Raw genomic sequence first — 57,671 nt, 5'->3', positions numbered from 1 at the left:
GATCAGGCCATGATAAAGCAGTCAATAAGGATATTTGTCCAAAATGCCGCAAAATACTCCGATAAGGGCAGCACTATAAAGCTTACCGTTAAAAATCTGGGAGAAAAAATAGTTTATACAGTTCAGGATGAAGGTATCGGTATGGCAGGCGAGGAGCTGAGCCACATCTTCGAGCGCTTCTACAGATCCGACAAGGCAAGAAATTCCGCAACCGGCGGGTCCGGACTTGGTCTTTCCATTGCAAAATGGATCGTAGATGCACATAAGGGAACTGTTGAAGTTCTGTCACGCCAGGAAATAGGCACAAGAATAACGGTGTCTTTTGATCCGGAGAAGTAAAGAAACAACCGCCGTGTGATATCACATGGCGGTAATTCTTGTGCATGGTGTATAATGTTGTTGTGCGATGTAAGCAGCATTCTATTCTATGAAGTAGAGTCTCGATAGATCAGATCCGTCTCAGTATAGACAGTTCTGAAGTTTAAGTCAGGCTGCTCTATTCTGGTAATTATCAGGTTAGCAGCGGAATATCCGATTACCTGGCTGTGAATATGGCTCGTTGAAAGAGAAGGAGTCATTATCTTTGATTCTGGTGAATCATCAAAACCAAAAAGCTTTATATCTCCCGGACAATCAAGCCCCATTTTTTTCAAACCATATAGTACATCTATTGCAACAAAGTCATTGGCACAGATAAAAAGCTGTGGCAGCTCATTGAGCCTTGAAAGCGCAATAGAGATGTAGTCCTTGTATTCGTCTCCATGAGAATGTACTTCTGTTAAACAGAATTTCTCGTCAATAGTAAGCCCATTGATATACATAGCTTCTCTAAAGGCCATAAATCTTTCGTAAAAAGAACGGCAATGAGTAACTTGTCCAATGTATCCAATGCTACTGATTCCCCTTTTTTTCATATCATTAATTACTGTGTAGATATTGGAAAAGTTATCCATGAGAATAAGATCTGCATTTAACGGTTTCCAATAGCTTGCCACGGGTGCGTCCACCATAAGAACCGGCAGACCCAGGTCACATAGCATTTCACAGTAGGGGTGATTAAACATCTCGATACACATTATTGCTACAGTCTTTTCTTTTATAAAAGAAATAGGAAGTGTTAGATCCTCGATGTTTTTGGAGTCCACTCTGTGCATGCTAAGGCTGTATCCAAGAAGAGAAATCTCATATTGGAACTTGTCCAGCATGGTTGATGCAAAGTGAGAATTGTTCAAAAGATTTCCTGTAAACAGGGCTATTTCTCCTGATGCTTTAGCCGGCTGAGAAAAAGAAGGAGCCTTTATCTCTGATACCGAGCTTGCGTAGGAAAATTGTTTATATCCCATTTCCAAAGCTTTTTGTAATACTTTGTCTCTGGTTGAATCAGCTAAAACGCCTGTATTATTAATGGCTTTTGAGACGGTATTTCTTGATACGCCCAAAGCATCTGCTATGTCTTGTAATGTTACTCTGGATGCCATCTGTTATTCTGATCTCCATTTCCTTGAATTGTTTTCTTCATTATAAAATGTAAAAACCAGAGTGTCAAATGTAAAAGTAAAGTGTTACAAATGTAAAAATTTAGTGTTGACATTCGTGCCTGCTGGTGTTATATTTTACACATGTAAAACACGGATGTGCAAATGTAAAATGTTTTGGGAGAATATTATGAATACAAAGACAAAAAAAGGAGAGCTGCATAATACGCTTGTATATATCAGGCAACACTGGCAGCTTTATGTACTCTTTTTAGGACCTGCGTTGTTTTTGACAATACTTTTTAGATATGTACCTATGGGAGGAATACTGATTGCATTCCAGAAATACAATCCGTTCAAAGGATTGCTGGGAAGCGAATGGGTCGGTCTTAAATACTTCAAACAGTTTTTATCATCACCTGACTTTCTCCAATATCTTGCTAATACATTAAAGTTAAGTATTTTCGGACTGTTATGGGGATTCCCGGTACCGATCATTCTGGCCTTTTTGTTAAACAGAGTGGGAAGCAGCAAATTAAAACAGAATATACAGCTTGTTTTGTACATGCCTAATTTCATTTCAGTCATAGTACTTTGCGGTATGGTAAGAATTCTTTTATCAGTTACCGGACCACTGAATATGATGATGGGAACAAACATCAACTTCCTGACAATTCCTGCAGCGTTCAGACCGATCTACATTATCAGCGGAATATGGCAGGGAGCAGGATGGGCTTCAATTATGTATACTGCGGCATTATCCAATGCAAGCCAGGAGCTTAAGGAAGCTGCACAGATAGATGGTGCCAACATTTTCCAGCAGATCAAGGCTGTAGAGTGGCCTGCAATCAAAGATATGGTAGTTATCCAGTTTATCCTGCAGGCAGGAAACATCATGAGCATTGGATTTGAGAAAGCTTATGCACTTCAGTCAGATATGAACCTCGCGTCTTCTGAGATCATAGCAACCTATGTGTACAAAAAGGGTCTTATTAACGGAGACTACAGCTACTCAACGGCTGTTGGACTATTTAATACAGTAATCAATGTAATTTTGCTGGTCCTTGTAAATAAGATAGTTGAGAAGATGAACGACGGACAGGGATTATAAGGAGGCGTTCAGATGGAAAAAGCGATAGTTAAGAAAAAAAGCAGGTTTGCAAAATATGGATTTGGAGATAAATGCTTTCTGATATTCGGTTATGCCCTGCTTGCAGCATTTGTCCTTGCGATAATCTTGCCGATGGTATATATCGTTGTGGCGTCTTTCATGGATCCCATCACTCTTCAGAATAAGGGAATCGTGCTGGATTTTGAAAAGTGGACGCTCACTGCTTATGAGAGAGTTATGACGAATTCGCAGATATGGGTAGGTTTTAAAAATGCAATTATCTACTCAGTGTTGTTCAGCGCAATTTCTGTTTTCATAACACTACTTTGTGCATATCCCATGTCCAGGGATGATTTTAAAGGAAAAAAACTGTTTAACACAATTTTCATAATAACCATGTTTTTTGGTGGCGGACTTATTCCTACATATCTTCTTATAAATAACATCGGTCTTCTGGACACTATGTGGGCAGTAATCCTTCCGGGAGCCTTCAGTGTGTGGAACATGATAATTGCAAGAACTTACTACAAAGGAATTCCGAACGAGCTCAGAGAAGCTGCAGATGTTGATGGTGCTAATGAGCTGGTATTCTTCTTCAGAATTCTTCTTCCGGTATGTACACCACTTATTGCAGTATTAGTTCTTTGGCAGTTTGTAGGTATGTGGAACAGCTACTTTGATGCGATGATCTATCTCAATTCTTCATCAAAGCAGCCACTTCAGCTGGTGCTCAGATCAATCCTGATCCAGAATGAGCCTGATCCGGGAATGATCGCAGATATGCAGAGTACAGCACAAAGAGCGCAGCTTGCTGAGCTTTTGAAATATGCAACTATCATAATTTCGAGCCTTCCGTTGTTAGTCATGTACCCGTTCTTCCAGAAGTACTTTGACTCAGGAATTATGGTTGGTTCTGTAAAAGGCTAAGAGCAGAACTTCCTTGTTAATAACCCAAAAGGGTTCAAATAAAAAAAGGAGAGGGAAAAATGAAAAAGGAAATGAAAAGAATTTTTGCCACAGTTATGACAGCAACAATGGTTGCCGGAATGATGGCAGGATGTGGCAGTAGCGATGGAGCCGGAAAAAGTGATGCGGCTAAAGTGACAGCTGAAGACCTCAGCTTCCCACTTGATGAAAAGGTTACAATTACCGGTATGATCAGCTATCCTTCAGGAACAGAAGAGAATCAGAACAACAAGACAATCTTCAAGAGACTTGAGGAAGAGACAAATGTACATGTAGATTGGACTGCAATCTCAAATGATCAGTGGGGAGACAAGATAAGTCTTAACATGGCTAACAAGGATGCACTTACTGATTTCGTATTTAACGCAAGCTTCTCAAACAGCGATCTTATCAGATACGCAGATCAGGGTGTAATCATTCCTGTTGAGGAATATATCGATTCAAACATGCCTAACTTAAAGGCTGTATTTGACAAGTATCCTGAATACCGCACAATGTGTGAAGATTCAGAGGGACATATCTGGGCACTTCCCTGGATCGAGCAGCTTGGTTCTAACAAGACTGCTATCCAGACTGTAGGTAACAACTTTACTTACATCAACCAGAAGTGGCTTGATTTCCTTGGACTTGAGACACCTACAACAGTTGATGAGTTCGAACAGGTACTCCTTGCATTCAAGGATCATGCTTCTGAGCTTCAGGCAGAATTCGGAATTGACGGTGACATTATTCCTATGTCATGCATCATCAATGACAACGATCCCAGCCTTCTTATCAATGGATTTGGCGAAGGCTATGGTGACAATGATATAGGACAGCACATTGCTGTAACTGATGACAAGAAGGTTATCTTCACTGCTACACAGGATGGCTTCAAGTCAGGTGTAGAATGGCTTCACAAGTTATATGATGAAGGACTTATGGATCCTGAATGCTTTACTCAGGACTGGTCTACATATGTTGCTAAGGGAAAATCCCACAGATACGGCGTTTGCTTTACATGGGATGTAGCAAATATCGATAATATCGAGGACTATGTACCCCTTGCTGCACTTGAGGCAGATACAAGAAACGTAACACCTATGAACGGTTCATTCACTTCAGGTTTTGACCGCGGAAGATGCGTAGTTACAGCTAAGTGTGACAATCCTGCATTTGTATGTGCATGGCTTGATCTTATGTATGATCCTTTCCAGTCACCTCAGAACAACTGGGGAACCTATGGCGAAGATGACGAGTTCGATATCTTTGAGCTTTCAACTAATGAGAACGGTGACAAGATGCTTAAGCATGCACCTCTTGGAGATGCTTCACCTGTAGAAGTTAGAGAAGCAGAGGCTGTTGGTGGCCCTCTTGCAATCCTTGATGAGTATTATGGCGTTTATGTAACATGCCCTGATGATGCACAGTATCGTCTTGACTGGATCAAGGAATACTACACAGACGATATGCATGGTGAGTATGTATATCCTAACGTATTCATGTCAGCAGATGACACAGAAAAACTTACAGGAATCCAGACAGACCTTATTTCATATGTAAATTCAAGCAAGTCTGATTTCATTATGAATGGTGTGACTGATGAAGGTTGGAATGAGTACCTCGATAAGGTTAACGCTTATGGTCTTGATGAGTACCTTTCAATCTATCAGAAATATCTTGATGCATTCTATGCTAATTAAGAGCTTTTAAATGTAACTAAACAAATAGTTTTCGCCCCGGTCAGATGATCTGGCTGGGGCATTTTAAAAGAGTATGAATTATAAAAAAGTAATTGGAACAGCTCTGACCATATCACTTTTTCTTTGTCAGGGATGTGGAAACGCTAGGGAACAAATGGAAAGCGGAGAGAAGATAGACAGCCTTTTTCCCAATATCGAAGAGACCTGGGTTGGAGATGTGATGGCACAGGCTGACGAAGATGGAATACATCTCAATTACCTGTATGATACGGATCATAACGGTACAGGATATCATCCAATCTACAGGTTTGACACAAAAGACTTCTGTAGCTATACAGACGTCGGAGAGATCATTCCGTTTGGAGAAAACATTGAGGATCCTGATATAGCGGTAGGAACCGGAAGCTTTATTAAGGCAGAAAATGGTAAATACCATGCGTTTTATACAGGACACAATGACTACACGGAAACTTTTGATAATAATCAGGACAGAGAGTGCCTGATGCACGCAGTAAGTAAAAATAATAAATCCTACAAAAAGCTACCAAAAGATACGATTCATGCTCCTGAAGGATATAGCACAAATGATTTCAGGGATCCGCAAGTTATCCGGATGGATGAATATGACGAATATTGGATGCTGGTTGGCGGAAAAAGAAATGATGATTCAGGAAGCTGTATTCTGAAATATACATCAAAGAATTTATCAGACTGGAAATTTGAAGGTGAATTTTATTACAGTGATGAGCTTTATTTTATGGAGTGCCCGGATCTGTTTGAGATAGATGGCTGGTATTATCTTGTTTTTTCCTGGAATAATGTCACATACTACAGAATGACACAGGACCTCGAAGGAGAATGGATAAAGCCTGAAATTGATACATTTGATGGCAACGGTTTTTACGCTGCAAAAACTGTCCTTTATGACGGAACCCGTTATCTAGTGGGATTTCTTGATCATAAAAAGCGTGGCAGTGATATTTTGGAATATACCTGGGCAGGTTCAGTCATGCCGTACAAACTGGTGAAAAAAGATGACAACACACTGGGAGTAACGATGCCTGACCAGTTCACGGACTATTTTGAAAACGGAGCAGACAAAAAAGAACAGGGCATGAAGGTTACTTCTACGGAAAACCTGGGAATACTTCCGCGAAAAATGCTGCTTAAGGGCAAGGTAACCTTCAATAATACAAGCGGAAAAGCAGGTTTTTCCTTTGGAGATTATAAAGTAATTATTGATCCTGATCAGCAGGAGATTATCTATGATGCATTTGAGAATTCTCAGAAGTGCAGGCTGGAAGCCGGAAAGACGTATGATATAAAGCTGGTCGTGGAGAATGAAATAGTTGTGCTTTATATTAATGATGAAAAAGCTCTCAGTAACCGGATTTATTCTGCTGTAGATAACGAATGGCAGATTTATATTGAAGGAGATGCTGAGTTTTCGGATATAGATATGTTTGTTTTTTGAAGAGGAGCCATCATGACGAAGTCATGATTTAGTATGGTTGCTTCATATTATATTAGATCGGAGTAATTATGAGTGATAAGTTAAGCAAAGCCAGAGAATATGAGGAAAAAAGGGAGAAGCTTATAAAAAAGGAGCTAAAGCCGATTTTTCATCTGGTACCCAGAGTGGGCTGGATGAATGATCCAAACGGCTTTTCATATTATGGTGGTAAGTTCCATATGTTCTACCAGTACTATCCCTATGATACAGTTTGGGGACCGATGCATTGGGGACATGCAGTAAGTACAGACCTTCTGCACTGGGAGAATCTTCCCGCAGCCATAGCACCGGATGAAAAATATGATGATTTTGGGTGTTTTTCAGGTAGTGCTATTGAACTTTCAGATGGCAAGCAGCTTCTTATGTATACAGGAGTTATAAGGGAAGAAGACGAAGATGGTATTTTTCATGATGTTCAGACTCAGTGTATAGCGGTTGGTGATGGAAAAGATTACGTAAAGTATGAGAATAATCCTGTACTTGATGAATCATCTCTTCCGGAAGGCGCCAGCAGAAATGATTTCCGTGATCCAAAGATATGGAGAGATAAGGATGGCTTTAAGGCTGTAATTGCAAGTAAGACTATGGATGCAGATGGTCAGCTGCTTCTTTTTAGCAGTAAGGATGGATTTGACTGGAAATACGAAAGGCTTCTTGCAAAGAACAACCATCGTTTCGGACGTATGTGGGAATGCCCGGACTTCTTTGAATTAGATGGAAAACAGGTATTGCTTACAAGTCCTCAGGATATGCTTCCTGAAGAATTGGAATTTCATAATGGTAACGGAACACTTTGCCAGATAGGTTATATGGATGAAAGTGGCATGTTTAAAGACGAGTATTCTCAGGCTGTTGACTATGGCATAGATTTTTATGCACCACAGACTCTTCTTTTGGAAGATGGCAGACGTGTGATGATCGGCTGGATGCAGAACTGGGATACCACCGGATTTAAACGTGATGATTTCCCGTGGTTTGGACAGATGAGTATGCCAAGAGAAATCTCCATTGTTAATGGAAAGCTGATCCAAAAGCCGCTTAAAGAGATTGAAAAGCTATATTCATCTACTATTGAGAGAAAGAATGTACGTATATCAGGTGACTGCACTCTTTCCGGCATAAGTGGAAGAACAATAGATATGACTCTGGATATAAAGAGAACAGAGAATCTGTACAGAAAGATTGAGATAAGGCTTGCAGATAATGGCAGGTTCCATTCTTCTGTTTTCTTTGATCCGGTTGAATCTGTTTTAAAAATTGACCGCAAATATTCAGGTAGCAGAAGAGCTATCGTTCATCAGAGAAGATGTCAGGTCGGTAAGAATGACGGAGCAGTGAAGCTTCGCATAATAATGGATAGATATAGCCTTGAAGTGTTTGTAAATGATGGGGAACAGGTTATGTCAATGAGTATTCTTACGGACTATCACGCTGATGGTATCAGCTTCAATGTAGATGGTGAAGCAGTGGTAGATGTGTGCCTGAATACTTTAGCTGAGGAATAATGGTTTTGACGATATGGCAGGATTAAGAAGTAATCCTGCCAGTTTTATAAGGAGAAATGAGAAATGTATAGTCGATATGATGTGGTTGCACTTGGTGAATTGCTGGTTGATTTTACTGATAATGGGAAAAGTGAACAGGGAAATTCAATCTTTGAAGCAAATCCCGGCGGAGCACCCTGTAATGTGCTGTCCATGTTACAGAAGCTGGGAAATAAAACAGCTTTTATCGGAAAGGTTGGAGAAGATTTCCTGGGAGAAATGCTGGTTTCAAAGGCAGCTGAACAGGGAATTGATATGAGCGCAGTACTGAAGGATAAAAATGTAGGAACAACACTTGCATTCGTACAAAAGCTTCCAAACGGAGACCGCGATTTTGCTTTTTTCAGAAATCCCGGAGCCGATATGATGATCACAGCTGATGAGGTTTTGGAAAGAGCGTCATACATTAAGAAATCTGATATTTTTCACTTTGGTACACTTTCAATGACCAGCACCTGTGGCAGAGCGGCAACTGAGAAGGCCATTGAAATTGCAAAAGAAAGCGGATGTACTGTTTCTTTTGATCCCAATTACAGAGCACCTTTATGGAACAAGGTTGAGGATGCTTTGGAAGCCATCAGATATGGTATGAGCGTCTGTGATATTTTAAAGATTTCCGACAATGAGATTGAACTTGTGACAGGCAAAACAGATATTGATGAAGGCATAGCTGCCATAAAAGATGAGTTTGGAATTAAGCTCATTTTCGCCACCTTAGGTTCGGAAGGAAGCAGAGCATATTATGGAGATACGGTTGTATCTCATGGAGGGTTTCTTAATCCTGCAACAATAGAAACAACCGGTGCCGGGGATACATTTTGCGCCAGTGCGCTTCATTTTGTGCACCATTATGAGCTTGATAACCTTAATATGGATAATCTAAGCAAAATACTTGAGTTTTCAAACGCCGCAGCGTCCCTTATAACTACAAGACGCGGCGCGTTGGCCGTAATGCCTTCATATGATGACGTTACCAAGTATATTCTGGAATTTGAATGATATACCTTGAGCTTTTGCAGGATGCCTGACAGCTGCAATTATTTTTTGCAAAACATTTTGACAAGAATCATAAATAATTAAATATAAACAGGTGCTTTTAGGTTGTATTAGCTGTAGAATAGCTAAGGAAAACCATAAATCGAGGAGATTGTAGAATTATGAAAAAAGCAGTACTGAGTTTGATTCTTGCGGCATCCATAGTAATGACAGCTGGATGTGGTGATGGAAAAACCGTAGAACCCACGCAAAATAGTGAGTCTGCCGATCCCGGAATTTTCGTAAAAAAGGTTGAAAACATGACAGATGATTTTATTACCGGCATAGATATAAGTTCATTTACAGCCCTCAGGGACAGCGGCGTTAAATACTACGATTATGACGGTAATGAGCTGGATGATCAGGGCTTTTTTGATTTCCTTAATGAGTGCGGTGTCAATTATGTGAGACTTCGCGTGTGGAATGATCCGAAGGACGAAGATGGTCACGTCTACGGCGGCGGAAACTGTGACCTTGAAAATGCTAAGAAAATTGGACAGCTTGCCACCAAAGCAGGCATGAGAATTCTTATAGATTTCCATTACTCAGACTTCTGGGCAGATCCCGGGAAGCAGACAGCGCCTAAGGCCTGGGCTGATATGAAAACAGACGATAAAGCGGAGGCACTTAAGGAATTTACTAAGGAGAGCCTTCAGTATCTTATAGATAATGGCGTTGATGTGGGCATGGTTCAGATTGGTAATGAGACCAACAACGGACTTTGCGGAGAGACTGATTTCTACAGCATGTGCAAGCTCTTTAGGGCAGGAAGTGAGGCTGTAAGAAGCGTTTCTGAGGACATTCTGGTGGCAGTTCACTTTGCTAATCCTGAAAAGCATTTTTCGCAGTACGTAGAGAAGCTGGATCAGTACGAGGTGGATTATGATGTCTTTGCATCCTCCTACTATCCATACTGGCACGGAACTCTTGAAAATCTCCAAAATGAGCTTGAATCTATAGCGAAGACCTACAATAAAAAGGTAATGGTAGCAGAGACCTCCTACGTATATACCTTAGAGGACGGCGATGGCTGCGGAAATACTCAGAATGAAGCGGACCTTGAGGTGGATGCGTTTAATTTCGACATTTCTCCTCAGGGACAGGCAGATTCTGTTCGAGCAGTGGTAGATACAGTATCGTCCATAGATGGCGGAATCGGCGTATTTTACTGGGAACCTGCATGGCTTCCTGTACAGGTTTTTGAGCTTGGAAAGGAAGGCTCAACCCAGATACTTGCTCAGAATAAGAGCATTTGGGAGGAAAAAGGCTCAGGCTGGGCAACGGGCTATGCCAGTGAATACGACAAGGACGTAAGAAGCTATGGCGGTGGCGGCGCTGTTGTTGAGAACGAGGCATGGTTTGATTTTCATGGACATCCCCTGGCTTCAGCCAGGATGTATGCCGACATGCGAGAGGGCGCAGAGGGCGTACTTGCCATGACAGGCGTAACCACTGAAGCCGTGACAGCAAAGCCCGGTGAAGACATAGAGCTTCCGGAAAAAGTAAACGTCAGATATAACGACGGCTCTGAGAAGGAGCTGGAAGTAGCCTGGGATGAAACAGCGCTAGATGCCGCAAAAGAAGCAGGTATCGGTGAGTACGAGATCGACGGAGTAGTTACAGATGGCGATTCAGAGATGGCAGTGACAATTCAATTAGCGATAAAGGCGGACAATCTTCTTGAAAATCCCGGATTTGAGGACGGTAAGGAAGCCTGGGAGGTCACCACAGAATGCAACTCTAAGGATGTGAGCATCATGAAGCACAGTGACTGCAGAACCGGCGAGTGGTGCATGAAGTTCTGGTATGAGTCGGACTTTGAATTTAAGGTAGAGCAGACCCTTACTTTGGATAAGGGAACCTATGCTTTTGATGGCTATATTCACGGCGGTGACAGCAAATCCGGCGATGAGTTCGTTTTGTACTGCATTAACGGTGACGAGACCATTGAAGAGAGCACCAAGGTCACCGCATGGCGCGAGTACAAGCATCCTGTGATAGATAAAATCGAAGTGAAAGAGGACGGCACGGAGGTTATCTTCGGAGCCAGAGTAAAGGCATCAGCAGGCTGCTGGGGCGCATGGGATGATTTCACCCTTCAGAAAGTAGAGTGAGCTTGAATAAATAAATTAAAATTCGCACTTATATTCTGAAAATATAATACGAGCATAATATTGCATTTATAAATATTTAATATTTCGATGATAGAATGACTATATGAAACTAACGTTTTCTGCGAGGATATCGTATGGCTAACCATAACGGAAAAAGAGCGCTAGGTCATTACATAGTCGATCATATTGAAGAAGCAATCGCAGCAGGGAATATTAAGGTTTATTATCAGCCTGTTGTGAGGTCACTTACGGGACAGCTTGCCGGAGCAGAATCACTGGCAAGATGGGTTGCACCAGATGTGGGCTTTTTATCCCCTGACGAGTTTATCAATGTTTTGGAGAAAACCCATAAGATCCATAAGCTTGATTGCTTTATGGTTGAAAGTGTGTGCAGGGACATCCATGACCTTATTGCCAGCGGAAAAACAGCGTTCCCGGTATCCGTGAATTTCTCCAGACTTGATTTCATGGTCTGCGATATGCTTGAGGTTGTCGAGCGAGCAGTTGAGAAATATGATATTCCCAGAGATTATCTGCATATAGAAGTCACAGAGAGCATGATTGCCCAGGACGAAGCATTGATGACAAGCGTTATTGAAAGTTTCAGAAACAGGGGCTATGAGGTCTGGATTGATGACTTTGGGAGCGGATATTCTTCTTTAAATCTGTTAAAGGATTACCATTTTGATGTACTAAAACTTGATATGGCTTTCCTGGCTAAAATGAGCGAAAGGTCCAAGATCATAGTTCGCTCGTCACTGGCTATGGCTAAAAAGCTTGGGATAAAGACACTTTCTGAAGGTGTTGAAACCCAGGAGCAGGTGGAGTTCCTAAAGGCTATCGGTTGCGGTAAGCTTCAGGGGGCTTATTTTGGTTTGCCAAAACCCCTTGATGAAATGCTCGAAGGTATTGAAAAGAAGGGCATTACCATAGAAGAGCGAAAGTGGCGAAATTATTATGAGACTGCAAGCTTCAATACAAGGGATACTGAGACAGCACTTCAGGTAGCGGAGTATGATGGAAAGCACTTCAAGACTCTGTTTATGAATGACGCCTACAGACAGCAGATAAGAGTTGCAGTTGATGATCTTGAATATATCGACAGCACTATCTATGATCCTGCTTCACCGCTTCTGGACAAGTATGAGCAGTTCCTAGAAAAAGCCATAAAAAGCAGGAATTATGAAAGTTTTTATTATACAGATAAGGGAAATTATTACTATCTTAAGGGCAAGGTTTTGGCAGAAAATGATGACCATTATCTGTTCAAAACTACCATATCGAATATATCCTTGGACCAGAATATCAAGGAGAGAGACAGGCTGGATTACAGGCTAAGAGAGCTTAATAACCTTTTTGAAGTTGTTCTTTTGGTTAATATTAGCACAAATAAGACATCACCCCTTATTGGAGCTTACAGATATATGACAGGCAGCGCTAATATCTATCAGAATTTAAATGAGATGGTTTCACTATTTGTTCAGGAATGCGTATATCCTGACGAACGTGCGGATTTTATGGCTTTTATTGATATAGATACCATCAAGCAGAGGGGACAAGAGAGTAAGAAGGGCTATATAGTAAGAAACTTCAGACTCCGTCAAAAGGATGGCAGTTATAAGTGGAGAACGATCATACTTCTTATGGTGCCCGGAACTGATGGAAATGAATATCTGTTCACGATCAATACTTTATCCAGGGAGATGGGCGAAGCCCTTGATAATCTGGTCTATGGGCAGGTGGGACACGAAAGTCTTGAGCTCACTGAGAGAGTCAAGGAATACGCAAGAATCTGGGAGAATGTGGTTAATAATTCAGCCACCAAGTATTTCTGGAAGGATAAAGAGCGCAGATTTAGAGGTGTCAGCCAGTCATTTTTGGAGTTCTATGAGATTAGCTCGCTTGACGATATTATCGGAAAAACAGACGAAGAGATGCACTGGCATGTCAATGACGGACCCTATCAGGGCGACGAGCTTGATGTAATCGGAAAGGGCAAATTTGTCTTTAACGCCCGTGGACAGTGCATAGTTAACGGTGTTGTTCACAACATCATCTGTAATAAGATGCCTCTTTATGAAAAGGGCGAAATTATAGGTCTTGTGGGTAACTTCGCGGATATCGACCAGGAGCTTTACAGAGTTCAGAAGCTGGTTAACCCGTCAAAGCTGGATAATATGACAAGACTTATGAACTTCAGGTCATATATGGATGTTATGTCGGACTATGCGATGCAGTATAACGACGCCGGCAGAAATTACGGCGTAATTATCATCCATAACGTGAACCATAAGAGGATTACTGCGGATTATGGTGAAAAGCAGGCCGGCAGAGTAGTTCGTGAAATGGGTGAAAAGATAATAGAATGTATCGGTCAGAGCGCAGCTGCTTCGAGAATTAAGGAAGCTTATTTCAGTGTGCTTACATACATTGATTCCAGGGAAAAACTTGAAAAACTGGCTGCAAAGCTTAAGAAAAGCATTGAGAGTATAAATGAGGTTAACGGTAAGAGCGTTACCATTAAGGTCTCAATGTCCATGAAACTCAGAACAGATGAGGGTGTAAAGGACGAGAATATCTACTATCAGGCCATGGACGAGCTTGATGAAAAGGAATCCAGATAATCATCAGATCCTGAGCATGGAGGGGGTGCTTATGAATCAGACCAGAGACGGAAAAAAAGATTTATTATGGCTGTTCCTTTTTCTTGTAGTGTTCATCAATGGATTTGAAGCCGGTGGATATCAGGCAAGCCTGTACAGTATTGGCCAAACCTATGATCTGTCCATAACAAATATGGGCCTTTTTGCGGCGGTTGAGCTTCTTGCAACCATGCTTGCGCCGCTTATTCTGGGAAATTGGGCAGATAAATCAGATAAACTTAAATGTATTCTTATCCTGCAGGTGATACAGGCTGCTTTTGCCTGCGTTATTTTCATAAGTTCCATTCAGATGCTGTTCGTTGTGGGAATCTTTTTCCTAGGAATGACCACAAGTGCGCTTCAGTTCATAGCTATCGCAGCTCTTGCGGAAAGCTATCCCTTAACAGGTAAAAAGAAGATAGGAATTATGACCTCCATGTATGCCCTTGGAGCCCTGGTTTCACCTCTTTTTGTGGATTTTTATCTGAAAAGAGGAATCAGCTGGAGGATGTTCTTCCTGACACTGTCCCTTGGCACGGTTATCACTCTGGTGGGTATTGTTGCCAATCGCGACAGCACCGGAGAAGTAAATAGCCTTGCTGATGATGAAAAGGTGGGAGACGGGGAGTTTATTATCCTTGGAGTGCTGCTACTTTGCGTAGTTATGTGCATCTATGTGGGATTTGAGAACGGCTTCGCCTTCTTCGTAGATACACTTTTTACTGATGTTTTGAAGTCATCCCTTGGAAAATATGCACTGTCGCTGTTCTGGGCGGTTATGATTCCGTCCCGCGTGCTGGTGGGATATTTCTCAGCTCATGCTAAGAAAATACTCATTACTTCAGTAATAGCCATTCCCGTGATTACAGTGATCATAGCTCAGATGAACAGTGCAGCTGTGGTATTGGCTCTTTGCATACCCCTTGGATTTGCCTGCGGAGCGATTTATCCCAGCGTCCTGACCACACTTCTGCAGTTCTCAGGAAAAAGAAAGGCCACCGCAACCGCGATGATAACTGTATCAACGGGTATAGGTGGCGTTGTGTTCACAGCACTTACAGGTATTCTGGCAGGAGCCATGGGTATTACCGGTGCAATGATGTGCCTTGCAGCGTTCTTCATTTTGTCAATAATAGCGGTATTATCCCTGCATACCCGCTGACTGTCTGATCATGTCCTCAACTACGATATCGTAGATTTCTCCAACGGTATTGCAATATTCAAGTATTTTCCAGGGCTCATTTGTGTGGAAGTGAATTTTTACCAGCTCCTCATCGCCTGCGGCGATAAGAGAGTTTCCTTCAAAATGCGCGGTGATATAATCTGCAATTTCATCCTCGTCTAAGTCCTTGTCGCGTCTGTCGATAAGAAGCTGTGTGTCATAGCGATATGCAAACTGATCATCTTCAGCGTCAATACTCTGTATCGGTTCCATTAAATTTCCTCCTTAATCCACGTAGTATTAAATAATCAGTAAGCTGATTATACAATAATTGGATAGCATGCGAAATAGTGCTTCTGTGCAATGCTATGCAGGAGAGATGATTGTTATCGTTATTTTCAGCTTTTTTGTATGATATTATATTTTTTTTTCATATTTATTTAATAGGAAAAAGGCCGCCAAAATGCTATTATTTACTATATAGTGCTTGTACTATGGGCAAGTATCTTTAGATGAGGGGAAAAGAGTGAAGATAAGCATTTCGCATAAAATAGATAAAAACAGAATATTGCGCGATGCACTTGTGCTGTCCGGAATAGCGGCCAATGTATTACTGGGCTTTATTATGAGCAGCCTTAAACTGCCGCTTTATCTTGATACGACGGGGACCATTTATGTCACTCTGATAGCAGGTCCTTTCTTTGGCATTTTAACAGCGGTTGTGACTAACACTGTTTCTATGTTGTTTAGTCCGACAAACATGTATTTTTCTGTTATAAATGCTCTTATAGCTATTCATACCTCAGTTTTCTCAAGAAAACACTCCTTTAGAAAAGTTAAAGATGTATTTGGTTATATCCTGATGTTAGCGATGATATCGGGCATACTTAGTGTCATTATCCGCAGATTTATCGGGGTGGATACGCAGGACTCTGTGGTTGACAACGCAGCTATTGAGTTTGCTGCAGCAACGGGATTTCCATATTTGCCTGCAGCTATGATGCTTGATGTTTTGGTTAATGTCTTTGATAAAGGTATTTCCCTTGGGTTGGCAGTTTTGGTTATTCGTATTCTTCCGGATGATATTTCTACCAGAATCGCAAACAGTATTGTAAAGCAGCGCGTAATGACTGAAGAGGAAGAAAACAGGATATATAGGTGGAAGGCTGATTCAAAGGGGTCAGTACGATGGAGGGAGAGCAGTAAGCTGCTTCTGACTTCATTTGTACTGGTAATTGCTATGGCCTGGATTGGGCTCACCCTGTATTTTAACAGTGCTAAAAATGACAGAATAGAGGCCGCCAGCGACGCCTGCAGGTTTGCTGCAGAGATAGTCGATCCCGACATGATTGATACATATATGATGGAGGGTGAAAATGCCCCCGGCTATCTGGAAACAAAGGAAATGCTCTACAAGATACGTAATAATTCACTGGGCGTTGATTATCTGTATCTGATAAAAGTAGAGGAGGATGGATGCTATGTAATTTTTGATCTGGATACGGAAACAGAGTATGGCTATGACATAGGAACAAAGCTGCCCTTCAAGGATGAGTTTTTACCATATAAAGACGCTATTCTTGCAGGTGAAGAGATAGCCCCCATAGAATCAAAAAGTGATGAAGGCTGGCTTCTTACTATAGGCTATCCCCTTAAGAATAGTGCAGGGAAGCTGGTCTGCTATATTATCTGCGATGTTTCTCTTGAGTACATGGCGGATTATATGATCGACTTTATCATGAAGATTCTGCTGATAATGGCTGGACTATTTATTCTTATTGTTGCCTTTGAGCTTTGGACCACCAGTATTTACACCACATATCCTCTCAGTGCAATGACATCCTGCGTGGAGGAGTTTGCTGAAGCAGGCGACGATCAGGTGAGCCTTGATAATAATGTGCGAAGAATCAGGTCTCTTAACATTCATACAGGGGATGAGATAGAGAAACTGTATAAGACCATTTGCGACCTGACGTTGAATCAGGCTGAGCAGATGAGAAGCATAAGACATCTGTCGGAATCTACTATGCAGATGCAGGACGGACTTATCATAACAATGGCAGATATGGTCGAGAGTCGTGACTCCGATACCGGCGCCCATGTCCAGAAGACCGCAGCCTATGTAAAGATCATCGTCGAAGGCCTGAAAAGAAAGGGCTATTACGCAGAGAAGATCACACCTAAATTTATTTCTGATGTAGTCAGATCAGCGCCTTTGCATGATGTAGGAAAAATCAATATCTCCGATAAGATCCTGAATAAGCCCGGCAAACTTACTGAAGAAGAGTATGAGATCATGAAAACTCATACTACAGCCGGTAAAGAGATAATAGAAAAGGCGATCAGCACCGTTAAGGGCGGAAGTTACCTGAAGGAAGCCAGAAATATGGCTGCATATCACCATGAGAGATGGGACGGCAATGGGTATCCCGAGGGGCTTCACGGGGAGGTTATCCCACTTTCAGCCAGAATCATGGCTGTTGCCGATGTTTTTGATGCTCTTGCTTCGCCAAGAGTATATAAGCCTGCATATCCGTTAGATAAAGCTATTGAGATCATACAGGAAGGTGCGGGAACACAGTTTGATGCAAAATGCGTGGAAGTATTTATAGAATCGCTTTCTGAAGTAAAAGTTATTCTGAAGAAATACGATCGTATGTAATTTGGAGGTTGCATGTCATTGAAGTATTTTCGATATAAAAACTTCATAAGTACAATTGCAATCCTGTCTGTTTTATCACTGTTATGTCAGTCACAGAGCGTTGCAGCTGCAGAAGATGGCGAAGAAAAGGCGGGTGGCGGTTATGCGATTACCGGTCAGATAACCCAGGAGGGTTATACGGCCGAGATTTATGATGCCTCCAACGGACTTATCACCTCAGATGCCAACTATATTATGGGAGATAGCAACGGATATATTTGGATTGGCGGCTACAGCGGAATCATGAGATATGACGGCACTGAGTTTGAGAGGCTTGATACCTCTGACGGTCTGACCAGTGGTCGTGGCCTTTTTGAGGACAGTAAGGGCAGAATATGGGTAGGAACCAATGATAACGGTGTTGTTGTGATTGATGGTGAGACAAGGACTCACTATACTTACGCAGACGGTATGCCGTCATCTTCAATCAGGATTTTTGCTGAAGACAACGAGGGTAATGTTTTCCTTGGAACTATTGCGGGTGTTGCTTATGTGGACCCGGAGGGACAGCTTCATACCATCGATGATAGCAGGATTAATGAAGAGCGCGTTCTAAAGCTTGATTCGGATTCCAACGGAAGGATATACGGACAGACCAAGAATGGTAAGGTTTTTGCGATAGAGAATTGTAAAATAACAGACGTTTTTACAAGTGATGAGCTGGGAATGGAGCCCATAACCACCATATTGGCTGACCCCCACAGTCCCGGATATATCTACTTCGGTACTGAGAGTAAGTACTTATACTATGGAGCCTTTGGTGATAAAGGACCTACGATGGTAAAGATAGTGATTGCGCCTATTGATAACGTCCATTGGCTTAGCTACGATTGCGACAGAGTATGGGTTTCATCAACAAGCCGCATAGGATATCTTGATACAAAGGCAAAATTTCACGCACTTACCGATCTGCCTATAAACAGCTCCATAGAAATGACTACATCGGATTATCAGGGCAATATCTGGGTTGCTTCATCATCTCAGGGCGCCATGAAAATTGTTGCTAATAATTTCCTTGATCTTGCTGAGGTAGCGGGTATCGAGAAGAATGTTGTAAACGCTACCTGCAGACATTTGGGAAGGTTATATATAGGAACTGATAATGGTCTTTATGTACTAAATAATGACTTCACTCCTCTTTACGATGCGCTGACTGACTATATGACAGGAACCCGCATCAGATCCATCATGGAGGACAGTAAAAAGAATCTGTGGGTAGCAGGCTACAGCAATGATAAGGGGTTAGTATGCTTTGACGTAGACGGCAGAATAACATCATATACAACCAAAGATGGTATGCCCCATGATCAGATAAGGTGTATTTACGAAGCGGCGGATGGAAGCCTGGTTGTAGGCACCAATGGCGGAGTAGCAGTCCTTAAGAACGGTAAGGTAGTTAAGACCTATGGTCAGGAGGAAGGTCTTAAAAATACTATTATTTTAGCAATTATTGTGGAAAATGGCGGCAAGATTTTTGCGGCTACTGATGGTGATGGAATATATGTAATAGATGGTGATACCATTACAAAAATTGGACGCGAGGATGGACTGACCAGTGACGTAATAATGAAGATGATCAAGGACGACGTCAATGGTGTGATCTGGCTTGTTACCTCCAACTCGATCCAGTATTTGAAAGAAGGAGTTACGCATACCGTAACCTCTTTCCCTTATAACAACAACTATGACCTTTATTTTGACAATAATGATTCTGCCTGGGTAATGGCATCTTGTGGAATCTATAAGGTGGATACTAAGGAACTTCTTGATGATGATGTCAAAAATTACAGACTCTATACTATAGCAAATGGTCTACCCTATGCAATAACGGCAAACTCAAACGCCGCTCTTGATAGTGACGGTAATCTTTATATCCCCGGCAGATATGGTGTTATCAGGGTTAACATTGACAATTATTATGAAGAAAGTACTGATATAAAGATTGCAGTGAACTCCGTTTATAACGGTGATACAAGGATTCTTCCGGATGAAAATGGCAGATATGTAATACCGCCATCCGATGAACGTATCAGAATCCATACGGCTGTAATGGATTATACAACCTTGAATCCCACTGTAAAACTGTTTTTTGAAGGCCGTGAGGAGTCAGGAATCACATTGAAAAGAAGTGAGCTTACGCCTCTTGAATATACCGGTTTGTCCTATGGTGATTATCATCTTCATATTCAGGTACTTGGAAGTAATGATGAGGACGTCATTATTGATGAAGTTTTTGAAATAGTGAAAAAGCCAAGACTGAGAGAACTTTTGGTGTTCAGATTGTTTATGGCGTTGCTCGTGGCAATTACTGCAGGCTTTGTAGTATATAGAATAATGAAGTCTACCATCATCACAAGGCAGTATGATGAGATTAAGCAGGCCAGAGATGAGGCGCAGAGAGCCAATACCGCCAAAACAAGGTTCCTTGCCAATATTTCTCATGAGATCAGAACACCCATAAACACTATAATGGGTATGGACGAGATGATCATGAGAGAGGATCCGACAGATGTACCAAAGAGTTACTTCCTGTCCATGATAAATTATGCCTATGATATACGTAATGCTTCAGAATCTCTGCTTGGACTGATCAATAACCTTCTTGATATGTCTAAGATAGAATCCGGCAAAATGCACGCTGTAGAGATAGAATATGATGTTCAGGATATGCTGAGGTCAATTGTATCCATGGTCAGAGTAAGAAGTACCCAGAAAGAGCTGACCTTTGATGTCGTGGTGGACGAGATGCTGCCCAAGAAACTTTATGGCGATTCGGAAAAGATAAAGCAGATAGTCATTAATCTTTTGACTAATGCAGTAAAGTACACGGATTATGGCGGCTTTGTACTTAATGTAACAATGCTCAGAAGAGAAGATGATACTTGTAAGGTGGCCTTTTCCGTAAAAGATACCGGTATGGGTATCAAGGAAGAGGATATGCCCAGGATTTTTACTGCTTATGAGAGACTTGATGAAGAGAAAAACAGTGGAATACAGGGAACAGGTCTGGGACTTGATATATCAAGACGTTTTGCTGAGCTTATGCACGGAACTCTCACCTGCGAAAGTGTATACGGTGAGGGATCTGAATTTACGCTGACTGTAGACCAGAAGATAGTAGATGAAACACCTCTCGGAAACTTCGTAGAGCATGAAGAACATGCGGTGGATGGACCTTATGTGCCTAAGTTCGTTGCGCCGGATGCGGATATTCTTGTGGTGGACGATAATCCCATGAACCTGAACGTCATCCAAAGGCTTCTTAAGGCGACAAAGGTATTTGTAACTACGGCTTCCAGCGGAGAGGAATGTCTTGATAAGATTGCTGAAAACAAGTTTAACGTGGTATTCCTTGATCATATGATGCCGGGAATGGACGGCGTTGAGACCCTTGCAAGGATTAGGGAGAGATATAAGGATCTGCCTGTTTATGCGCTTACCGCCAATGCAGCTCTCGGAGAGAAGTATTATACGGACAAAGGCTTTAACGGTTATCTGGCAAAACCTGTGGACAGTAGGGCTTTGGAAGAGACCATCATGCGACATCTTCCCGAGGAGATAATGCAGAAGGCAGAAGCTGCAGATGCTGTGGAAGATCTTAAGGAGCTTCCGGAGAATATGCTTTGGATCAATGATGTCCATGAGATTTCCGTCGATGAAGGTATTAAAAACTCAGGTGGTATTTCAAGCTTTATCATTTCATTGCAGCTTTTCCTTGAGACCATTGATGCCAATTCCAAGGTTATTCAGGATGCTTACAACGGTGGCAATATAAGGCTTTATACGATCAAGGTTCATGCACTTAAGAGTTCTGCAAGAATCATTGGTGCGGTAGAGCTGGCCAAGATGGCGGCAAGTCTTGAGGATGCAGGAAATCATGAGGATGTGGAGTTTATTGATGCCCATACCGATAAATTCATGGCTGACTATTTGTCCTTTAAGGAAAAGCTCTCAAAACTTACCGTCGAAGATGAACAGGATGACAGCAAGGAGCCTATACCTGAGGATGAGCTCAAGGATGCTTATGATGCCCTTGCAGATGTGGTTCCGCAGATGGATTATGATGCTGTTGAGATGATAATAGGGCAGCTTAAGAATTATAAGCTGTCACCTGAGGATGAAAAGAAGATAAGCGAACTGGAAAAGCTCCTCAGGACCTTTGACTGGGATGCTATGGAAGAATTACTTTCCTTATAAAACTTGATATTATACCTAGAATTAGAGAGGGAAAAGACGATGGCTGCAAACAAGATGATAGTTATCGGAGAAAAGGAATCATTTATAGTACGTGTGCTTATTCAAAAAGCGCAGGGCGCAGACTGCGATACGGAGTTTGTTCATCTGAGTGTGGATGACATTAACGCCAAGATACAGGATGTGTCGCTCATTACACTTTATCTGGATGATAACACGATGCCTCACGAGGATGTCCTTCATTATCTGACGGATATTATGGATGAGAGAAATCTTCAGATGATACTTATCGGCGAACAGATCGATATAGAGCAGATTCGGAAGCACCTGCCGGAAGAACTGATCTATGAGACCTTCTGCAGACCTGTGGATAATGAGAAGTTTGCAAGAACGGTGTCGGAATATTTTTCAAAGATGGCTTCCGGTGATTTTAAAAAGAGCATTCTTATAGTGGATGATGATCCTCAGTATCTGACACTTGTTAGGGAATGGCTTAAGGGAATCTACAAGGTATCCATGGCTAATTCAGGACTCAGAGCCATCAAGTGGCTTGCCAAGAATAAAGTTGATCTTATTTTGCTGGATCATGAAATGCCGGTTACTACCGGACCACAGGTTCTTGAGATGCTTCGAAGTGACCCGGAGACAAGAAATATTCCGGTTATGTTCCTTACAGGTAAAGGCGATAAGGAAAGTGTTATGAAGGTTGTTGCCCTGAAACCTGAAGGGTACTTCCTTAAAAACATCGATAGAGCAGAGCTTATAGAGAAGCTGCAGGAGTTTTTCATTCTGCACAGATAATTATAGAAGAGTTGTAACTGTTAACCGAAGGAGAAGCCGGTAGATGTTTGATTTTATAAGAGCAAATCAAATGGATATTATGCTTGCATTATGTGCCATGTGTATGATGATGGCACTTCTGCTTGGCATTACCAGATTTTTGCCCCGGAGAAGGAAATGGATTCTTATAGGCATGGAACTGGTAGCTACATTTTTACTCTTTTTTGACAGACAGGCATATTTGTATTCCGGAAATCCAAGCAGAATCGCATTTTATATGGTAAGAATATCCAACTTCATGGTATTTTTCCTGACTTCAGGTATAGTCTTCACGTTTAATCTATATCTTATAGATCTTCTCAGTAATGAAGGAAAAGTCACAAATACGCCCAGAAGGCTTATTTTTACCGGCGTTGCATCTATTCTTGGTATGCTTTTGGTTGTATTATCCCAGTTTACAGGGCTCTACTATTATTTTGATGAAACCAACAAATACCACAGAGGCCCGGGATTCCTTATCTGTTACCTTATCCCCGTAGTGGGGCCGATTGTGCAGTATACAGTTGCTTTTCAGCATAGAAGAAAGTTCAGTAAATTTATCAACGCAGCTCTGTTTTTGTATATTTTTGTACCGATAGCTGTAGGAATTCTGCAGATTTTTACGTATGGAATTTCCATTGTTAATATGTCGATGGTGCTGGTTTCCATATCTCTTTACATCTTTTCATATTTGGACGTTAACGATGAGGTTTTGCGGGTTCACAGGATGGAGATGGAGAATCTGCAGAATGATAAAAAGAGTATGAGGCGCCTCTTTGATCAGACGGCTACTGCATTCATTACTGCAGTAGAAAAAAAGGATGATTATTCCCGTGGACATTCCACCCGTGTGGCAAGTATTTCAAGGAAAATTGCAGAGGCTGCAGGAAAAACTGAGGAAGAGTGCGATGAGATATATTATGCTGCATTGCTTCACGACGTAGGTATGATCGGCCTTCCTGACAGTGTTATAGGTAAGGATGATGATCTGACGGAGGAAGAATATGAAATCGTTAAGAATAAGCCTGTCGTCAGCGGAGAGATACTTTCAAATATTACGGAGTATCCGTATCTTAGTATTGCAGCCAGATATTGTAATGAAAAATATGACGGATCCGGCTATCCAGAGGGACTAAAGGGCGATGAAATTCCAGAGATGTCGAGAATAATAGCGATTGCCGATGCCTATGCAGCCATGAGATCCAAGAAAAGATACAGAGATCAGCTGCCAAAGCCCATTATAAGAGAAGAGTTTATCAGAGGAGGCGGTATTCAGTTTGATCCCTACTACACGGATATTATGGTCAGAATCCTTGATGCTGACGCCAATGAGTATGGTCAGGGTGAGAGAATACCTGTAGAAAAAGAGATCAGATGTGATAACTACAGAGGTTCCATTACAAGAGGCATATCAATCGAAGATCATGTAAAAAAGGTAAATTTCGATTGTCTGTCTACAGTTGCCACAAACGAAAAAGATTTCAGCGGACCTGCCATAATCCTGTTTGATTCTTTTGATGAGACGGTTCACAAGACTGAGAAGGGTATAGCCGCATATCATTATGTTGAATACGGTGAAGTGTGGTTTGATGGTCACTATGTTTCCACAACCGTAAGAAACATGGAGGTCAATGTAAGTGATAAGTCCAAGGCTGATGCTGAGCCTTATAAGGATTCCGAGATCAAAGAAGAGAAATACAATATAACTTCCTACAGATATCAGGATCATATTAAGGTCATTCTTGAAAGTAGAAGCAAGATTGTTGAGGTAGTAGCAGCATTGCCTGATAAATCGAAGTCAGCATATATAGGGCTTACAGGTGAGAACTGTTATATAAAGAACATTACTATAGAAGATACGGCTGAAGTGGTTCATGAGGGAGAGATCCCCAGAATAGCAGATGACGTATATTTTACAGACAGAATTGAGTCGGATATCCCCAACATTCAGGTAGACAGGACGCGCTCTGCATATACAAAGGGCATTCCTGTAAGAGATTATCTGACCATTATGTTCCATTCTCTCAGTCTGCCATCCTCTACACTTATCTGGCATTGTCCTTATATAGTGCTTTATTCATCTGAGGATAAGGAAGTTGGCGGCAAAGACTACTGTGAATATGCTATGGTTAAGCTAAACGGCGAAAGTGATGTACCTAACGAATATGCCACCAATAAGTTTGTAGTTGAAAAAACAAGTGATTTTACGAATTGGGATGATTTCAGAAAAGCATGTAAGGCAGGTATAGAATGTGAAGTTCAGGTCAGCAAAAAAGGAAATCGCGTCTCAATAAAATCTGAAACACTTGGCATAGCATTAGAGAACATCACTACGATAAATGATCCACCGGCTGAGGTTTATGTGGCTCTTACCGGAGATCAGGTAGCACTGACGGATATCAGAATAAGATGACTTCTTAAATGAAATTACAGAAATCCGCACTTGCTGCGGGTTTCGTGAGATTATGATTCATGATTTGTCAGATGTGAAGGTATATGTATAATTATATTAGTATTAAAGCCGGATTTTCATAAGTCCGGCTTTTTATGGAGGAATAATTGATATGGCTACCCAGGGACAGGCAAAAGAGCGGACAAAGAGCATGATAAAAGAACCCAGGCAGTTTAACGTCATCATGTACAATGACGATTTCACCACCATGGAGTTTGTTGTGGATGTGCTGGTTGATATTTTTCATAAGGATGAGGTGACAGCGCAGTCCATTATGCTGAATGTACATAAAAAGGGGCAGGCAGTTGTAGGGAAATACCCCTATGATATCGCATCCACCAAGGTGAATGCGGCACTGCTGCGGGCAAAACAGGAAGGATATCCTTTCCGCATGAGTGTGGAGGAGGCATGATATGAATCTGTCAAAAGAGGCTATGGAGGCTATCCAGAAAGCCATAGCATTGGCCAGCGAGAATAATTATGAATATGTTACACCGGAGATGGTGCTGCTGATGATATTGGATGCCCCCTCTTTTTCAGAGGCTTACGAGTCATGCGGCGGAGATATTGTTGCACTTAGTAAGAATCTGATGTCATACGTTAAGAAATATATTGATAAAACAAGTGGCCGTGAGCCGGAATTATCAATTGCCACACAGCAGATGGTGAATTTTGCCGGACAAAGCGCCTTTTCAAGTGGGTGCAGCCAGATACATATAAGACATCTGATACATGCGATCTGGAATCTTGATAACAGCTACGCTGTCTATTATATGGAACAGGATGGGCTCACAGAGGCAGATCTTTTGCAGGAGCTGTCCTATATTGAGGATGAGAATAATATAGAGGGCGGAAGTGCCACTACAGGGAATCCGGAGAAGCAGGAAGATACCGGAAATCTCAAGCTATTTGCACCATGTCTCAATGAGACTTTGGAGGACGTAAACCCCCTTATCGGCAGAAAAGAGGAGCTTGAGCGCACCATACAGATACTTTGCAGGAAGGATAAGAACAATCCCCTTCATATCGGCGAGCCCGGAGTCGGTAAGACAGCCATAACCTACGGTCTGGTGGAGCTTCTTAGAAAGGACGAGGTACCGGATGCCATTAAGGGTGCCAAGGTATATGCGCTGGATCTTGGCGGAATGCTGGCCGGAACCCAGTACAGGGGCGATTTTGAAAAGCGCTTTAAAAAGGTACTCTCTGAAATTGGCAAAGAAGAAAAGCCAATTATTTACATAGATGAGATACACAATCTCTCAGGCGCCGGAGCCGTCGGAGAGGGCTCTTTTGATGCTTCCAACATGTTAAAGCCCTATCTTGCAGATGGGCATATCAGATTTATCGGCGCAACCACCTATGAAGAGTACAAGAAGTATTTTGAGAAAAATAAGAGCTTAGTGCGACGTTTTCAGAATGTGGAAATCAAGGAACCCACAGAGGACGAGAGCATTGAGATATTGCAGGGACTCAAGGAAAAATACGAGGAATATCATGGCGTTAAATATGATGATGAGGTGCTTTCCTACGCGGTGAAAATGAGTGCTAAGTATATTAACGAGAGATATCTTCCCGATAAGGCAATAGATATCATCGATGAAGCAGGCTCTTTCAGAAAGCTTCATCCTACAGGCAAGAAGGTCAATACGGTTGACAAAGAAGTTATAAACGAAATACTGACAAAAATATGTCGCGTGCCTATCGAGACTGTGGAAACGGATGATATTACAGGGCTTTCAACCTTAGAGGACAGACTGAAGGGCAAAATTTTCGGTCAGGACGAGGCTATCAGCCAGGTTGTAAATGCAGTTAAATTTTCAAAAGCCGGGCTTTCAGAAGAGAATAAACCTCTTGCAAGTCTTCTTTTCGTGGGACCTACCGGCGTTGGTAAGACAGAGATTGCAAGGCGCCTTGCAGAAGAGCTTGGAGTAAAGCTGGTGAGATTTGATATGAGTGAATACGGTGAAAAGCACGCCGTTGCCAAGCTCATTGGTTCACCTGCAGGTTACGTGGGCTATGAGGAAGGCGGAATACTTACTGAAGCTATCAGGAAACATCCCTCATCGGTACTGCTTCTTGACGAGATAGAGAAAGCACACCCGGATATTTTCAATGTGCTCTTACAGGTTATGGATTATGCCACACTCACAGACAATCAGGGCAGAAAAGCGGATTTCAGGAATGTGGTAGTGATCATGACATCAAATGCAGGAGCTAACCGTCTTGGCAAGAGCGGAATCGGCTTTGTCAGTGAGGGCCACGATGACAGTGTTCTTATGGAAGAGGTTAAGAGAGTGTTTCAGCCTGAGTTTAGGAACAGACTCAGTAAAATCGTATCCTTCAACAGCATGGATGAGCAGATGGCAGAGCTGGTTGTGGAGAAGAAGCTCTCTGAGCTTAAGGATCAGCTCACAGCAAAGAAGATAAGCTTTAGTGCAGATAAAAAGGCCAGAAATCTTATTAAAAAGCGCGGTATCAGTCAGGAGTTTGGCGCAAGAGAGGTCGACCGCGTGATCAGAAATGATATTAAGCCGCTGTTTGTGGATGAGATTCTTTTTGGAAAGCTCAAAAACGGCGGAAAAATCTCCCTTACGGTTAAGGATGGTGAGTTTGTCACCACAGCCGGCGGAAAGGGCAAGTGATTTGAGTTTTGACCGTTTTATCAGGCTTTGCGGTTAAGGCGGTGGGATATATATGGCAGTTTATAAGTTAGATGATAAAGAAATATATTTTCCTAATCCTGTGCTTGCGGATGATGACGGACTTTTAGCTATTGGCGGTGATCTGTCGGTGGAAAGGCTGGTTCTTGCCTACAGTAACGGCATTTTTCCCTGGTATAACGAGGGCGAGCCTATTTTATGGTGGGCCCCGAAGGAGCGATTCATCATAAAGCCCGGGGAGGTTCATGTTTCACACTCCATGCGGAAGTTTTTCAAAAAGCATGAAACCCATATCGTTATAAACCGGGATTTTGCCGATACCATGCACAGATGCAGGCTAAAGAGAGAAGATAACGTGGGTACATGGATAACGGATGATATGGAAAAGGCCTACGGTCAGATGGCAGAAAAAGGCCTTGCTCTTAGCGTTGAAGCCTACGTTGACGACCAGCTTGCAGGCGGTCTCTACGGAGTGAGCCTTGGCAAATGCTTTTTTGGAGAGAGTATGTTTTCCGACCTTCCAAATGGCTCTAAGATTGCGCTGATTATCCTGTCAAAGGTGCTTTTCCAGAATAATTATGTGATGATCGACTGCCAGTTTGAGACAGAGCATCTTAAGAGTATGGGCGGTTTCACCATCAGTTTTGATGAGTATCGAAAGCTTTTGGATCAAGGACTATACGAGAGGAACGAAAATGAAAGATAAGAAATTGGTAAAAAGAACCTGTATGACGCTTTTTGGCGTAATTATTTGTGCTATAAGCGTTGGAATATTTAAAATAGCGGCTCTTGGCGTTGATCCCTTCCAGTCCTTTATGGCGGGACTTGATCTGGTGGTGCCTATCAGCTTTGGAACACTTTATGTGATAACCAACGCTGTTTTGCTGACATTTGCCTTGATTTTTGACAGGCATTACATCGGTATCGCTACTTTTATAAACCTGTTTTTGCTTGGATATATCACTCAGTTTACCTATGAGTTTTTGCAGACAGTGATAGTTAATCCATCTATCATAGTGCGGGTTTGCTGCCTTGTAGTGGGCGTAGTCATCATCTGCTTTGGCTCTGCGTTCTATATGACAGCAGATCTTGGTGTATCTACCTATGACGCTATTGCGCTTATTATCTGCAACACCTGGAAAAAGGGCAAGTTCCAGTATGTCAGGATTATCACAGATCTTGTGTGCGTCATCCTGGGAGTGGTTTTGTTTCTTATATCCGGTGGAAAAGTCATGAGTATCCCTACAATTGCCGGAATCGGAACCATCATTACCGCATTTTTCATGGGACCTCTTATCGAGTTTTTCAACGTACACGTTGCACGTCCCATACTGGCAGGTACCCGTCCGCAGAAGTAACAGAATACCCACAATTTCTTTTGAATCTACAGATGTTTTAGAACAACAATAATCAGTCAAAATTCGTAAAACACAAACGAAAAAAGGTCGAAAAATTTGTGAAAAATTAATTCTCAAAACGCCTTTTGTTTGTGTTTTTTTATTTCAAATATTGCTAAAATGGTATTGCTACACGGAAAATTTATCGTTTTGAAGACGTCTACCATTGTATATCAGGAGGGGGATTATGGCAGATATACTGAACTTTAAGTGTCCTTGTTGTGGGGCTAAGCTCACTTTTAGCGGTAAAACAGAGCAGATGACCTGTGAGTTCTGTGAGGCCAGCTTTACCATGGAGCAGGCAAAGGCAGCACAGGAGGCAGAGGCTGAGGATGCAGCTTCTTCAAGCATGACCTGGACTACCACAGAGCAGCTTCTTATTACTGATGAAAGCGGCAAGGTTGCGGGCTACAGATGTCCTTCCTGCAGTGCGGAGATGGTGGCCGATGAGCATACCGCTGCCACAGAATGCCCCTATTGCGGAAATCAGGCGATAATTCCCGATTCCTTTGCAGGAATGTATCAGCCGGATTATGTGGTTCCCTTTGCTGTGGATAAAGAGAAGGCAAAGGCGCAGCTTAAGGAATTCGTCAAAGGGAAAAAGCTTCTTCCCAAGTCATTCACAGCGAATAACAGAATAGATTCTATTACGGGCCTGTATGTCCCGTTCTGGCTTTACAGTTGCAAGGCTGATGGCTCTGTGACTTTTGAAGGCGTCAAGACAACTACCAGACAAGACAGTAATTATACATATGAAAAGAAGGATTTCTACCGTGTAAAAAGAAGCGGAGAGATGGAATTCGAGAAGATTCCTGTGGATGCCTCCAGTAAAATGGATGCCACTGTCATGGAGTCCTTAGAGCCCTATGACATGGCCAAGGCCGTTAAGTATGATGCGGCATATTTTAGCGGATATCTGGCAGACAGATATGATAAAGAGGAGAAAGATGCCCAGCCAAGAGCCAATGAGCGCGTCATGAATACCTTCAGGGACAAGATGCGGGAGCAGGTAATCGGCTACGATACAGTGGAATCCAAGGCTGAGAGCATCAATTTGTCCAATGCTAAGGCGGAATACGCCATGCTTCCCGTGTGGATGATGACCACCAAGTATGAAGGCAATTCCTACACCTTTGGAATCAACGGCCAGAGTGGCAGAATGGTGGGCTCACTTCCTGTGGATAAGGGTCTGTACTGGCAAAAACTGATCATTGGAACAGTGATTTCCTTCATTATAATCATGCTTGGAATCATGTTCTTTGGTGAAAACGGCATGACCTTCAAGGCTGGGATAATCGACCTTGTTGTGTCGGCAATCATAGGTTTTATCTATGTTTCCATTCTTAAATCCGGAATGAGCAACGTACATCAAAACCGCGCGGCAACTAAATATATGAAGGATTCCACCTATAAAAAGGGCAAACCTTACGATATCTTCATGTATAGCAAAACAGAGAAGACGCCGAAGCCGAAAAAGGCTTAATGGGGGATAAAATATGAAGCAAAAGGAGAAGAAACCGGATAAACATCTAAAAAAACTGACACTTTTACATTCCAATGATATGCACGGTGATTTTTTGGCTGAAGAGGTTGATAAGGACCTGGTGGGAGGCGTGTCCCTTTTATCAGGCTATGTCAGCAAAGTGCGCCATGAAGAAGAAAATGTTTTATATGCCATTGCCGGGGATATGTTTAGGGGATCGGTAATAGATTCTGAATTTCACGGAATATCGACAATACAGATAATGAACATGCTGGCCCCGGATATCGTGACTGTGGGAAATCATGAGGTGGATTACGGCGTAGCACACCTTCTTTTTCTGGAAAAATGTGCCGAATTTCCGATAATAAACGCGAACCTTCATATAAAAACCAATAACGCGAGACTCTTCGAGCCATGCAAAGTTATTGAGATTGGCGGAATGAAGATTCTTTTCATCGGTATCATTACAGAAGTAGCACTTATGCAGGTTAAGGCGGATAAGCTCATCGGAACCTTTGTAACTCTGAACGAAGCTGCGGAGGAGATAGGGCGAATCTGTGATACCTATAATGCCATGGATATAGATTTTACGGTACTTCTTACCCATATTGGCTTTGAGGAGGATCAGAAGCTTGCTGAGATGCTTGACCCTGCCTGGGGCGTTGATGTGATCATCGGAGGTCACTCACATACCTTTATAGAGGAGCCTGCGGTAGTAAATGGAATCCCGATTGTACAAGCGGGTACCGGTACTGACCAGATTGGTCGATTTGATATCCTGATTGATACGGATAACAATTGTATAAACAGCTACAGCTGGAAAGCGATTCCCATAAACGAGTCTACCTGCCCCAAGGATCCCGGCATCGAGGAGATCATAAATAACTATAAACACAGTACAGATGAAAAATATGGCAGGATCATCACAAAATTTGTACGCCAGTTGACACATCCGTCAAGAATCAAAGAAACAGAGCTGGGAGACCTTTACGCGGATGCACTATGCGAAACTTTAGGTCTCGACATGTTTTTCCTGGGGTCTGGTTCCATTCGTACAGAGAAATTGGGGCCTGTGGTGACTAAGAAGGATTTGGATGAGAACTTCCCTTATGACGATAGTGTCTTTGCGACATATTGGACAGGAGCACAGATTAAGCATGGACTTTTAAGAGTTCTGAGAGACGAGGCTCTCGAAGGGGCTCACACGGAGTTTTATCAGCTCTCCGAGGGGTTTGAAGTGGAGTATGACCAGAAGAGTCATTCGTTCCTCAAGTTCAATTTCCAGGGAGCTCCCATTGATGAGAATAAGGTTTATTCTGTAGGCTTGCAGCAATTCCACTATACCAATGTGAAGGATTCCTTCGATTTAGAGCTGGAGGAGCTTGATAAGAATAAGAAATCAAGGCAAATCTGTACCTCCTGCGCAGGTGTTATTGAGGAAGTATTGCAGAAAGGCCAGCACCAGGACGCCTATGGAACAGGCAGACTTATCATACACCTTGCAGACGGAACAGTGACAGGTGTGTGATTTTTGGCGCATTTTCCGCAATAAAGGTATATACTGATTGAAGTAGACTAATTTTAAGACAGGAGATGCGTAAATGAAAAAAGTACAATTAAACAAATACACAGATTTTATAGTAGAAGAAACTACAAAGCTTCTTAATATTGATTCACCCACAGGTTACACAGAGGAAGCCGCAAATTGGGTGAAGGTAGAGTTTGAAAAGCTCGGTTTTAAGGCTACTAAGACCAATAAGGGCGGCGTTATCGTGGATCTTACAGGTAAGGATAAGAAAAACGGCCTTTTACTGGAGGCTCACGCTGATACTCTTGGTGGAATGGTTGCAACAATCAAGGATAACGGTAGACTTCAGCTCACCAACCTTGGCGGAATGAACCCCAACAATGCAGAAACTGAAAATGTTCGCGTTGTGACCAAATTCGACGGAATTTATGAGGGAACCTTCCAGCTCAATAATGCGTCCATCCATGTAAATGGTGAATACAACGATACCAAGAGAGAATGGGATAGCTGCGAGGTCGTTCTCGATGAGGATGTTAAGAGCAAGGAAGATGCCGAGAAGCTTGGCATTTCCGTGGGCGATTTTGTCTGCTTTGAGCCAAATGTGAGAGTTACCAAGACCGGATACATCAAGTCCAGATTCCTTGATGATAAGCTCAGCGTTGGAATTTTACTGGGACTTGCAAAGTATATCAGTGAGAAGAAGATTACTCCGAAGAGAGCTCTTTATGCACATATCACTGTGTTTGAGGAAGTTGGACACGGCGGATGCGCAAGTGTACCTGAGGGCTGCACAGAGGCTATTTCCGTGGATATGGGATGCGTTGGCGATGGCCTTACCTGTACAGAGAAGCAGGTTTCCATCTGTGCTAAGGACAGCGGCGGCCCCTACAACTACGAGATCGTTAAGGGCCTTGTGGAAGCAGCAAAAAAGAGCGGTGCAGATTATGCTGTCGATATCTATCCCCACTACGGAAGCGATGTTGAGGCTACTCTTGAAGCCGGCAACGACTTAAAGCACGGACTTATCGGAGCAGGCGTTTACGCTTCCCACGGCTACGAGAGAAGTCACAGAGACGGTGCCGAGAATGTGCTTCGCCTTTTGATTGAATATGCTCTGTAAATTGACGTATTGCTGATTCGAGACTTAATATTGCAAATTTTTTTGGAAAAAATTGGTAATGGAATAAAAATACCAAAAGTGTATAATTGGTTTTCTGACTTATATTTTTAGCGAGGAAAAACCATGAACAATACACTGTATATCTACGAAGAAGTTTGTGATCTGATCAAAGAGAAAAAGCTTGATCAGTATGAGAGGGAGGGAGCTAAAGATAAGTTCATCTGGCAGTTTGCGAAAAATGGTTCATCACTTCATGTTAAGACTGTAATGCAGAGCCGTTTTGTTCTCTATGCAACAGAGAAGGATTATAACCTTCTTATGAGAAAAGCAGATGCCGCTAATCTTGGTATTGTACTTAAGGAAAGCAAAAAAGAAATGATCGAGATGCTTGTATCTCAATACGAGGAGGTTTCAAGCAAGGCAATCCTGTTTATCAGAAACGGCAATAAGGGCCTGCTCCAGAATCCCGAGGAGAAGAAGCTGTCTCACGTAATCTATTTCTTTACCAATGAGAATCTTGAGTTTGTTCTTGATAGTCTCTGTGAGAACTATCTTGAAAGCAAGGAGCCTAAAAAGGTTAAGACAATGAACGTTTCAAGGCCGCTTGTTCAGAAGGTTGTTCCCATTCAGAAGCCTGCGCTTCCGGAGCTTACCGATGACGAGATCAAGAATGTTATTCCCGAAGGCTGCGCCGTATCACATAAAAAGTACGGAAAAGGCACCGTTAAGGCTATCCTTGAGGGTAAGATCAGAGTTCTTTTTGAGGATTCTGCAGAAAAAGTATTTGCAGCGTCAGTATGCATTGATAAGAAGCTACTTACAGTTATTTAATTAAAACGTGCATTTATAATATTTTTATTTAATAATTCAGATATGGTTTATAGGTACTTTATATTTATCTGTTAAAATTTCCTTGAGTCGGAACGTTTTTCCTAAAAAGGAGATCATTATGACTGATAGAACAGATCTTATAAACCAATTAGCTGCATCCATGGGTGCCGGTAAATTCGGCGCTACAAAATATGAGGAGTCCCGCTTTGATCCTGATACCGGAACACTTTATTGCAACGGAATGGTTATTTCTGCTAGTGTTGCCGATCAGGCCATTAAGTATTTCACTAACATTAAGAAAAAATGCGACCTGAACGAGCCCTCATCAAGGCAAATGGCTATGATATACCAATGTGCCATTGAGGCCATCAAGGTCATGCAAAATCCTAAGGTAAGAGAGTTCATAAAGGACGAAATCAATAAAGAGCAGCAAAAGTGAATATGTAAATTTTTTAGAAGGCTGAAATCCACGAGATTTCAGCCTTTTTTCGTGTGCCACTGGGTGCCACCGGGTGCCACCGGGGACGGTTCTTTTTGGCACGGTTCAGGTTCCAGGATGCCACTGGGGACGGTTCTCTTTGGCACGGTTCAATAGAAACGTGCCAAAGAGAACCGTCCCCAGTGGCATCGTCCCCAGTGGCATCGTCCCCAGTGGCATCGTCCCCAGTGGCATCGTCCCCAGTGGCATCGAGAACCCAGTGGCATCCTGGCATCCGTGGCATCCCCCAATGGCACATTCGGATTGACAAAATTCTTTATCGGGTTTATATTGACCATATAAACAGATTTAGTCAAAAAGGATGTGAAAAGGATTGCCTAAGTGTTATTCGGATGATGAAAGGGAATATATCGTAAGCCGCCTGAAGGAAGAAGCCGCAAAGTGCCTTGCCCAGTACGGTGTTAGGCACACCACGGTGGATGAGCTTGTAAAAAGGGTGAACATTCCTAAGGGAACCTTTTATCTGTTTTATAAATCGAAAGAGATTCTGCTGTTTGAAGTAATTCAGGAACAGCACGATGCCATAAACAATGGCCTGGCGCAGGCTCTTTCGACGATCTCCATAAAGGATATGTCAGCGGATACTTTTACGGATATGATCTTTGACTTTTTCAAAAAGACAGAGGAGATGCCAATATTAAGGCTTCTTAACACCGACGAGGTGGAGCTTCTTGTGCGAAAGTTACCAAGAGAAGTGGTTGAGGCGCATCTTCAGGAGGATACCGACACCATAGAGAAGATGCTTGCTATGTTCCCGGTGAAAAAGAAGCTGGACGTCAAGGCAATAAGCGCAGCTTTTCATGCGATATACTTTGCAACGCTCCACAAAGCGGACATTGGAGAAGCGCATTATGACGAGGCCCTGCGGATGTTGATTTACGGAGTAGTTGAGCAGATAATGTGATAATGAGTCCGGCATTATGCCGGACTTTATATAAAACATTATTTGACTAAAAATCTAAATTTAGTCAAATAAATACAAGGAGATGACCATGATACAGGTAAAAAATCTTACTTTTAGTTACACCGGAAAACCATTTATCCAGAATATGAATTTCGAAGTGAAAAAGGGTGAAATCTTCGGATTTCTAGGTCCTTCAGGAGCAGGAAAAAGTACTCTGCAGAAAATCCTCCTCGGAATGCTTCCGGGTTATGAAGGTTCTGCCACCGTGGGCGGCGCAGAGTGTAAGAAGCATGACTCTGACTTTTATCAGTCTATTGGCGTTGATTTCGAGTATTCAACCATGTACGAAAAGCTCTCTGCCAGAGAAAACCTGGAGTTTTTCTCATCGCTTTATAAAAGAAAGGCGCGGAGTATAGACGACCTTCTTGTATCGGTAGGGCTTGAAAATGACGCAGAAAAGCGGGTTTCAGACTATTCAAAGGGTATGAAAAGCCGACTGAATTTCATTAAGGCTCTTATTCATGATCCTGAGCTGCTTTTCCTTGATGAACCCACAAGCGGCCTCGATCCTACAAACAGCAGACTGATGAAGGACGTAATCCTTGAGGAAAAAAAGAAAGGTAAAACCATACTGCTCACAACTCACAACATGCAGGATGCCACAGAGCTCTGCGATAGAGTGGCTTTTATCGTAGGAGGGCAGATTTACGCTCTTGATACACCTCATAACCTGATAATGTCCAAGGGAGCAGCGAAAATAACCTATTCCTGGACTGATGTCAGCGAGCAGACAGCGACCTGTGAATTAGATGCGGTTTCAAAGGATGAAAGATTAAAGCGACTGATAGCTGAAAACCGCTTGCAGTCCATACACAGCAGCGAGCCTACGCTAAACGACATTTTCATTGAGATTACCGGGAGGACTCTTGTATGAGATTTAAAAATCTTCTTGCCTGGGATATGAGGTTTCAGGCAAGATACGGATTCTATCTGCTATATGGTTTTCTGACGATTTTCTATATGGCTGTACTTTTTGCGTTACCGGCATCGGTAAAAAGCGCGGTTGCAGCGATGCTGATCTTTTCGGATCCTGCAGCTATGGGACTGTTTTTTATGGGAGCTATCGTGCTTTTGGAAAAAAGCCAGCGGGTGACGTCATTTATTGCAATAACGCCCACTAAAGCCTTTGAATATGTTTGCTCAAAGGTGTTGTCCCTAAACGCCATTGCACTGGTGGTAGCTGCGGTTTTATCGGTAGCTTCGGGGACTAAATCCATTGCGCTGGCGCTTATAGGAACCTTTCTGGCAGGAGCGGTTTTTACGCTGTTTGGTGTGATAGTTGCGACAAAGACCTCCAGCCTTAACCAGTTTCTCCTGCTTACGATTCCCGTGGAGATATTTGGTTTTGTTCCTGCTATCCTGCAGCTGTTTGGTTTAACCGGAGCTTACGGCAGTATCTATCCTGCCAACGCCTGCATGGAAATGGTGTCAGGTAGTGGAATTTCTTTACCGGGACTGCTTTTAACGCTGATATTGATCGGATTTTTGACTTATACGGCCTGCCGATGCGTAGAGAAAATGTGGCAGGAACAGGGTGGGGTGAAAATATGAGAGCTGTAAGAATAAGTTTTTTTCATATGTTAAGGTTTGTGCGAAAGGATATGATGCTGCTTGCGGCAGGAATTTTGCCCTTTCTGATTGGTATTATTATGCGGTTGGGAATTCCTTACATAGAAAAGCTGCTGATGAGCGCTATCGGCGTAGCATCTGTGCTGAAGCCATATTACAGCCTTTTCGACATCTTTTATGCTGCAATAACACCTGTAATGCTTTGCTTTATTGCGGCTATGGTTATGCTGGAGGAGCACGATGATCACATTGACAGGTATCTTTTCGTGACAGAGCTTGGACGAAGCGGATATTTTATCTCCCGCATTGCGATACCGGCGGTTGCATCATTTGTGGTAACCATGGTGGTATTGCCGATTTTTTGCATATCAAGCCTGTCAGCCTTTGAAGTGTTTTCCCTGGCTCTTGGGGGAACACTGCAGGCGATCATCATTTCCATGCTGGTGGTTGCGCTGTCCTCCAATAAACTTGAGGGTATGGCACTGACGAAACTCTCATCACTGCTGATGCTTGGAGCTGTAGTGCCCTACGTTATGCCAAGGCCTTACGGCTATTTGCTGGCTTTTATGCCGTCATTTTGGACCGGCTTGCAGATAACGGAGAAGCAACCCCTATTTTTCCCTGCCGCTGTAGCGGTCTCCGGTGTGTGGATTCTTATTTTAAAGAGAAAACTGGAGGTAAAGATAAGATAGGTCTATAATGGAGTTGACGTTTTATAGATAACAATTATAGTTTACGGGAGGAGCGATTACTTGGAAAAAGTCTATGAATTTGGGGACAAGTCAGCTTCGAAGGTACTTGTGCAGCCTGTGGATGGGCACGACCTTGAGGTGATAGAAAACGAAATTGCAATGATTAAAGAAAAAACCGGCGAAGATTTCAGGGTGGTTGCATTTGGTGTAAACAGTTGGAACAACGACCTTTCTCCCTGGAAAGCGCCGGCTGTTTTTGGAAATGAGGATTTCGGCGAAGGCGCAGGGGATACGCTGGCAGAGATTCTGGATTATTGCAAGGATAAATCAAAGAGCTACTACATAGGTGGCTATTCTTTGGCGGGACTTTTTGCGCTTTGGGCTGTATATCAGACAGACCTTTTTCTTGGCGTAGCGGCTGTTTCGCCTTCCATGTGGTTTCCCGGCTTTGATAATTATATGAAGGAACATGAGATTAAGTGTAAAAATGTCTACTTGAGCCTTGGAAACAAGGAGGAGAAGGCAAGAAATCCTGTGATGGCTACTGTTGGAGATAAAATCCGCGCTGCACAGGCTTTCCTTAATGAAAAGAAAATAAACTGCACTCTTGAATGGAATGAGGGCAACCATTTCAGAGACCCGGATTTAAGGTGCGCAAAGGGCTTTTCATGGGTATTAGGACAGGAGGGAAAATGAACTATTTTGTTGAAGGATTACAGGGAAGTGGAAAAAGCACTTTAGTCGGGAAGCTTTCTGAAAAGCATCCAGATTTTAAGGCAGTACGTGAGGGAGATTATTCCCCGGTTGAGCTTGCCTGGTGCGCCTATATAAGTAAGGAGCAGTACAAGGAAATACTTGAAAAATACAGCGAAATCACAGCGATGATCGAGCCCAAGAGCTTTGAAGAAAACGGGAAAATGGTAGTTTGCTACACCCAGATACTCACCGATGTACCCGGTTTTCACAGGGATCTTGAGCAATATGAGATTTACAACGGACGAAGGGATTTAGCTGAGTTCAAGGAGATAGTACTTGGCAGATATCGCAGCTGGAATGGAGACAAATCCATTTTTGAGTGTTCACTTTTACAGAACACAGTTGAGGATATGATCCTTTTCCGTGTGATGACAGATGATGAGATTGTGGACTTTTATAAGGAAGTAAGAGAAGCCCTTGATGGAAAAGATTACCACATCTACTATCTGAAAACAGACGATGTAAAGGCAAATATCGATGTTATCAGAAAAGAAAGGTCGGACGACAAGGGAAATGAGCTTTGGTTCCCGCTGATGATGGGATATTTTAATGATTGTCCTTATGCAAAAAAGCATGGCGTCAGCGGAGAAGAAGAGTTAATAAAGCACCTGCAGCACAGACAGGAACTGGAGCTTCGTATCTGTAATGAGATTTTTACAGACAAATGCACAGTACTCAAATCCAAGGGTTACGAATTATAGTATTTAAATAAACAAAAAATAGTAGCGTTTTATGTTGGACATCTGTTGGACTCGCCTTGATATAGTTTCAAAGTAAACTGTTATGAGGAGGGGAGTTAGTTTATGAGAAATAAAATAGTAGCTACTATTGTTTTCGCTTCACTTGCTTTGCAGCTTGCAGCATGCGGAGCAGCAGAGAGCACCGCAGAGCCGAAGGCTGCAATTGAACGTGAGCAAAAAGAGATCATTGAAGAGGAGACATCTGCAGAAAACGCTGATGTAGCTGAAGATGCAACCTCAGAAGAAACAGCTGCAACAGAGGTGATCGAGCCTGAGGAAGAGCCGCTTTCATCTACATTTGAGGATGATGATATTCATGAAAAGAGAATGCCATTTGAAGGACAGTATTACGCAGGTCGCGGCAATCTTAGCATAACCGGTAAAGGCAGTGATGGATATCTCATCGAGGTTTGGTGGGGAAGCAGCGCATCAGAGCACAGCGAGTGGGTAATGCACGGCGATTATGATGAAGCCACAAAAACGATTACCTACAGCGACTGCGAGAAACATGACTACACACTTCAGGAGAATGGTGAGATCGATTCAGATATAACTGCTTACACCGACGGAACCGGAAGTATTCAGATCGTAGATGACAGCTCAATCATCTGGATAGATGATCAGGATCATATCGCTGACGATATTACAATGACAAGATGAGAAAGTCTGACGGGAAAGCCCTAAGTTTATTTGGGGCTTTCTTTTTTATTCAATATAAAGATTTTCTGAAATAAGTCTAAATTCATTTTGCAAAGTAGACTTAATCAGTCGATATCTAATACAATGAAAATATAGTATAAATTCAATTATGCGTGATGTTTTTTACAGGAGGAATCGACCAATGACTAGAAAACATACCATTTTAGATCGTTCAATTATCGGATATTTTGTTCTTATAATCTTTGTTATGTTTTTTCATCTATTGGTGCAAGCCTGATAGACAAACCGCTTTCAAACGTTATACCTGGTTATGCTTCCTTTTCTTATTGCTGATTATGTAGGTGCCGCTATTGATCTTCATACATTTGGATTTGGCAATGTGCTTGTTGCTTTTTTATCTGCTCTTTCGCCCGGATTTACAGAGGAAGTAGCTTTCAGAGGTCTCGGTATAGCCAACTACATGAGAACGATCAAGTCTGAGAAGCAGATTAAACAGATATTCTGGTTATCAACATTATTGTTTGCCGGGATACATATAACCAATATCTTTTCAGCCGGAAATCCTGTGGCTGGTATTTTTCAGGTAGTATACATTAGTTATGCATTTAACAGATAAAGGAAATGCGTGTGTATGAAGAGAGACGAAGGCCCAAATTTTGTGCTATTTGGCAGAGAATATGAAGGATATAGATGGTTCAAACCGCTTCAGGTCATTCTGCTTACCATAGTATTTTATGCAGTGCTGTTAGGAATTGTGTTATTGATGGCTTTACTGGCGGGACAGTTGTCAGGAATAAGTCTGGGAGAAATACTTTCCGGAAATAGCGGTGGGTATGACACCGTAGATATGTATTCACCTGTCGGTGCCATCATGAACATTGGAAGTATTGCTGTTTCATTACCTGCACTCTTTTTTGCCACTTTAGTCGTGGGTTACAGACCGTTTGGCTCATATCAGTCCGTCACCGGTAAATGGAGAATGCGGCATTTCCTGATATATTTTGTGATGGGATTGATCGTTGTCGCTCTGCCTCTGATAATCTCTTCTTTCATCAAAGGTGAAGCTACAGGGGAGATTCATTTTACCGTAGCCGGCTTTATCATTTGCGTGGTGCTGGGATTCTGTCAATGCAGCGCGGAGGAACATATTTTTCGAGGGCTTCTGATGCAGACATTTGGCGGGTGGACAAGAATTACGATCGTTTCGATCGTTCTTCAGGCGGCCCCCTTTGCCGTAATCCATCCATATAATATCACCGGAAAACTATCTGTACTCATATCCGGAATTCTCATGGGAGTTATGGTATATATCAGCGGGGGCCTTGAGGCATCCTGTGCTTATCATATTCTGAACAATGTAACCTTATATATCATAAATGGTTTCGGGATACAGACAGTTTCAACCAATCTAAATATATCAGACCTTGTATTTGACGCCCTTGTTCAGGGGGTATTTATCGTAGTGATAGTTTTCCTTGGTGGTAAGATAAAGGAGCAAAACAACTGATATGATTCTATTTGCAATGCCACTGGGGACGGTTCTCTTTGGCACGCAAAGAATTTGCGTGCCAAAGAGAATCGTCCCCAATGGCATTTTTCTTGATATAATAGTCCTATCTACGGAATTTTGGGGAGGTGGCGAGGAATGCCGGCTTATTTTTCAATAGATGTAAGCATCAGGAAAAAAGATATCTATGAAGGGATTTATGCAGATTTCATCGGGCTTTTGCAGGAGGAGGGCCTAAAATTTGCAGGGGGTTACATGGAATTCATGGATGAGTCCCTTGAGGAGATCATTTCCTGGAATGAAAAGAAGCTCATGGAGGATTTTGCCATAGGTGATGATGAGCATTATTCTCATGATTACAGGCAGGCGTGCTTTGATTACCGCGGTTTTTCTGAGGTCAGGATGTTCATCCTTAACGTGACAGAGGATGATGAATTTAATTTTATCATAGCCATTCCTGAGGATGAGCTGATACAGCTAAAGGATGGGAAATTCTCTTACAAGCTCGATGTCATGGCCGATATCAAGCAGCTCATTGTAAAAATCTGGGGGCTTGAGTGTGTGGCAGCCATTCAGACCACGCTGGAATTATCCGGCGAAACCACCTCGGTTAATGACCTGGAAAAAGGAAAATCGCCCATGATCGTGCCCTTTGCCATCATTCCGGAAAAGTGCATGAATGCTGACCTTGGCGATAGAGTAAGTATTACATATATAGCCGGAGAAGGCGTTCTTTTGGAGGATATTCAGTAAGCGTCAAAAAACATTTGCCGATTACAAACTAAAAAAACATTACGGGGAATTAATAATGGCAGAAAAACTTAGTCTTTTGTTTCCAAATCAGAAACTCAATTTTAAAACATTAAGCGAAACGACGCTCCATGACATCGGCATGGACAATATTGTTACGAAGCTCACGATTCAGAAAAATGAGCAGACATACATATATAACGTCATGAAAATGATGACGGATTCACCTGAAAATGCCAGATACAGAGGTGAAATATTTGATGACATTATGAAAAACAAGGGGATGCGCGATAAGATCGTGACCCTCTTTGACAGAATAAACTTCCTTCGCGAGTACGGAAGCCACAAGCATGATCATGACCATGAGCCCGGGGTATGGGACCTGGTCCACAGGCTCGAGGAGCTAAACGACTACATACAGTGCATCGATTCAATGTATGCGTGCCTTAAGAACGCAGATATCAAATCCGAGGGGCTTTTAAAGCTTCGTGATTATGTCCATGCGCTCTACCTGGATAACGGCTACGATGGTCTTAAAAAGGATATTAAGGCCCTCCGTGCAAACACACAGAACCTTAAGAGCGTTACCGTTGGAATCAATTTAAACGAGCGCTTCGAGGCCTGCGGAATCGGTGTGGTTTCCATAAATAACAAGCATTTCACGAAGTCCCACTTAGTAAGCCATTTCATAGACAGGGTCTCAGGAAAAGATAATATTCAGGATGGCAATGAGTGGAAGGGCGATTACAAATTCGACGAATTCACCGCTAAAAACCCTAACGCCATGGATGGGTCCTTTGTGATACCGGCTTTTAGCCCCATGGCCTTTATGAGCCTTAAGTATGTCTCTGAGGCAGATGAGACTACAAGAGGCATCACAAAATACATGGACGAGATCACCGAGAGGATGCTCAGCGGTACAGCAAGGCACTTAAGAGATGTTCTCGGAAAATATACCATGCTCACAATCACAGACATAACGGACCTTATGCCTGAATTTATCTATTACATCAGGTGGGCAGAATATATTGAAAAGCTCATGGATAAAGGCTTTTTCTTCTGTAAGCCCGAGGTAATAATGGATGAAAATTCTGATGTCACCATGAATACCATCGGTGTCTACAATATGAAGCTTTTGGATTCCGACATAGAAAGCACTGATGATATAGTTAGAAACGACCTGGATTTTTCCGATGAGCACTGCATTTATCTGCTTACCGGTGCAAACAGAGGCGGTAAAACCACAATAACTCAGGCTGTAGGACAGCTTTTCTTCATGGCACAGGGTGGAATCTATGTGACAGGAACTAATTTCAGATATCGTCCCGTGGATGCCATCTACACGCATTTTCCTGCGGATGAGGATAAAACTCTGGACCTCGGAAGACTTGGCGAAGAGTGTAAGAGATTCCGTTCGATATATACAGAGGCATCGGAAAACAGTCTGATTCTGCTGAATGAGACCTTTTCAACCACCTCCTTCGAAGAGGGCTATTATATTGCAAGAGACTGCACCAGAGCTCTGCTTGGAAAGGGCTGCAGAACCATATACAACACTCATATGCACAAGCTGGCATACGACGTTGAGGAGCTAAATAAAGAAAGCGACCGATTCAAGGCTGCTTCGCTTATTGTGCATTCAGAGCAGGGTGTACGTTCATACAAAGTCAGCCTTGCGCCGCCGGTGGGACTCTCATTCGCTGCGGATATTGCTAAAAAATACGGCGTAACCTATGATTTGCTAAACCGTGATGATTTTGAAGAAGAGTCTGAAACCGTGGATTGATGACGATATCGTAGCTTGAAATAACCCAAATAGGGTTACGGTTTTAAACGGAAGTAAAAGGATTTTTATTTATGATTTTACAGAAAATACAGAAAAAGAAGGATTCCTTCATATTTGTTGTGGCCTCTTTTTCTGTAGGTTACATGATCTTAATGGTAATTATTTTGTCTGCGGTATGGTTTAACACCTCTGCGACCCTTGAAAACGGCGCTGCCTCCATACTTACGCAGTCAGTTGCCATGAGCGGATATGAGCTTGATGAGATCATGCGCTCCAACGAGCAGGCGCTGTATACAATTTTGCAGAGTAACGATAATATCGATGTTTTCGAGCATGGCACAGAGACTGAGCGTGCGGTGGCGGCGCAAAATATGCTGCAGGTTCTGAAAAAGGCAACTCAGGCAGGGACCGGCGCCCAGAATCTCTTTTTCTATGACCTGATTGGCGGTTCATATATATCATCGGTATCCGCCATGCTTTCTTATAATGATACCCAGGCTATAGAGGAGAGAATAAAGAACATCAAGGATGAAAATCCCGGGAATATGCCCTCTGTGTGGTTCAACGAGCAGATAGACGGCAAAAACTATCTTTTCAGAATGTATAAAAACAAAAAGCGCATGCTTGGGGCATTTATTGAGGTCGATACACTTTTTAAGGACCTTTTAAATGAAAAGGTGACGCTTTCATTGGTGGACGTTGACGGCAATCTGATAGAGAGCTTTGGCGATGATGATATCGCAGTAAATAACGAAGAAAATAACATTGTTTTTGACGATTCCTATATAGGTGCCGCTAAATGGACACCGGACAGAAAAATCTATCTGATGGGAACAACGACAGAAAGATGGGGTTTTAATCTATTTGCCGGAATCACCAGAGCCGAGGTATATGGCGGGTTCCAGACGCTTCAGATCACCTTGATCTTACTTGTGGCATTTGCCATAGTGACTCTCTATGCGGTTATGAGATACGCAAGAAGAGTAGTATACAAGCCTCTCATGGAGATTCTTGATGCCATGAAGCAGATAGAAGGCGGAGACTCAGGCAAGAGACTTCCGAGAGAAGCAGAAACAGTGGAGTTTAGGCGAATAAATAACAGCTTCAATCAGATGCTGGATACCATTGTGAATCTTAAGCTTAAATCCTACGAGGAACGAATTCAGTTCGATGAGGCCACTTTAAAATACGTGCAGCTTCAGATAAAGCCTCACTTTTTCCTAAACGCCCTGACAACCATTCACAGCATGTCCTATCAGAACAGAAACGAGGATATCAGGGATTATATTGAGAAGCTTTCTGAAAATGTGAGATATCTTTTCAAGTCCGGAATGCATACGGTTCCTTTGTCTGAGGAAATTGCTCATGCAAGGAACTACATAGCCATGCAGGATATGCTGTATCCCGGCTGTGTCTTTGAATTTATTGACATAGAAGAGGACCTGTCGGACTACCCAATCCCGCAGCTTATAGTTCACACAATCCTAGAAAATATCTACAAACACGCTGTGTCAGTGGATAAATTGACATCCATTCTCATTTCTGCAAAAACTGAGGACAGAGGCGATGAGCCCATGTGCCACATAACCATCGAGGATGACGGTGATGGTTATCCCGAGGCATTCCTTAAGCAGGTTGAGAGCGGCGAAGTGAGAGTCCAGGAAAACGGCCACGGCGTAGGCCTCTGGAACCTGAAGAAAACGCTGGAGCTAATGTACAGAAGAGATGATCTTATCGAATTTTCCAACAAAGAGCCCCAGGGAAGCAGGACCAGCATCTGGATTCCAAGACGAGTTAAGAGACAGAGTAGTGTGTGGAAGGAATGAGTTGTAGGGGCTGTGCCACCGGGGACGGTTCTTTTTGGCACGGTTTTTGAACCCGTGCCAAAGAGAACCGTCCCCAATGGCAGTCCCCAATGGCAGTCCCCAATGGCACCCAATGGCACACCCAAGAAAATGGCCACTAACCCCGTCCCCCTAGTACCAAAATGGAGAAAAACATGCAGATTATAGTTATTGACGACGATATGCCCACAGTGGACGTTATAAAAAACGCCGTAAACTGGGAAAAATTCGGCATTGATAAAGTTCATACAGCCTACAATATCGCTACGGCTAAGGATATTTTTGCAAATAATCCCGTGAGTCTTGCTATCTGCGATATTGAGATGCCCATGGGAAGCGGTCTGGACCTGATAAAGTGGGCCAGAGAGGAAAAATATGATGCAGAATTCATTTTCCTAACAAGCCATGAGAAATTTGACTACGCAAGACAGGCAATCGAGTACAATGCATCAGGCTATGTGGTAAAGCCCTTCAACGCTGACAGGATGGAGGCTGAGCTGATCACTGCCATCCATAAAATCCACGAAAAGGAGAACAGCCAGAAGGCTTCACAGTACGAGGAGTGGTATTCAGGAAATCTCACCTACGTGGAAGCCAGCTTCTGGACTGATCTTTTGCTGCAAAGGATCCTTGCGGACAGAGATGCAATCGGCAAAGAGGCAGAGCACAGAAGGCTTGAGGTGACCGCGGATTTAAACTACAAGATCATCCTTATCGCCAGTGGTAATGTCAGCCTCATAGAGGAAAATTGGGGAAAAAATGCCACAGGTCGGTATGAGGAGGAATTGCAAAAGGTTGTAATAGAGCTTGGAAACGGCCAGATTCCTCCGGGCAGGTGCATCAGCTATCATGTAAAAAATATGCTCTACACCGCAATAATACTTGAAGAAGACAATGATGATGAAGAGGATGAAAATCTTCATGATGCAGTAGTTGATGGTGAGCTTTCAAAAAATGCGCAGGCCAGAGCCATGGAACTTGATATAGGAGAATTCTGTGAAAAAATCATAGAGACCGCCGGAGAAAAGCTGAAAAACACGGTTACCATTTACATCAGTAATCCTTACGAAATAGAGAAGCTTAGCAGTGCCAGAGTGCATTTGGAAGAGCTTGATAAGAACAACGTAGCATCCAAGGGCAAGGTTTTCAGGGAAAATGATGAGATAGTCATGTCCTCTGAAAAGGGACATATGCTGGATCAGGACGAGATCAGACTTCTTCTTAATGAAAAAAAGAAGAAGGAGCTTTTGAACCTTCTTAAATTCAGTATGGAGAGCCTTGCTGCGAAAAAACTCCTTGATGCGGCGGCACTTAACGAGATAAGGCAGGACCTTCTTCAGACGGTTTACGTTTATCTTCACAGTAAGGAAATTCAGGCTACGCAGCTTTTGGCCAATGAGACTGCGGAAAACTTAGAGAGAGCATCGACTGAGTCCCTTATGAATATGGTGAGATGGCAGGTTTTCTTTATTTCCAAGACCATCGACTATGTGTCAGAGGTTGAGCAGTCGGATTCCATCGTTCAGCGGGCTAAGAATTTCATCCATGAGCATTATATGGAAGAAATATCAAGAACTGAGGTTGCGGCTGTAGTTTTTCTGACTCCTGAGTATATGGCGAAGATGTTTAAAAAAGAGGAAGGAGTCAGCCTTAAGCAGTACATCAGTGATTACCGTGTTCAGAAGGCAAAGGAGCTTTTATCCAATCCTTCTGTCCGCATAAGTGATGTCGCCGCAAACGTCGGTTTCGACAATTTCTCGTATTTTTCTACCGTATTTAAGAAAACAACGGGCTATACCCCCGGTGAGTTTCATGCAATGACCACCGGTTCAGGAGAATAAAAACAAAACCTTAAAATTGAAAATTCATAACTTGTTTTTAAAAGAAAGCATACCTCCCGGTTCCTATAATGTTGTTTATAACATACAAAGGTGTTATAAACACCAAAGGAATTAGGGAGGTATTTATGGCCAAGAAACTTTTAAGCGCGTTACTTGCAGGAGTTATGGTATTTTCACTTGCAGCCTGCGGTTCAACAGACGCTGCTACAACATCAGAGGATAGCTCTGAGGGCACTGAGGCTTCAGCAGACGGTGATTATACAGAGATCACATATGCATTTGTAACATTCAACACAGTTCCGGATGACACATCTGCAGTAGAGGAAGCAATCAATAAGATTTCCAGAGAAAAGATCGGCGTAGAGGTTCATCTCATGCCTCTTTCAATCGCTGATTACACACAGCAGGTTAGCCTTGCAGTGCAGAACGGCGAGATCGATATTTTCCATACATTAGGTGACCTTGGAAACTCAATCTCCAGTGATATGTGCTATGACATTACAGACATGATCGACACAGATGCTGCTGAGACAAAGGCACTTTTCGAAGAGGAGTGGCTCAAGACCACAATGCAGGATGGCAGACTTTACGCCATTCCCACACTTAAGCCCTTCGCACTTCAGCCCATGCTCATCTATAGAAAAGATATCGCTGAGGAGCTCGGTCTTGATATGGAGTCTGTAAAATCTGCAGAGGATCTTACAGAGGTTTTCGCAAAGGTTAAGGAAGCTCATCCTGAGATGACACCTCTTGCACCTGTATCACAGGGCGACAGCGGTCTTACAAGATGGATTCCCAACATCGACTGGCTTGGCGATTCTTTTGCTTCACCCGGCGGATGTCTTCAGGGCGATGACATGACAGTAACAAGCTACTATGACCTTGCTGATTTTGAAAAATATGCAGGCCTTGTAAGAGACTGGTATCAGAACGACTACATCATGAAGGATGCAGCTACAACAACTTCAGCAGCTGCAGAGCTTATGTCTTCAGGAAGCTACTTCGCTTACTCAGCATCCTACAGCTATCCTCTTGAAGATACAGCAGCTTCACTTTCAGCTCCTTCAGGCTATGAAGTAGGTGCAATCGCTCTTGGAGAGGCTTATCTTGATACTTCTTCTATGAACGCAGTAGCACAGGTTATCGCTTCAACATCAGAGAATCCTGATGCAGCACTTAAGTTCCTTAACCTTACATACACAGATGCAGATGTAATCAACACAATGCTTTATGGTATCGAGGGTGAGGATTATGTAAAGAACGATGACGGCACAGTATCTTATCCCGAGGGACAGGATGCAGCTACAGTTCCTTATACAGCACAGCTTTCATGCGGTGTACTTGGTAACTTCTTCATCCAGTGGCCTCTTGAAGGATCAGGCTCAGAGGAATCTCTTAAGTGGGAGGATGACCAGAACCACAATGCACCTGCATCACCTGCTATGGGCTTCACCTTTGATGCTTCATCAGTTCAGACTCAGTACACAGCAGTAAGCAACGTAATCCAGCAGTATCTTCCCGGTATTGCTTGCGGTTCAGTTGATCCTGAGACAGCTCTTCCTGAGTTCCGTAAGGCTCTTTCAGATGCCGGCTATGACGACATCCTTAAGGCAAAGCAGGAGCAGCTTGACGCTTGGCTTGCAGCACAGTAATTTGCCAACTAAATATTTTTATTTTCATACATAATCTTCCGAAAAAGTGTTAATGGCTTATGCCGTTAACACTTTTTCATTATATGCCACTGTATGCCACTGGGGACGGTTCTCTTTGGCACGATATCATCGTGCCAAAGAGAACCGTCCCCGATGGCACACCTTCCTTCGCTCAAAATTTAAAATTCAGTGCTTGTTTTTAAAAGAAAACCGCCCCCGTTTTTTCTATACTGATTACAGTTACAGATGCTGCAGCATAAACAAAGCCTTGCGGCGCCTGATCCGTATTAGTAAAGGAGATTTAAAATGTCTAACAATGATGTGAAAAAAGTAAAGGTTAAGACTAAGTATGCTAAATCCGGGCCGCTTCTTCTGATCGCAGCGCCGGGTATCCTATATCTGCTGATCAACAACTATATTCCCATGTTCGGAGTTTTCCTTGCATTCAAGAATTTCAGTTACAAGAAGGGAATCTGGAAGAGCCCCTGGAGCGGTTTTCAGAACTTCAAATTTCTTTTCCAGACAAGTGATGCGATTGTAATGACGAGAAATACAATCCTCTACAACCTGGCATTTATAGTTCTTGGCACGATTTTCGCCATAACGATAGCGATCTTTTTAAATGCTCTAGGGGATTCCATAAGAACCAAGTTTTTCCAGTCATCACTGCTTCTTCCGAACCTGATGAGCTGGGTTATCATCGCATACATGGTTTATGCGTTCCTTAACTCAGACAGCGGATTTATCAACAACTCAATCCTCAAGGCTCTCGGCAAGGACGATATTGCCTGGTACATGGAGAAAAAGTACTGGCCCTTCATTCTGACATTTGTTCAGCTTTGGAAAAATGCGGGCTATCAGTCAATCATCTATCTGGCAGCCATCGCAGGAATTGACAAGTCTATCTATGAGGCAGCAAGCCTTGACGGTGCATCAAAGGTACAGCAGATTTTCAGAATTACACTTCCCATGCTGAAGCCTACAGTTATCATCATGAGCCTTATGGCAGTCGGAAGAATTTTCTTCTCTGACTTTGGACTTTTCTACCAGGTACCTATGAACTCAGGTGCTTTGTATGCTACAACTCAGACCATCGATACCTACGTATATCGCGGTCTTATGGAACTTAATGACGTCGGAATGTCTGCAGCCGCAGGTCTTTTCCAGTCAGTCCTCGGATTTATCATCGTTGTAAGTGCCAACGCCTTTGTGCGCAAGGTTGACTCAGACAACGCATTATTCTAAGGAGAGGTGAAATGGCTAATACAATGGTTATGAATGAGAAAAAAATAAGAAACGCGTTACATGTTTCTTCAGATACAAAAAGATTCAGCGCAGTATCAACAGTGGTTTTGGGATTCCTTTCAGTTTTGGCGCTGCTTCCAATAATCCTTATAGTGATAGCAAGCTTTACGGACGAGACCACACTTTTAAGGAACGGATACTCATTTTTCCCTGAAAAATGGTCCACGGATGCTTATGTATACATGTTCCAGCAGGGTGCCACAATTTTCAGAGCTTATGGCATCTCAGTGCTTGTAACTCTCGTGGGAACACTTATAAGCGTGCTTATCACAACAATGATCGCTTACCCCATGAGCAGAAAGAACTTCAGATTTAAGAATGTTCTGGCGTTCTTCGTATTTTTTACAATGCTGTTTAACGGCGGTGTGGTTCCTTCTTACATGATGTGGACTCAGCTTTTTAACATCAAAAACACTATCTGGGCACTGATTTTGCCTAATTACCTCTGCGGGGCCTTCAATATTTTCCTCGTTAGAAATTACTATGCAAACAGTATTCCGGATGCACTTATTGAATCAGCGCAGATCGACGGTGCAAGCGAGCTTACTATCTTTTTCAAGATTATTTTCCCGCTGGCTGTTCCGACGGTTGCAACAATTTCACTCTTTACAGCACTTACTTATTGGAATGACTGGGTAAATGCTCTGTACTACATACAGAAACCGCAGTACTATGGTATTCAGAACCTGCTTATCAGGATTATGAATAACATACAATACTTGAAAAGCGGAGCAGCCAGTGTAGCTGTGGGCACAGGCGCAGTCCAGCTTCCAAGCAACGCCGTAAGAATGTCAATGGCAGTGATTGGCATACTACCTATTGTTGTGATTTACCCTTTTGTGCAGAAATACTTTGTTAAGGGCGTTGTCGTAGGTGCTGTGAAGGGCTGAGAACACTTGGTGAGGTTTTTTCGAGCCTAGTGTGAACGTGTTCCGGCGAGCGAAGCGAGAGCGGAACTTCCTTGTGAAAAAATTAGCGAGAGCGGAGGTAGACATGAAAATTTCAGAGATAATTGATGCAGTGAATAAGTATCATCCGGATTTGGGACCGGATTATGATGGATGTGATGGGATTAAGTGCGGAAATCCTGATGTGGAGTGTACCGGTGTGGTTTCGGCATTAGTTCCCAATATCGAAGTAATCAGAAAAACTATAGAGCTTGGCTATAACTTCCTGTATGTTCATGAGCCTACATACTATCTGACTCCCGATTTTTCAGAGTGGAAGGCAGATTTCGAATGCGAAGTATATGAGCAAAAGAAGAAGCTTCTTGAGGATAATGGCATTGTTATCTACAGAGATCATGATCATATGCATGCACACAGACCTGACAGCATTTTTACAGGTGTGCTGAAATACATGGGCTGGGAGGACTATCTTGTCGGAACCCACGATAAGGTTCCCTTCGGCTATCTTATCGAGTTCCCGGAGGCTAGAACTGTCGAGGAGATCAACAGAGAATTCATCGAGAAAAACGAGATGAACGGCACAAGATACATCGGAAGACCTGATGATAAGATCAAGAGAATAGCAATTGTCGGACATATTTTCCCTGATGCATTTATTCCTGCCAGCGAAAAGGATGGTTACTACACAGACTATTCTACTGAGATTATCAGAGCAATTGAAAAAGAGCATATCGATGCTATCATTCCCGGCGAGATCATCGAGTGGAACCTGCTTTCCTACATAAGAGACGCGGTTTCTTTTGGTAAAAACATGGCCTGCTTCAATATCGGTCATTACAACTGGGAGCAGCTTGGTGCTAGATACGCTGTAGACTGGCTTACAGATATCACCGAGGGAAAAGTGCCTGTAAAGTACGTTCCAAATGTTGATATGTGGAAGTATCAGCTCAAAGATTGAACTCTAAGCCGGAAAAAGAACGGGCGAGAGATTTTCAGCCCGGTGAAGCCTGATAAAACTATTACATGCAGAGGTGAAATGAGATGAATGCAGGTTTATGCTTTAATGATGTACTGCCTTATGACGGAAGGCCGGCGCCGCTTGTTAAGCGCGATGGTAAGTACTATATCAGATTAAAAGAGGCAGGGGCTGCCAAGGTCCAGATGGCTTATGCAGAGGCGATTTTTGATTTTACAAACACAGGTGATGATATTTGGGAGATAAGGCTGCCATTTAAGTCAGCCATCAACTATGTTCAGATTATTGTGGATGGAAGAGAGACATTGGAAGCAGTATTGCCAGTAACCTACGGCTACAGCAGGATTTATAACTGCATTGAGCTGCCTGTGGAAGGTGAGGATTTCTATGCATTAAAGGATGTTCCCCACGGCAGCGTTCGGAAGGAATATTTTTTCTCGAAGGTGACAGGTGAATGGGAGAGCTGCATGGTCTACACCCCTGCAGAATATGACGAGAACCCGGATAAAATCTATCCTGTACTCTATCTGCAGCACGGTCACGGTGAGAACGAGCTTGGCTGGACCATTTCCGGAAAAGCAAATCTTATCATGGATAACCTTATTGCAGAGAAAAAAGCTGTACCTTTTGTAATTGTCATGAACAACGGAATGGTGCAGAAAAAGGTATCAGAGGAAGGTACAAAGGCTTCCGGCGAAGAGGCAGTTAATACTGCTCACATCGTAGATCATCTTCTTTTTGAACCCATGCTCATCGAAGATGTGATACCATTTATAGAGGGCAAATACCATGTTGGCGGAAGTAGGGAAAACCGCGGCATGGCGGGACTTTCCATGGGTTCCATTCAGACCTCGATGATCGTGTGCAATCATCCTGAGATGTTCTCGGAAGCAGGAATTTTCAGCGGCTTTTTAAGAGACTGGATAAGCAGCAGCGAGCTTGATATGAGTTGCCATGAGCTCAGCAAGGATCAGCATCTTAAGGCAATGGAGGATACAGAGAAGTTCAACAATAGCTTCAATACATTTTTTAGGGCAATAGGTGAAGCGGATCCCTTCATGGAGCACTTTTTATCAGATGATGAGTTCTGCAGGGAGCATGGCATAAATTGCACGAGGCAGATCTACGAGGGAACACACGACTGGAATGTATGGAGAATGTGCCTGCGTGATTTCGCGCAGCTGATTTTTAAATAAAACTTTCCACACCGCAGAAGAGAAGGCTTTTTCATCCGGTTGGGAAGCAAAAAATAAAAAGAGAAGGAGAAGGTAAGTATGGCAACAGGAAGTTTAAGATTTTTTTCGGCAGCACAGGGGGGACAGGTTAATATCAAGTATGTGATTCCGGCGGATGTTCCGGTGATGATGCTTGGTGATAATCCTCACTACAAGAGACCTATGAAGACTTTGTATCTATTGCATGGATATTCAGGAAATGAGAGCGATTGGGAGTATAACGGAGTAGCTGAGGACATCGCATTCAGATACAATCTTGCGGTTATCATGATCACAACCGGTAACAATTTTTATCTGGATCGCAAGGCTACAGGATGCCAGTACTGCACTTTTGCAGGAAAAGAAGTTGTTGAGTTCACAAGAAAGCTCTTCGGCCTTTCAGATAGGAGAGAGGATACCCTTATCGGCGGACTTTCAATGGGTGGCTTTGGTGCGCTTCACACAGGACTTGCATTCCCTGAGACTTTTGGCGGAATCGTTGCTCTTTCATCAGCGCTTATCATCCATGAGATCGCTCACATTAAGCCCGGTGAATCCAACGAAGTTGCAAACTATGAATACTACCACGAAGTTTTCGGCGATCTGGCAACAGTAGAGCAGTCCGACAACAATCCCGAGGTTCTTTACACACGCCTTAAGGAGAGCGGAAAGGATATTCCTGCAATCTACATGGCAGTCGGAACAGAGGATTTCCTCTATGAAAACAATCAGATCATGAGAAGATTTTTCGAAGAAAACGGCGCTAACCTCAAGTATGAAGAGGGCCCCGGAATCCATGACTGGAATTTCTGGAATAAGTATGTATTTAACGGCGTTGAGTGGGTACTTGGTGAGGTAGATAAATAATGTCATTTTCAGAAGTTCATTTTATATCACAGACACTTTTTCAGAACGTATCAATGGCTGTTTTCATGCCGGAGAGAGGCCCCTTTGGCTCAGATGCTGAGCCGCCCTATAAGACGGTTTATTTCCTTCCCGGATACAGCGCTGATTACACAAGCCTTTACACCATGCTCAGCATAAGAAAACAGGCTGAGCTCAAAGGTCTTGCAATAGTCATTCCCAACGGACAGAACGCATTTTATGTGGATCATCCCGAGAGAAATGCCAATTACAGCAAGTTTGTGGGTGAAGAGCTGATTGCAAGAACCAGAGATATGTTCAGGCTTTCAGATAAAAGAGAGGACACTTATATCGCAGGTATTTCCATGGGCGGCTACGGTGCGCTTTTAAACGGCCTTAGATACAGTGATGTTTTCTCTAAGGTTGCGGCGTTTTCTCCCGCAGCTGACCCTTATATGCTCATGGGACATCCCAATGAGGGCGGCTTTGGAACCGGCGAGTTTGCCAATATGTTCGGAACCAAAGAAGAATACGACAACAGCCCCTGGAACATCATTAAGGGCTATCAGGAAGCGGATAAATCAAAGCTTCCCGAGCTTTTCATCGGCTGCGGAGACAGAGATATTGCTGTAGACGGTCAGGTTAAGGCCTTCCGCAAGGCGCTTAACGATGCAAATATTCCTTTCGAAAACTGGGAAACTGTTGGTAATCACGACTTTGATACCTGGGAAGAAATGCTTGATCCTGCTTTTTCATTCCTTGCAGGTATTGAGCCCGGCACCAGAAACAGCCAGAGACTTGAGTTCTGGATAGTGTAAAGTCTGCTATGGAAAAATGAGCCAAAGAAAAAAGGCTCAAAAGAACCTTGAAAATGTAGATATTGATACCGACAAGCTCTCCGAGGGCTTAGGGCTCCGCCCTAAGAACCTGCAAGGGACCAGTCCCTTGACCCGTTAAGCGGGCTCTGCCCGCACCCGTCCTCGCCGGAAGCAGGCCAGCAAGCACACTTGCTGACCAATGTATCAGGATTATCCGTGAACCTTATGTCAAGGAACTTTCGCGGCATATCCTCGCGGCGCTGCCGCTTCGGTATTCCACGTTTTCCTTGACAACGGTTCCGCTCCGTTTTATGCGGTTGCACCCTGTTGGATGTTGAGAATGGTCTGTTGACCAAGTATTATCAGCATCTGCCATTTACCAGGCATGTTGCCAGCATTCATGACCATATCATCTAAGACAGGTGGCTTGAAACCATTGTGTTTATGCGGCCGAAGAAAGTTGTAGTACGCAACCCATAATGCGAGATCGTAGTTGGCACCATCGTAGTTATTAAAGCCATTGGTAGGCCGGTAGGATTCTTTGTAAGTGCGGTTGAGTCGTTCAATCATCTGTTTGTACGGGCGGAACTCTGCAGATACTGCATCATCGTTCGTAAGACCTAAAACCTGTGTGATATCGAACTTGAACTTTTCTCCAGCATTGATAAGAAACTGCTGAGCAGCCAGAGGGTAGGCGCTGTAAGCATCAGCTATGAATCTGAAGTTCTTAGGTAGTTCCTTAAGATGCTGAAAGGCCATGCGCATAGCCATGATGCATGGACCGACACCACGGTTGTCTGATACCTGATATCCGACTATAGCCCTGCTGGCGGCATCCATGATGAACCAGATGAAGCCTTTTATACCAAGGACCTTGATATAAGTTTCGTCGGCAGTGAATACAGATCCCTTTTCGTAAGGGTAAGTATCAACAAACGGCTTTATACACAAAGCTGCAGTCTTGCAATAGTTTGCCACCTGCTGATGTGAAACAGAAATATCGTACAGATCCTTGAGAGCATGGGAAGTCTTACGTAGTGATAAGCCAAGATTAACATGCATGGTTAGACATAGGGACATGATATATGCATTGTTCTTTGTGAACTTAAGGGATGAAGCATTCTTAGGAAGTGTGGTTATATCCATCTTGAAGAAATCTATCGTGAACTCACGGTAGATGTAATGAAGCTTATATTTGTTCTTGCCATAGTCTTCGTCAAGATCTTCTTTATCAACCTTCTTGAGATTGCTCAGGTAGTAAGGACATTTGGGATTAACACATTTGTGAACGATGAAATGCTTACGATCTTTCTTTGGAACAAGAGTGTGAGTGCAGTACGGACATCTGAGCTTAAGTGAAGTATGACGGTTATCCTCGGGTGAGAAAAGCGTCTGGCATACCTTACACTGGAGCTGGCCTTTAGAGCCATTATTCTTGTAAAGGTATATTTTGGGAGCGTTGCACCTTGGACATTTGCAATCATCGGGAATGTCACATTCAGAACGACGCCGTATAGGTTTGATGGGCTTGTCATCCGGGTAACGCCACTGAAGGTAAGCCATGAAATCCCTGTAATCCCAGGGCTCTACATTCAGAATCAAAGGGAGCTTATCAATCTTAAATTTTTGATATTTGGGAGAATGAGAATCCTCATAAGCCCACTGTTTAAGCGGAATATATCTACAGATAAAGTTGATCAACCAGCAGTTTTGTTGATAGAGCTGATGGATGATTTCAAGTAAATAAAGTATAATGTTCACGAGCATTGTTTCCTTTGCGGGATGTTTTCTTGGTCGTTAACATTATACCAAAAGGGAGGTCAATGCTCTTTTTATTTTGAACTCCCGAAAAATAGAGGATTTATAAAGAAAAAAGGAGTGTCGATTAGACACTACC

General features: G+C 42.9%; 47 protein-coding genes (1 of these 47 running past the window's edge). 43 read left to right on the top strand and 4 right to left on the bottom strand.

Features of this window, described 5'->3' with window-relative positions; translation table 11 throughout:
- On the top strand, positions 1-339 hold the 3' end of the coding sequence (locus G608_RS20410; RefSeq protein ID WP_035795022.1) for a sensor histidine kinase. The gene continues 897 nt to the left of window position 1, outside the view; only the last 339 of its 1,236 coding nucleotides appear in the window; the start codon falls outside the window, past its left edge; it ends in the stop codon at positions 337-339.
- A gap of 86 nt (positions 340-425) precedes the next feature.
- On the opposite strand, the gene G608_RS0107790 is transcribed toward G608_RS20410, so the two are convergent.
- Positions 426-1,478 (bottom strand): LacI family DNA-binding transcriptional regulator, encoded by a 1,053-nt coding sequence (locus tag G608_RS0107790; protein WP_026495561.1) that lies wholly within the window; start codon positions 1,476-1,478, stop codon positions 426-428.
- 187 nt (positions 1,479-1,665) lie between these two features.
- Between G608_RS0107790 and G608_RS0107785 the strand changes: the two genes are divergently transcribed.
- The 9 genes from G608_RS0107785 to G608_RS0107745 all read left to right on the top strand — a co-directional run bounded on the left by G608_RS0107785 (position 1,666) and on the right by G608_RS0107745 (position 15,244).
- On the top strand, positions 1,666-2,586 hold the full coding sequence (locus G608_RS0107785) for an ABC transporter permease (protein WP_026495560.1): 921 nt from the start codon (positions 1,666-1,668) through the stop codon (positions 2,584-2,586).
- A 12-nt stretch (positions 2,587-2,598) separates the two neighbouring features.
- Positions 2,599-3,513, top strand: a complete 915-nt coding sequence (locus tag G608_RS0107780; RefSeq protein WP_035795020.1) for a carbohydrate ABC transporter permease — start codon at positions 2,599-2,601, stop codon at positions 3,511-3,513.
- A 59-nt stretch (positions 3,514-3,572) separates the two neighbouring features.
- Positions 3,573-5,234, top strand: a complete 1,662-nt coding sequence (locus tag G608_RS0107775; RefSeq protein WP_026495558.1) for an ABC transporter substrate-binding protein — start codon at positions 3,573-3,575, stop codon at positions 5,232-5,234.
- A gap of 73 nt (positions 5,235-5,307) precedes the next feature.
- On the top strand, positions 5,308-6,708 hold the full coding sequence (locus tag G608_RS22365; RefSeq protein ID WP_051209008.1) for a glycoside hydrolase family 32 protein: 1,401 nt from the start codon (positions 5,308-5,310) through the stop codon (positions 6,706-6,708).
- Between the two features lie 68 nt (positions 6,709-6,776).
- Positions 6,777-8,252, top strand: a complete 1,476-nt coding sequence (locus G608_RS0107765) for a glycoside hydrolase family 32 protein (protein ID WP_035793105.1) — start codon at positions 6,777-6,779, stop codon at positions 8,250-8,252.
- A gap of 63 nt (positions 8,253-8,315) precedes the next feature.
- A complete protein-coding gene (locus G608_RS0107760) occupies positions 8,316-9,290 on the top strand; it encodes a carbohydrate kinase family protein (RefSeq protein WP_026495556.1) in 975 nt (324 codons plus the stop codon).
- Between the two features lie 158 nt (positions 9,291-9,448).
- Positions 9,449-11,440: a glycosyl hydrolase 53 family protein gene (locus G608_RS20400; RefSeq protein ID WP_051209006.1), complete on the top strand. Its 1,992-nt coding sequence runs from the start codon at positions 9,449-9,451 to the stop codon at positions 11,438-11,440.
- A gap of 134 nt (positions 11,441-11,574) precedes the next feature.
- Positions 11,575-14,064 carry an EAL domain-containing protein gene (locus tag G608_RS22360; RefSeq protein ID WP_051209004.1) on the top strand — a complete coding sequence of 830 codons (2,490 nt, stop codon included), beginning with the start codon at positions 11,575-11,577 and terminating at the stop codon, positions 14,062-14,064.
- Between the two features lie 31 nt (positions 14,065-14,095).
- The gene (locus G608_RS0107745) at positions 14,096-15,244 is read left to right on the top strand and encodes an MFS transporter (protein WP_026495555.1); all 1,149 of its coding nucleotides are present in this window, start codon (positions 14,096-14,098) and stop codon (positions 15,242-15,244) included.
- On the opposite strand, the gene G608_RS0107740 is transcribed toward G608_RS0107745, so the two are convergent.
- Positions 15,224-15,517, bottom strand: a complete 294-nt coding sequence (locus G608_RS0107740; protein WP_026495554.1) for a hypothetical protein — start codon at positions 15,515-15,517, stop codon at positions 15,224-15,226. The two genes, G608_RS0107745 and G608_RS0107740, sit on opposite strands and share 21 nt — an antisense overlap.
- A gap of 253 nt (positions 15,518-15,770) precedes the next feature.
- Here G608_RS0107740 and G608_RS0107735 point away from each other — a divergent pair, with 253 nt between their 5' ends.
- The 33 genes from G608_RS0107735 to G608_RS0107560 all read left to right on the top strand — a co-directional run bounded on the left by G608_RS0107735 (position 15,771) and on the right by G608_RS0107560 (position 55,774).
- Positions 15,771-17,906 (top strand): HD-GYP domain-containing protein, encoded by a 2,136-nt coding sequence (locus tag G608_RS0107735; protein WP_035795018.1) that lies wholly within the window; start codon positions 15,771-15,773, stop codon positions 17,904-17,906.
- An 18-nt stretch (positions 17,907-17,924) separates the two neighbouring features.
- Positions 17,925-22,142: a hybrid sensor histidine kinase/response regulator gene (locus G608_RS20390; protein ID WP_242829355.1), complete on the top strand. Its 4,218-nt coding sequence runs from the start codon at positions 17,925-17,927 to the stop codon at positions 22,140-22,142.
- Between the two features lie 39 nt (positions 22,143-22,181).
- Positions 22,182-22,940 carry a response regulator gene (locus tag G608_RS0107725; protein ID WP_026495552.1) on the top strand — a complete coding sequence of 253 codons (759 nt, stop codon included), beginning with the start codon at positions 22,182-22,184 and terminating at the stop codon, positions 22,938-22,940.
- 43 nt (positions 22,941-22,983) lie between these two features.
- Positions 22,984-25,371 carry an HD domain-containing phosphohydrolase gene (locus G608_RS0107720; RefSeq protein ID WP_026495551.1) on the top strand — a complete coding sequence of 796 codons (2,388 nt, stop codon included), beginning with the start codon at positions 22,984-22,986 and terminating at the stop codon, positions 25,369-25,371.
- A gap of 151 nt (positions 25,372-25,522) precedes the next feature.
- Positions 25,523-25,822, top strand: coding sequence for an ATP-dependent Clp protease adaptor ClpS (locus tag G608_RS0107715; RefSeq protein ID WP_026495550.1), 300 nt, complete (start codon positions 25,523-25,525; stop codon positions 25,820-25,822).
- A gap of 1 nt (position 25,823) precedes the next feature.
- Entirely contained in the window at positions 25,824-28,052 is a 2,229-nt protein-coding gene (locus G608_RS0107710; RefSeq protein WP_026495549.1) for an AAA family ATPase, read from the top strand.
- A 52-nt stretch (positions 28,053-28,104) separates the two neighbouring features.
- The gene (gene aat / locus G608_RS0107705; RefSeq protein ID WP_026495548.1) at positions 28,105-28,776 is read left to right on the top strand and encodes a leucyl/phenylalanyl-tRNA--protein transferase; all 672 of its coding nucleotides are present in this window, start codon (positions 28,105-28,107) and stop codon (positions 28,774-28,776) included.
- The gene (locus G608_RS0107700; RefSeq protein ID WP_026495547.1) at positions 28,766-29,428 is read left to right on the top strand and encodes a YczE/YyaS/YitT family protein; all 663 of its coding nucleotides are present in this window, start codon (positions 28,766-28,768) and stop codon (positions 29,426-29,428) included. Before aat ends, G608_RS0107700 begins: the two co-directional genes overlap by 11 nt.
- Before the next feature lie 226 nt (positions 29,429-29,654).
- Entirely contained in the window at positions 29,655-30,950 is a 1,296-nt protein-coding gene (locus tag G608_RS20385; protein WP_051209002.1) for a hypothetical protein, read from the top strand.
- Between the two features lie 13 nt (positions 30,951-30,963).
- Positions 30,964-32,478 (top strand): bifunctional metallophosphatase/5'-nucleotidase, encoded by a 1,515-nt coding sequence (locus tag G608_RS0107690; protein ID WP_035795016.1) that lies wholly within the window; start codon positions 30,964-30,966, stop codon positions 32,476-32,478.
- A gap of 73 nt (positions 32,479-32,551) precedes the next feature.
- Positions 32,552-33,598, top strand: coding sequence for a M42 family metallopeptidase (locus tag G608_RS0107685; protein ID WP_026495545.1), 1,047 nt, complete (start codon positions 32,552-32,554; stop codon positions 33,596-33,598).
- Positions 33,599-33,721: 123 nt separating this feature from the next.
- Positions 33,722-34,429 (top strand): hypothetical protein, encoded by a 708-nt coding sequence (locus tag G608_RS0107680; protein WP_026495544.1) that lies wholly within the window; start codon positions 33,722-33,724, stop codon positions 34,427-34,429.
- 118 nt (positions 34,430-34,547) lie between these two features.
- Complete coding sequence (locus tag G608_RS0107675; protein ID WP_026495543.1) at positions 34,548-34,868, top strand: hypothetical protein; 321 nt, start codon at positions 34,548-34,550, stop codon at positions 34,866-34,868.
- 373 nt (positions 34,869-35,241) lie between these two features.
- Positions 35,242-35,832 carry a TetR/AcrR family transcriptional regulator gene (locus tag G608_RS0107665; RefSeq protein WP_026495541.1) on the top strand — a complete coding sequence of 197 codons (591 nt, stop codon included), beginning with the start codon at positions 35,242-35,244 and terminating at the stop codon, positions 35,830-35,832.
- 88 nt (positions 35,833-35,920) lie between these two features.
- Complete coding sequence (locus tag G608_RS0107660; RefSeq protein ID WP_026495540.1) at positions 35,921-36,766, top strand: ABC transporter ATP-binding protein; 846 nt, start codon at positions 35,921-35,923, stop codon at positions 36,764-36,766.
- Positions 36,763-37,443, top strand: a complete 681-nt coding sequence (locus tag G608_RS0107655; RefSeq protein WP_026495539.1) for a fluoroquinolone export ABC transporter permease subunit — start codon at positions 36,763-36,765, stop codon at positions 37,441-37,443. Before G608_RS0107660 ends, G608_RS0107655 begins: the two co-directional genes overlap by 4 nt.
- Positions 37,444-37,469: 26 nt before the next feature.
- Positions 37,470-38,153: an ABC transporter permease gene (locus G608_RS23565; protein ID WP_442852215.1), complete on the top strand. Its 684-nt coding sequence runs from the start codon at positions 37,470-37,472 to the stop codon at positions 38,151-38,153.
- Between the two features lie 60 nt (positions 38,154-38,213).
- Positions 38,214-38,849: an esterase gene (locus tag G608_RS0107645; protein ID WP_026495537.1), complete on the top strand. Its 636-nt coding sequence runs from the start codon at positions 38,214-38,216 to the stop codon at positions 38,847-38,849.
- Positions 38,846-39,610 carry a hypothetical protein gene (locus G608_RS0107640; RefSeq protein ID WP_026495536.1) on the top strand — a complete coding sequence of 255 codons (765 nt, stop codon included), beginning with the start codon at positions 38,846-38,848 and terminating at the stop codon, positions 39,608-39,610. Before G608_RS0107645 ends, G608_RS0107640 begins: the two co-directional genes overlap by 4 nt.
- A gap of 102 nt (positions 39,611-39,712) precedes the next feature.
- A complete protein-coding gene (locus tag G608_RS0107635; RefSeq protein ID WP_026495535.1) occupies positions 39,713-40,309 on the top strand; it encodes a hypothetical protein in 597 nt (198 codons plus the stop codon).
- Positions 40,310-40,619: 310 nt separating this feature from the next.
- On the top strand, positions 40,620-40,925 hold the full coding sequence (locus G608_RS0107625; RefSeq protein ID WP_026495534.1) for a CPBP family glutamic-type intramembrane protease: 306 nt from the start codon (positions 40,620-40,622) through the stop codon (positions 40,923-40,925).
- 15 nt (positions 40,926-40,940) lie between these two features.
- Positions 40,941-41,816, top strand: coding sequence for a CPBP family intramembrane glutamic endopeptidase (locus G608_RS0107620; protein ID WP_026495533.1), 876 nt, complete (start codon positions 40,941-40,943; stop codon positions 41,814-41,816).
- Between the two features lie 138 nt (positions 41,817-41,954).
- The gene (locus G608_RS20380; RefSeq protein WP_051209000.1) at positions 41,955-42,569 is read left to right on the top strand and encodes a hypothetical protein; all 615 of its coding nucleotides are present in this window, start codon (positions 41,955-41,957) and stop codon (positions 42,567-42,569) included.
- Between the two features lie 55 nt (positions 42,570-42,624).
- Entirely contained in the window at positions 42,625-44,352 is a 1,728-nt protein-coding gene (locus G608_RS0107605) for a MutS-related protein (RefSeq protein ID WP_026495532.1), read from the top strand.
- 71 nt (positions 44,353-44,423) lie between these two features.
- The gene (locus tag G608_RS22355) at positions 44,424-46,178 is read left to right on the top strand and encodes a sensor histidine kinase (protein ID WP_051208998.1); all 1,755 of its coding nucleotides are present in this window, start codon (positions 44,424-44,426) and stop codon (positions 46,176-46,178) included.
- 173 nt (positions 46,179-46,351) lie between these two features.
- Positions 46,352-48,037, top strand: a complete 1,686-nt coding sequence (locus tag G608_RS22350; RefSeq protein WP_026495531.1) for a response regulator transcription factor — start codon at positions 46,352-46,354, stop codon at positions 48,035-48,037.
- 125 nt (positions 48,038-48,162) lie between these two features.
- The gene (locus G608_RS0107590) at positions 48,163-49,689 is read left to right on the top strand and encodes an ABC transporter substrate-binding protein (protein WP_035795013.1); all 1,527 of its coding nucleotides are present in this window, start codon (positions 48,163-48,165) and stop codon (positions 49,687-49,689) included.
- Between the two features lie 306 nt (positions 49,690-49,995).
- Positions 49,996-50,934 (top strand): ABC transporter permease, encoded by a 939-nt coding sequence (locus G608_RS0107585; protein ID WP_035795011.1) that lies wholly within the window; start codon positions 49,996-49,998, stop codon positions 50,932-50,934.
- An 11-nt stretch (positions 50,935-50,945) separates the two neighbouring features.
- Positions 50,946-51,884: a carbohydrate ABC transporter permease gene (locus tag G608_RS0107580; protein WP_242829353.1), complete on the top strand. Its 939-nt coding sequence runs from the start codon at positions 50,946-50,948 to the stop codon at positions 51,882-51,884.
- Between the two features lie 103 nt (positions 51,885-51,987).
- Positions 51,988-52,860, top strand: a complete 873-nt coding sequence (locus G608_RS0107575) for a Nif3-like dinuclear metal center hexameric protein (RefSeq protein ID WP_026495527.1) — start codon at positions 51,988-51,990, stop codon at positions 52,858-52,860.
- A gap of 83 nt (positions 52,861-52,943) precedes the next feature.
- Positions 52,944-54,074, top strand: coding sequence for an alpha/beta hydrolase-fold protein (locus G608_RS20365; RefSeq protein WP_051208996.1), 1,131 nt, complete (start codon positions 52,944-52,946; stop codon positions 54,072-54,074).
- A gap of 78 nt (positions 54,075-54,152) precedes the next feature.
- A complete protein-coding gene (locus tag G608_RS0107565) occupies positions 54,153-54,959 on the top strand; it encodes an alpha/beta hydrolase (protein WP_026495526.1) in 807 nt (268 codons plus the stop codon).
- The gene (locus tag G608_RS0107560) at positions 54,959-55,774 is read left to right on the top strand and encodes an alpha/beta hydrolase (protein ID WP_026495525.1); all 816 of its coding nucleotides are present in this window, start codon (positions 54,959-54,961) and stop codon (positions 55,772-55,774) included. The genes G608_RS0107565 and G608_RS0107560 overlap by 1 nt, the downstream gene beginning before the upstream one ends.
- Before the next feature lie 101 nt (positions 55,775-55,875).
- Here the strand turns inward: G608_RS0107560 and G608_RS24555 are convergent, their stop codons facing one another.
- Both G608_RS24555 and G608_RS0107555 read right to left on the bottom strand, forming a co-directional pair.
- On the bottom strand, positions 55,876-56,022 hold the full coding sequence (locus G608_RS24555; protein WP_196812581.1) for a hypothetical protein: 147 nt from the start codon (positions 56,020-56,022) through the stop codon (positions 55,876-55,878).
- A gap of 61 nt (positions 56,023-56,083) precedes the next feature.
- Positions 56,084-57,541 (bottom strand): integrase core domain-containing protein, encoded by a 1,458-nt coding sequence (locus tag G608_RS0107555; protein WP_442852210.1) that lies wholly within the window; start codon positions 57,539-57,541, stop codon positions 56,084-56,086.
- Positions 57,542-57,671 lie beyond the last annotated feature (130 nt).

This window comes from Butyrivibrio sp. WCD3002 (genome assembly GCF_000424265.1).
In the GTDB taxonomy this organism is placed as follows: domain Bacteria; phylum Bacillota; class Clostridia; order Lachnospirales; family Lachnospiraceae; genus Butyrivibrio.
This window is presented reverse-complemented; position numbering and strand designations above follow the sequence as displayed.

What these genes read in the sequence shown, in the direction of transcription:
- G608_RS0107790 (WP_026495561.1), bottom strand. Translation starts at nt 1,478, where the DNA reads ATGGCATCCAGAGTAACATTACAAGACATAGCAGATGCTTTGGGCGTA.
- G608_RS0107785 (WP_026495560.1), top strand. Translation starts at nt 1,666, where the DNA reads ATGAATACAAAGACAAAAAAAGGAGAGCTGCATAATACGCTTGTATAT.
- G608_RS0107780 (WP_035795020.1), top strand. Translation starts at nt 2,599, where the DNA reads ATGGAAAAAGCGATAGTTAAGAAAAAAAGCAGGTTTGCAAAATATGGA.
- G608_RS0107775 (WP_026495558.1), top strand. Translation starts at nt 3,573, where the DNA reads ATGAAAAAGGAAATGAAAAGAATTTTTGCCACAGTTATGACAGCAACA.
- G608_RS22365 (WP_051209008.1), top strand. Translation starts at nt 5,308, where the DNA reads ATGAATTATAAAAAAGTAATTGGAACAGCTCTGACCATATCACTTTTT.
- G608_RS0107765 (WP_035793105.1), top strand. Translation starts at nt 6,777, where the DNA reads ATGAGTGATAAGTTAAGCAAAGCCAGAGAATATGAGGAAAAAAGGGAG.
- G608_RS0107760 (WP_026495556.1), top strand. Translation starts at nt 8,316, where the DNA reads ATGTATAGTCGATATGATGTGGTTGCACTTGGTGAATTGCTGGTTGAT.
- G608_RS20400 (WP_051209006.1), top strand. Translation starts at nt 9,449, where the DNA reads ATGAAAAAAGCAGTACTGAGTTTGATTCTTGCGGCATCCATAGTAATG.
- G608_RS22360 (WP_051209004.1), top strand. Translation starts at nt 11,575, where the DNA reads ATGGCTAACCATAACGGAAAAAGAGCGCTAGGTCATTACATAGTCGAT.
- G608_RS0107745 (WP_026495555.1), top strand. Translation starts at nt 14,096, where the DNA reads ATGAATCAGACCAGAGACGGAAAAAAAGATTTATTATGGCTGTTCCTT.
- G608_RS0107740 (WP_026495554.1), bottom strand. Translation starts at nt 15,517, where the DNA reads ATGGAACCGATACAGAGTATTGACGCTGAAGATGATCAGTTTGCATAT.
- G608_RS0107725 (WP_026495552.1), top strand. Translation starts at nt 22,182, where the DNA reads ATGGCTGCAAACAAGATGATAGTTATCGGAGAAAAGGAATCATTTATA.
- G608_RS0107720 (WP_026495551.1), top strand. Translation starts at nt 22,984, where the DNA reads ATGTTTGATTTTATAAGAGCAAATCAAATGGATATTATGCTTGCATTA.
- G608_RS0107715 (WP_026495550.1), top strand. Translation starts at nt 25,523, where the DNA reads ATGGCTACCCAGGGACAGGCAAAAGAGCGGACAAAGAGCATGATAAAA.
- G608_RS0107710 (WP_026495549.1), top strand. Translation starts at nt 25,824, where the DNA reads ATGAATCTGTCAAAAGAGGCTATGGAGGCTATCCAGAAAGCCATAGCA.
- aat (WP_026495548.1), top strand. Translation starts at nt 28,105, where the DNA reads ATGGCAGTTTATAAGTTAGATGATAAAGAAATATATTTTCCTAATCCT.
- G608_RS0107700 (WP_026495547.1), top strand. Translation starts at nt 28,766, where the DNA reads ATGAAAGATAAGAAATTGGTAAAAAGAACCTGTATGACGCTTTTTGGC.
- G608_RS20385 (WP_051209002.1), top strand. Translation starts at nt 29,655, where the DNA reads ATGGCAGATATACTGAACTTTAAGTGTCCTTGTTGTGGGGCTAAGCTC.
- G608_RS0107690 (WP_035795016.1), top strand. Translation starts at nt 30,964, where the DNA reads ATGAAGCAAAAGGAGAAGAAACCGGATAAACATCTAAAAAAACTGACA.
- G608_RS0107685 (WP_026495545.1), top strand. Translation starts at nt 32,552, where the DNA reads ATGAAAAAAGTACAATTAAACAAATACACAGATTTTATAGTAGAAGAA.
- G608_RS0107680 (WP_026495544.1), top strand. Translation starts at nt 33,722, where the DNA reads ATGAACAATACACTGTATATCTACGAAGAAGTTTGTGATCTGATCAAA.
- G608_RS0107675 (WP_026495543.1), top strand. Translation starts at nt 34,548, where the DNA reads ATGACTGATAGAACAGATCTTATAAACCAATTAGCTGCATCCATGGGT.
- G608_RS0107660 (WP_026495540.1), top strand. Translation starts at nt 35,921, where the DNA reads ATGATACAGGTAAAAAATCTTACTTTTAGTTACACCGGAAAACCATTT.
- G608_RS0107655 (WP_026495539.1), top strand. Translation starts at nt 36,763, where the DNA reads ATGAGATTTAAAAATCTTCTTGCCTGGGATATGAGGTTTCAGGCAAGA.
- G608_RS23565 (WP_442852215.1), top strand. Translation starts at nt 37,470, where the DNA reads ATGTTAAGGTTTGTGCGAAAGGATATGATGCTGCTTGCGGCAGGAATT.
- G608_RS0107640 (WP_026495536.1), top strand. Translation starts at nt 38,846, where the DNA reads ATGAACTATTTTGTTGAAGGATTACAGGGAAGTGGAAAAAGCACTTTA.
- G608_RS0107635 (WP_026495535.1), top strand. Translation starts at nt 39,713, where the DNA reads ATGAGAAATAAAATAGTAGCTACTATTGTTTTCGCTTCACTTGCTTTG.
- G608_RS0107625 (WP_026495534.1), top strand. Translation starts at nt 40,620, where the DNA reads ATGCTTCCTTTTCTTATTGCTGATTATGTAGGTGCCGCTATTGATCTT.
- G608_RS0107620 (WP_026495533.1), top strand. Translation starts at nt 40,941, where the DNA reads ATGAAGAGAGACGAAGGCCCAAATTTTGTGCTATTTGGCAGAGAATAT.
- G608_RS20380 (WP_051209000.1), top strand. Translation starts at nt 41,955, where the DNA reads ATGCCGGCTTATTTTTCAATAGATGTAAGCATCAGGAAAAAAGATATC.
- G608_RS0107605 (WP_026495532.1), top strand. Translation starts at nt 42,625, where the DNA reads ATGGCAGAAAAACTTAGTCTTTTGTTTCCAAATCAGAAACTCAATTTT.
- G608_RS22355 (WP_051208998.1), top strand. Translation starts at nt 44,424, where the DNA reads ATGATTTTACAGAAAATACAGAAAAAGAAGGATTCCTTCATATTTGTT.
- G608_RS22350 (WP_026495531.1), top strand. Translation starts at nt 46,352, where the DNA reads ATGCAGATTATAGTTATTGACGACGATATGCCCACAGTGGACGTTATA.
- G608_RS0107590 (WP_035795013.1), top strand. Translation starts at nt 48,163, where the DNA reads ATGGCCAAGAAACTTTTAAGCGCGTTACTTGCAGGAGTTATGGTATTT.
- G608_RS0107585 (WP_035795011.1), top strand. Translation starts at nt 49,996, where the DNA reads ATGTCTAACAATGATGTGAAAAAAGTAAAGGTTAAGACTAAGTATGCT.
- G608_RS0107580 (WP_242829353.1), top strand. Translation starts at nt 50,946, where the DNA reads ATGGCTAATACAATGGTTATGAATGAGAAAAAAATAAGAAACGCGTTA.
- G608_RS0107575 (WP_026495527.1), top strand. Translation starts at nt 51,988, where the DNA reads ATGAAAATTTCAGAGATAATTGATGCAGTGAATAAGTATCATCCGGAT.
- G608_RS20365 (WP_051208996.1), top strand. Translation starts at nt 52,944, where the DNA reads ATGAATGCAGGTTTATGCTTTAATGATGTACTGCCTTATGACGGAAGG.
- G608_RS0107565 (WP_026495526.1), top strand. Translation starts at nt 54,153, where the DNA reads ATGGCAACAGGAAGTTTAAGATTTTTTTCGGCAGCACAGGGGGGACAG.
- G608_RS0107560 (WP_026495525.1), top strand. Translation starts at nt 54,959, where the DNA reads ATGTCATTTTCAGAAGTTCATTTTATATCACAGACACTTTTTCAGAAC.
- G608_RS24555 (WP_196812581.1), bottom strand. Translation starts at nt 56,022, where the DNA reads ATGCCGCGAAAGTTCCTTGACATAAGGTTCACGGATAATCCTGATACA.
- G608_RS0107555 (WP_442852210.1), bottom strand. Translation starts at nt 57,541, where the DNA reads ATGCTCGTGAACATTATACTTTATTTACTTGAAATCATCCATCAGCTC.